The 57,671-nt window shown below is 46.9% G+C and carries 55 protein-coding genes, 1 tRNA gene and 1 other RNA gene (1 of these 57 running past the window's edge); 41 read left to right on the top strand and 16 right to left on the bottom strand.

Going from position 1 to position 57,671, the window contains the following annotated elements:
• The 12 genes from grdA to B4J50_RS02970 all read left to right on the top strand — a co-directional run.
• Window positions 1–315: the 3' portion of a glycine/sarcosine/betaine reductase complex selenoprotein A gene (gene grdA / locus B4J50_RS03025; protein WP_084043865.1), read on the top strand. 162 nt of this gene lie to the left of the window's left edge; 315 of the gene's 477 nt are visible here — the last part of the coding sequence; the start codon falls outside the window, past its left edge; it ends in the stop codon at window positions 313–315.
• 25 nt (window positions 316–340) lie between these two features.
• Window positions 341–1,648: a glycine reductase complex selenoprotein B gene (gene grdB / locus B4J50_RS03020; RefSeq protein ID WP_286847430.1), complete on the top strand. Its 1,308-nt coding sequence runs from the start codon at window positions 341–343 to the stop codon at window positions 1,646–1,648.
• A 136-nt stretch (window positions 1,649–1,784) separates the two neighbouring features.
• The gene (grdC, locus tag B4J50_RS03015) at window positions 1,785–3,314 is read left to right on the top strand and encodes a glycine/sarcosine/betaine reductase complex component C subunit beta (RefSeq protein WP_024821871.1); all 1,530 of its coding nucleotides are present in this window, start codon (window positions 1,785–1,787) and stop codon (window positions 3,312–3,314) included.
• 19 nt (window positions 3,315–3,333) lie between these two features.
• Window positions 3,334–4,485: a glycine/sarcosine/betaine reductase complex component C subunit alpha gene (gene grdD, locus B4J50_RS03010; RefSeq protein WP_286847436.1), complete on the top strand. Its 1,152-nt coding sequence runs from the start codon at window positions 3,334–3,336 to the stop codon at window positions 4,483–4,485.
• Between the two features lie 299 nt (window positions 4,486–4,784).
• Window positions 4,785–6,176, top strand: coding sequence for an alanine/glycine:cation symporter family protein (locus tag B4J50_RS03005; protein ID WP_286847439.1), 1,392 nt, complete (start codon window positions 4,785–4,787; stop codon window positions 6,174–6,176).
• Between the two features lie 117 nt (window positions 6,177–6,293).
• Entirely contained in the window at window positions 6,294–7,412 is a 1,119-nt protein-coding gene (gene alr, locus B4J50_RS03000; protein WP_286847441.1) for an alanine racemase, read from the top strand.
• A gap of 254 nt (window positions 7,413–7,666) precedes the next feature.
• Complete coding sequence (locus B4J50_RS02995) at window positions 7,667–9,610, top strand: transketolase (protein WP_286847443.1); 1,944 nt, start codon at window positions 7,667–7,669, stop codon at window positions 9,608–9,610.
• Window positions 9,610–10,167: an epoxyqueuosine reductase QueH gene (locus tag B4J50_RS02990; protein WP_051461098.1), complete on the top strand. Its 558-nt coding sequence runs from the start codon at window positions 9,610–9,612 to the stop codon at window positions 10,165–10,167. Before B4J50_RS02995 ends, B4J50_RS02990 begins: the two co-directional genes overlap by 1 nt.
• Window positions 10,168–10,172: 5 nt before the next feature.
• The gene (locus tag B4J50_RS02985; RefSeq protein ID WP_024821877.1) at window positions 10,173–11,150 is read left to right on the top strand and encodes an AIR synthase family protein; all 978 of its coding nucleotides are present in this window, start codon (window positions 10,173–10,175) and stop codon (window positions 11,148–11,150) included.
• A 14-nt stretch (window positions 11,151–11,164) separates the two neighbouring features.
• Complete coding sequence (locus B4J50_RS02980) at window positions 11,165–12,271, top strand: M24 family metallopeptidase (RefSeq protein WP_024821878.1); 1,107 nt, start codon at window positions 11,165–11,167, stop codon at window positions 12,269–12,271.
• A 115-nt stretch (window positions 12,272–12,386) separates the two neighbouring features.
• Window positions 12,387–12,548, top strand: a complete 162-nt coding sequence (rd, locus tag B4J50_RS02975; protein WP_084043867.1) for a rubredoxin — start codon at window positions 12,387–12,389, stop codon at window positions 12,546–12,548.
• A 212-nt stretch (window positions 12,549–12,760) separates the two neighbouring features.
• Window positions 12,761–13,519 (top strand): transporter substrate-binding domain-containing protein, encoded by a 759-nt coding sequence (locus B4J50_RS02970; protein ID WP_024821879.1) that lies wholly within the window; start codon window positions 12,761–12,763, stop codon window positions 13,517–13,519.
• A gap of 154 nt (window positions 13,520–13,673) precedes the next feature.
• Here B4J50_RS02970 and B4J50_RS02965 read toward each other — a convergent pair whose 3' ends face one another.
• From B4J50_RS02965 to B4J50_RS02940, 6 genes are all read right to left on the bottom strand, one after another.
• Window positions 13,674–14,183 (bottom strand): hypothetical protein, encoded by a 510-nt coding sequence (locus B4J50_RS02965; protein WP_156923335.1) that lies wholly within the window; start codon window positions 14,181–14,183, stop codon window positions 13,674–13,676.
• Window positions 14,184–14,290: 107 nt separating this feature from the next.
• Entirely contained in the window at window positions 14,291–16,099 is a 1,809-nt protein-coding gene (locus B4J50_RS02960; RefSeq protein ID WP_024821881.1) for an aldehyde ferredoxin oxidoreductase family protein, read from the bottom strand.
• On the bottom strand, window positions 16,099–16,578 hold the full coding sequence (locus B4J50_RS02955) for a 4Fe-4S dicluster domain-containing protein (protein WP_024821882.1): 480 nt from the start codon (window positions 16,576–16,578) through the stop codon (window positions 16,099–16,101). Before B4J50_RS02955 ends, B4J50_RS02960 begins: the two co-directional genes overlap by 1 nt.
• Before the next feature lie 45 nt (window positions 16,579–16,623).
• Window positions 16,624–17,391 (bottom strand): 2Fe-2S iron-sulfur cluster-binding protein, encoded by a 768-nt coding sequence (locus tag B4J50_RS02950; RefSeq protein ID WP_286847449.1) that lies wholly within the window; start codon window positions 17,389–17,391, stop codon window positions 16,624–16,626.
• On the bottom strand, window positions 17,388–19,220 hold the full coding sequence (locus B4J50_RS02945; protein ID WP_349677300.1) for an NADH-ubiquinone oxidoreductase-F iron-sulfur binding region domain-containing protein: 1,833 nt from the start codon (window positions 19,218–19,220) through the stop codon (window positions 17,388–17,390). Before B4J50_RS02945 ends, B4J50_RS02950 begins: the two co-directional genes overlap by 4 nt.
• A 52-nt stretch (window positions 19,221–19,272) precedes the next feature.
• The gene (locus B4J50_RS02940) at window positions 19,273–19,788 is read right to left on the bottom strand and encodes a complex I 24 kDa subunit family protein (RefSeq protein WP_245587080.1); all 516 of its coding nucleotides are present in this window, start codon (window positions 19,786–19,788) and stop codon (window positions 19,273–19,275) included.
• A gap of 295 nt (window positions 19,789–20,083) precedes the next feature.
• Here B4J50_RS02940 and miaB point away from each other — a divergent pair, with 295 nt between their 5' ends.
• From miaB to fusA, 11 genes are all read left to right on the top strand, one after another.
• The gene (miaB, locus tag B4J50_RS02935; RefSeq protein ID WP_024821886.1) at window positions 20,084–21,409 is read left to right on the top strand and encodes a tRNA (N6-isopentenyl adenosine(37)-C2)-methylthiotransferase MiaB; all 1,326 of its coding nucleotides are present in this window, start codon (window positions 20,084–20,086) and stop codon (window positions 21,407–21,409) included.
• Complete coding sequence (locus tag B4J50_RS02930; RefSeq protein WP_286847456.1) at window positions 21,402–22,064, top strand: helix-hairpin-helix domain-containing protein; 663 nt, start codon at window positions 21,402–21,404, stop codon at window positions 22,062–22,064. Before miaB ends, B4J50_RS02930 begins: the two co-directional genes overlap by 8 nt.
• Window positions 22,061–23,485 (top strand): ComEC/Rec2 family competence protein, encoded by a 1,425-nt coding sequence (locus tag B4J50_RS02925; RefSeq protein ID WP_286847458.1) that lies wholly within the window; start codon window positions 22,061–22,063, stop codon window positions 23,483–23,485. The genes B4J50_RS02930 and B4J50_RS02925 overlap by 4 nt, the downstream gene beginning before the upstream one ends.
• Before the next feature lie 57 nt (window positions 23,486–23,542).
• Window positions 23,543–24,316, top strand: a complete 774-nt coding sequence (locus B4J50_RS02920; RefSeq protein WP_024821889.1) for a type III pantothenate kinase — start codon at window positions 23,543–23,545, stop codon at window positions 24,314–24,316.
• The gene (locus B4J50_RS02915) at window positions 24,288–25,334 is read left to right on the top strand and encodes a tRNA dihydrouridine synthase (protein WP_024821890.1); all 1,047 of its coding nucleotides are present in this window, start codon (window positions 24,288–24,290) and stop codon (window positions 25,332–25,334) included. The genes B4J50_RS02920 and B4J50_RS02915 overlap by 29 nt, the downstream gene beginning before the upstream one ends.
• Window positions 25,319–26,839 (top strand): lysine--tRNA ligase, encoded by a 1,521-nt coding sequence (gene lysS, locus B4J50_RS02910; RefSeq protein WP_286847461.1) that lies wholly within the window; start codon window positions 25,319–25,321, stop codon window positions 26,837–26,839. The genes B4J50_RS02915 and lysS overlap by 16 nt, the downstream gene beginning before the upstream one ends.
• Window positions 26,840–26,853: 14 nt before the next feature.
• Window positions 26,854–28,875, top strand: coding sequence for an NAD-dependent DNA ligase LigA (gene ligA, locus B4J50_RS02905; protein ID WP_286953916.1), 2,022 nt, complete (start codon window positions 26,854–26,856; stop codon window positions 28,873–28,875).
• Between the two features lie 8 nt (window positions 28,876–28,883).
• On the top strand, window positions 28,884–29,180 hold the full coding sequence (gene gatC, locus B4J50_RS02900; RefSeq protein WP_024821893.1) for an Asp-tRNA(Asn)/Glu-tRNA(Gln) amidotransferase subunit GatC: 297 nt from the start codon (window positions 28,884–28,886) through the stop codon (window positions 29,178–29,180).
• Window position 29,181: 1 nt separating this feature from the next.
• Complete coding sequence (gene gatA, locus B4J50_RS02895; protein WP_286953914.1) at window positions 29,182–30,651, top strand: Asp-tRNA(Asn)/Glu-tRNA(Gln) amidotransferase subunit GatA; 1,470 nt, start codon at window positions 29,182–29,184, stop codon at window positions 30,649–30,651.
• Window positions 30,651–32,123, top strand: coding sequence for an Asp-tRNA(Asn)/Glu-tRNA(Gln) amidotransferase subunit GatB (gatB, locus tag B4J50_RS02890; protein WP_286847469.1), 1,473 nt, complete (start codon window positions 30,651–30,653; stop codon window positions 32,121–32,123). The genes gatA and gatB overlap by 1 nt, the downstream gene beginning before the upstream one ends.
• Window positions 32,124–32,287: 164 nt before the next feature.
• Window positions 32,288–34,369, top strand: a complete 2,082-nt coding sequence (gene fusA / locus B4J50_RS02885) for an elongation factor G (protein WP_286847472.1) — start codon at window positions 32,288–32,290, stop codon at window positions 34,367–34,369.
• Between the two features lie 109 nt (window positions 34,370–34,478).
• Here fusA and B4J50_RS02880 read toward each other — a convergent pair whose 3' ends face one another.
• The 3 genes from B4J50_RS02880 to B4J50_RS02870 are packed head-to-tail and all read right to left on the bottom strand — an operon-like array spanning window position 34,479 to window position 36,980.
• Window positions 34,479–34,694, bottom strand: a complete 216-nt coding sequence (locus B4J50_RS02880; protein WP_024821897.1) for a hypothetical protein — start codon at window positions 34,692–34,694, stop codon at window positions 34,479–34,481.
• Between the two features lie 30 nt (window positions 34,695–34,724).
• On the bottom strand, window positions 34,725–36,143 hold the full coding sequence (gene gltA, locus B4J50_RS02875) for an NADPH-dependent glutamate synthase (RefSeq protein WP_156923336.1): 1,419 nt from the start codon (window positions 36,141–36,143) through the stop codon (window positions 34,725–34,727).
• Window positions 36,144–36,146: 3 nt separating this feature from the next.
• A complete protein-coding gene (locus B4J50_RS02870; RefSeq protein WP_024821899.1) occupies window positions 36,147–36,980 on the bottom strand; it encodes a sulfide/dihydroorotate dehydrogenase-like FAD/NAD-binding protein in 834 nt (277 codons plus the stop codon).
• 274 nt (window positions 36,981–37,254) lie between these two features.
• On the opposite strand from B4J50_RS02870, the gene B4J50_RS02865 reads away from it, so the two are divergent.
• From B4J50_RS02865 to B4J50_RS02850, 4 genes are all read left to right on the top strand, one after another.
• On the top strand, window positions 37,255–37,491 hold the full coding sequence (locus B4J50_RS02865; RefSeq protein ID WP_024821900.1) for a glutaredoxin domain-containing protein: 237 nt from the start codon (window positions 37,255–37,257) through the stop codon (window positions 37,489–37,491).
• Window positions 37,492–37,599: 108 nt separating this feature from the next.
• Window positions 37,600–39,000: a glucose-6-phosphate isomerase gene (locus B4J50_RS02860; RefSeq protein WP_024821901.1), complete on the top strand. Its 1,401-nt coding sequence runs from the start codon at window positions 37,600–37,602 to the stop codon at window positions 38,998–39,000.
• A gap of 135 nt (window positions 39,001–39,135) precedes the next feature.
• A complete protein-coding gene (locus B4J50_RS02855) occupies window positions 39,136–39,876 on the top strand; it encodes an ABC transporter ATP-binding protein (RefSeq protein WP_024821902.1) in 741 nt (246 codons plus the stop codon).
• The gene (locus B4J50_RS02850) at window positions 39,863–40,810 is read left to right on the top strand and encodes a SufB/SufD family protein (RefSeq protein WP_286847479.1); all 948 of its coding nucleotides are present in this window, start codon (window positions 39,863–39,865) and stop codon (window positions 40,808–40,810) included. The genes B4J50_RS02855 and B4J50_RS02850 overlap by 14 nt, the downstream gene beginning before the upstream one ends.
• Before the next feature lie 203 nt (window positions 40,811–41,013).
• Here the strand turns inward: B4J50_RS02850 and B4J50_RS02845 are convergent, their stop codons facing one another.
• Window positions 41,014–41,775 (bottom strand): tRNA 2-thiocytidine biosynthesis TtcA family protein, encoded by a 762-nt coding sequence (locus B4J50_RS02845; RefSeq protein WP_286847481.1) that lies wholly within the window; start codon window positions 41,773–41,775, stop codon window positions 41,014–41,016.
• Window positions 41,776–41,931: 156 nt separating this feature from the next.
• On the opposite strand from B4J50_RS02845, the gene B4J50_RS02840 reads away from it, so the two are divergent.
• Window positions 41,932–42,624: a response regulator gene (locus B4J50_RS02840; protein WP_024821905.1), complete on the top strand. Its 693-nt coding sequence runs from the start codon at window positions 41,932–41,934 to the stop codon at window positions 42,622–42,624.
• 122 nt (window positions 42,625–42,746) lie between these two features.
• On the opposite strand, the gene fliD is transcribed toward B4J50_RS02840, so the two are convergent.
• A complete protein-coding gene (gene fliD / locus B4J50_RS02835; RefSeq protein ID WP_286847483.1) occupies window positions 42,747–44,786 on the bottom strand; it encodes a flagellar filament capping protein FliD in 2,040 nt (679 codons plus the stop codon).
• A gap of 151 nt (window positions 44,787–44,937) precedes the next feature.
• Between fliD and B4J50_RS02830 the strand changes: the two genes are divergently transcribed.
• Genes B4J50_RS02830 through B4J50_RS02795 form a run of 8 tightly spaced genes read left to right on the top strand, consistent with a single transcriptional unit; the run spans window position 44,938 to window position 50,586 of the window.
• Entirely contained in the window at window positions 44,938–45,513 is a 576-nt protein-coding gene (locus tag B4J50_RS02830; RefSeq protein WP_024821907.1) for a D-sedoheptulose-7-phosphate isomerase, read from the top strand.
• Window positions 45,503–46,237 carry a nucleotidyltransferase family protein gene (locus tag B4J50_RS02825; protein ID WP_286847485.1) on the top strand — a complete coding sequence of 245 codons (735 nt, stop codon included), beginning with the start codon at window positions 45,503–45,505 and terminating at the stop codon, window positions 46,235–46,237. Before B4J50_RS02830 ends, B4J50_RS02825 begins: the two co-directional genes overlap by 11 nt.
• Window positions 46,238–46,251: 14 nt before the next feature.
• Window positions 46,252–47,217, top strand: a complete 966-nt coding sequence (locus B4J50_RS02820; RefSeq protein WP_286847487.1) for a GDP-mannose 4,6-dehydratase — start codon at window positions 46,252–46,254, stop codon at window positions 47,215–47,217.
• A gap of 16 nt (window positions 47,218–47,233) precedes the next feature.
• A complete protein-coding gene (locus tag B4J50_RS02815; RefSeq protein ID WP_286953912.1) occupies window positions 47,234–47,827 on the top strand; it encodes a hypothetical protein in 594 nt (197 codons plus the stop codon).
• A 4-nt stretch (window positions 47,828–47,831) separates the two neighbouring features.
• Window positions 47,832–48,398 carry a D-glycero-alpha-D-manno-heptose-1,7-bisphosphate 7-phosphatase gene (locus B4J50_RS02810; protein WP_286953942.1) on the top strand — a complete coding sequence of 189 codons (567 nt, stop codon included), beginning with the start codon at window positions 47,832–47,834 and terminating at the stop codon, window positions 48,396–48,398.
• A gap of 48 nt (window positions 48,399–48,446) precedes the next feature.
• Window positions 48,447–49,502 (top strand): lysylphosphatidylglycerol synthase transmembrane domain-containing protein, encoded by a 1,056-nt coding sequence (locus tag B4J50_RS02805; RefSeq protein ID WP_286846739.1) that lies wholly within the window; start codon window positions 48,447–48,449, stop codon window positions 49,500–49,502.
• Window positions 49,492–50,055, top strand: a complete 564-nt coding sequence (locus B4J50_RS02800) for a methyltransferase family protein (RefSeq protein ID WP_286953908.1) — start codon at window positions 49,492–49,494, stop codon at window positions 50,053–50,055. Before B4J50_RS02805 ends, B4J50_RS02800 begins: the two co-directional genes overlap by 11 nt.
• A 9-nt stretch (window positions 50,056–50,064) precedes the next feature.
• Complete coding sequence (locus B4J50_RS02795) at window positions 50,065–50,586, top strand: methylated-DNA--[protein]-cysteine S-methyltransferase (RefSeq protein ID WP_286846743.1); 522 nt, start codon at window positions 50,065–50,067, stop codon at window positions 50,584–50,586.
• A gap of 101 nt (window positions 50,587–50,687) precedes the next feature.
• Here the strand turns inward: B4J50_RS02795 and fabG are convergent, their stop codons facing one another.
• Window positions 50,688–51,473: a 3-oxoacyl-ACP reductase FabG gene (fabG, locus tag B4J50_RS02790; RefSeq protein WP_286846744.1), complete on the bottom strand. Its 786-nt coding sequence runs from the start codon at window positions 51,471–51,473 to the stop codon at window positions 50,688–50,690.
• A 296-nt stretch (window positions 51,474–51,769) separates the two neighbouring features.
• Here fabG and B4J50_RS02785 point away from each other — a divergent pair, with 296 nt between their 5' ends.
• Window positions 51,770–52,831, top strand: a complete 1,062-nt coding sequence (locus tag B4J50_RS02785) for an NAD(P)-dependent alcohol dehydrogenase (RefSeq protein WP_024821916.1) — start codon at window positions 51,770–51,772, stop codon at window positions 52,829–52,831.
• Window positions 52,832–52,881: 50 nt separating this feature from the next.
• Here B4J50_RS02785 and B4J50_RS02780 read toward each other — a convergent pair whose 3' ends face one another.
• Together B4J50_RS02780 and B4J50_RS02775 are read right to left on the bottom strand one after the other, a co-directional pair.
• Complete coding sequence (locus tag B4J50_RS02780; protein ID WP_286953907.1) at window positions 52,882–54,126, bottom strand: NAD(P)-dependent malic enzyme; 1,245 nt, start codon at window positions 54,124–54,126, stop codon at window positions 52,882–52,884.
• 27 nt (window positions 54,127–54,153) lie between these two features.
• Complete coding sequence (locus B4J50_RS02775; RefSeq protein ID WP_024821918.1) at window positions 54,154–54,711, bottom strand: hydrolase; 558 nt, start codon at window positions 54,709–54,711, stop codon at window positions 54,154–54,156.
• Between the two features lie 133 nt (window positions 54,712–54,844).
• Between B4J50_RS02775 and B4J50_RS02770 the strand changes: the two genes are divergently transcribed.
• The 4 genes from B4J50_RS02770 (at window position 54,845) to ssrA (ending at window position 56,529) form a co-directional block, all read left to right on the top strand.
• The gene (locus B4J50_RS02770; protein ID WP_024821919.1) at window positions 54,845–55,486 is read left to right on the top strand and encodes a hypothetical protein; all 642 of its coding nucleotides are present in this window, start codon (window positions 54,845–54,847) and stop codon (window positions 55,484–55,486) included.
• 43 nt (window positions 55,487–55,529) lie between these two features.
• Window positions 55,530–55,607, top strand: a tRNA-Pro gene (locus tag B4J50_RS02765).
• Between the two features lie 108 nt (window positions 55,608–55,715).
• A complete protein-coding gene (gene smpB, locus B4J50_RS02760; protein ID WP_024821920.1) occupies window positions 55,716–56,177 on the top strand; it encodes an SsrA-binding protein SmpB in 462 nt (153 codons plus the stop codon).
• Window positions 56,178–56,529: a transfer-messenger RNA gene (gene ssrA / locus B4J50_RS02755) on the top strand.
• Window positions 56,530–56,634: 105 nt separating this feature from the next.
• On the opposite strand, the gene B4J50_RS02750 is transcribed toward ssrA, so the two are convergent.
• Both B4J50_RS02750 and B4J50_RS02745 read right to left on the bottom strand, forming a co-directional pair.
• Complete coding sequence (locus B4J50_RS02750; protein ID WP_024821922.1) at window positions 56,635–57,345, bottom strand: ABC transporter ATP-binding protein; 711 nt, start codon at window positions 57,343–57,345, stop codon at window positions 56,635–56,637.
• Window positions 57,346–57,347: 2 nt separating this feature from the next.
• Window positions 57,348–57,671 (bottom strand): FtsX-like permease family protein (locus B4J50_RS02745; protein ID WP_286953905.1); only part of this gene is annotated, 324 nt, incomplete at its 5' end.

The raw sequence follows: 57,671 nt of genomic DNA, 5'->3' as shown, positions 1-57,671 counted from the left end.
CAGCAGCGCATTAAAGATGCTGCTGAGAAGTTCGGTGCCGAAAACGTTGTGGTCATTCTTGGTTCTTCCGATGCGGAAGGTGCCGAGATTTACGCAGAGACCGTAACGAACGGAGATCCGACGTATGCAGGTCCTTTGGCTGGAGTTCCGTTGGGACTCGCAGTATATCATGTATTCGAGCCAGAAATTCGTGAGGAAGCCGATCAGGCTGCCTGGGAAGAGCAGATTAGCATGATGGAAATGGTTCTTGATCCTGAGGCCCTTTCCGCTGCTGTGAAATCTATGCGAGAAGAGTACAGCAAATATACGCTGTAATCCTTAAAAGAAAGGAGGGGGACATATGACTTACCGTGTCGTTCATTATATAAACCAGTTCTTCGCTGGTATTGGCGGTGAGGACAAGGCTGATTACAAACCCGAACTTCGTGAAGAAGTAGTTGGTCCTGGTATGGCCCTGAAGGCTGCTTTCAAAGGAGAAGCCGAGATTGTAGCCACCGTTATCTGCGGAGATACATATTTTGCTTCCAATATGGAAGAAGCAACAAAAACGATCCTTGATATGGTGAAAAAATGCAAGGCTGATGCATTTGTAGCTGGTCCTGCATTTAATGCTGGTCGTTATGGTACAGCATGTGGCGCCATTTGCTCCGCCGTATCGAAGGAGCTTGGTATTCCTGTAGTTTCTGCTATGTACCCAGAGAACCCGGGTGTAGAGATGTACAGAAAGAACCTCTTCATTGTTGAAGCAGCTGATAGTGCCAGAGGTATGGGTAAAGCTGTTCCGGCAATGGCTGCTCTTATCCTTAAGCAGCTTAAGGGTGAGAAGATTGGTTTGCCTTCCGAGGAAGGGTACATTGAGCGCGGAGTTCGTGTAAACAAGTTTTACGATAAATTGGCAGCTGAGAGAGCTGTGGATATGTTTGTGTCAAAGCTTCATGGGAAACCTTTTACCACTGAGTATCCTATGCCTGTCTTTGACCGCGTTCCACCCCATGCAGCTGTTAAAGATCTTAAAAATGCAACAATAGCCGTTGTCACATCCGGCGGTATTTGCCCCAAAGGGAACCCCGATCACATCGAGGCTTCCAGTGCAAGCAAGTACGGCGAATATGACATCACCGGCGTAAATGATCTGACTGCCGACAGCTATTGCACAGCTCACGGCGGATATGATGCAACCTATGCCGATGCAGACGCTGACCGTGTTCTTCCGGTTGACGTTTTGAGAGAGATGGAAAAAGAAGGAGTCTTTAAAAAACTCCACAATAAGTTTTACACCACCGTTGGTAACGGAACTGCTGTTGCCAGCGCCAAGCGTTTCGGTGCCGAGATTGCCCAGAAACTTAAAAAAGACGGCGTCGATGCGGTGATCCTCACATCTACCTGAGGAACCTGTACTCGTTGCGGTGCAACGATGGTAAAAGAAATAGAAAGAGCAGGTTTCCCGGTAGTTCATATCTGCACAATTGTTCCTATTTCCCTTACAGTAGGTGCTAACAGAATCGTTCCAGCCATCGCTATTCCTCACCCACTTGGTGATCCCACCAAGCCGTTTGCGGAAGAGAAGGCTCTTCGCCGGCGTTTGGTAGAGAAGGCTCTGAAGGCTCTTCAGACAGAAATCGAGGATCAGACGGTCTTTACAGACTAGTTGCTTCGAAGAGAGGGCCCAGGGAAGTTCCTGGGCCCCCTCTTCTACTTTTATTTGACTGAAAGCAGATTGTATAGAGCAAGAAATAACGAAAAACAAAGACAGAGAGAATGTTAATGAGGAGGTTTTTGCAGCCATGTCCAATGTTGGTATTAAGGGTTACGCTTACTGCCTGAACCATGTCCCCGAGCTAGGTTTGCACTATGGGAATACCCCTTATGTAGAAAGGCATCATCATAAAGGAGAGAGTGAGTACCTGAAAGGACTGCCGAAGCATATGCAGTCTTATGAGGAAGCTAGAGATTACGCTCCTAACCAGGCGTATATTGGCGGCATTTCCCTTGAAGAATATGAAACGAAAGCCCAGCCATGGTATGAAAACCGTTTGGAAGGCTCAAGCCGCTATGGAAAATACGGAGAAATTATGCCCGAAGATGAATTCCTTGGGCTCATCGATATATGTGATGTTTTTGATATTGTTTGGCTTGAAAAAGGGTTTGCTTCTTCTGTAAAGGAAAAGCTGGCTCAGGATCCTGTAATCAACGATCATGTGTTGGCCAGACTTGAAGCAGGCCATGATAAAGAAGAAATTGAAAAGGAAGTTGCAGAACATAAGGCTTTGCCCCTTTACTTCAACAACGAAGTAGTGGGATGTGCTCGCAGTGGCCATGAAGTAGACGAGTGCCTCTTCCCCTACGTTTTGCTTGAGAATATTGCCTGTAAAGCAGGCGGCGTTCTTGCCCTTCTTCATATGTTGAAGAATGCCGACGTAGCTCCTGAAGAGATTGATTTTGTAATCGAGTGCTCAGAAGAAGCTGCTGGCGATATGAACCAGCGTGGTGGCGGTAACTTTGCTAAAGCTGTTGCTGAAATTGCTGGCTGTGTCAATGCGAGTGGCTGTGACGTTCGAGGATTCTGTGCTGGTCCCGTGAATGCCATGCTTGCGGCAGCATCTCAGGTTGCTTCCGGTCTGCGGAAAAACTGTGTTGTTTTGGCCGGTGGAGCTATTCCGAAACTCTATATGAATAGCCGTGACCACGTTAAGAAGGAAATGCCTGCGTTGGAGGATTGCCTTGGAAACCTTGCTGTTATGCTTGTTCCCGATGATGGCACTCTCCCCGTAATGCGTCTTGACGCAGTGGGTAAGCACTCTGTTGGTTCTGGTGCTTCTCCCCAGGCTGTAACGTCAGCTCTTGTCTATGAACCCCTTCAGAAAGTGGGACTTTCTTTCAGCGATGTAGACAAATATGCAGCTGAACTTCATATTCCTGAAATTACGTTGCCTGCTGGTGCTGGAGATGTGCCATTGGCCAGTACGAAGATGATTGCAGCACTGGGAGTCATGAAGAAGTCTGTAGAAAAAGCGAAAATGATGGATTTTGTTAAGGAGAGAGGCCTTATAGGATATGCCCATACTCAGGGACATATTCCTTCAGGTGTTCCTTTCGTAGGCCCTGCTTGTGAGGCTATTAAGGCTGGAACTATGAAGCGAGCTATGATCATCGGCAAGGGAAGCCTATTTTTGGCCCGTCTCACCAACTTGTCTGATGGAGCTTCTTTCTTAATAGAGCCGAGCAGCGGTGGACCCGGAGCTGCCGTGAGCAAGGAAGATGTAAAAGAGTTGATTCTCGAGGTTCTGTCCGAGATCACGGAAAAGCTCCAGTAGTAGGAGCGAGGTGACCGGAATGAGTGAAATTAGGCATCTAGTTGGAGAAGCCCTCTCCGAGATTATAGAAACAGCAAGAAGCGGAGGGCCTTGTATTCCTGTCGGTCTTATGGCTATGGGCAGTGAGCATGGTTCAGAAGAGCTGGCATGTGCCGGCCTTCTGGCTCAGAACCAATACCCTGGCGTAAAAGTAGTAATGATAGGCCCTAAAGTCGAGGGGTACGAAACTCTAGATTGGATTGAGACCGAAGCATGTGAGGCCGATGTATCTGAAGCCATGGAAAAAGCTCTGAAAGAGGGAACGATTCAGGGAGCTGTTGCCATGCACTATCCTTTCCCCATGGGAGTTACAACTATCGGTCGTGTAGTAACGCCTGCGAAAGGAAAAGACATGATCATTGCCTCTTCAACAGGGACTTCGGCCATTCATCGTGTGGAAGCAATGGTTAGAAACGCCATCTATGGTATTGCTGTGGCTAAATCTATAGGGAAGAAAAATCCCACTGTGGGTATTCTGAACGTAGAGGGAGCTCAGCTTGTTTTCAGAGCGTTAAACCAGCTCAAGGAAAAGGGATATGATATTACCTTTGGTACGAGTATCCGTAAAGATGGCGGTTCTGTCCTTCGAGGAAACGATATTTTAGCGGGAGCTGTAGATGTATGTGTTACAGATACATTGACAGGTAACGTATTGATGAAGGTCTTCTCTTCTTTCAATACTGGCGGTTCCTATGAGGCGCTTGGTTGGGGATATGGTCCTTCCGCCGGGGAAGGCTGGCCCCACGTGATTTCCATTATCTCCAGGGCTTCTGGTGCTCCTGTAATTGCCAACGCCTTGGCTTTCAATGCAGCAGCTGTTCGAGGGAAACTTCCTGCCCTTGTTGCAGATGAAATGGCACGGGCCAAACGTGCTGGGCTTGACGATATAATTGCAGCTCTTCAACCTAAACCAGCCTCAGCGGAGGAGACAGTGACCCCTCCCCCGGCAGAGCCTACTGATGATGAGATTCATGGAATAGACGTCCTTTCCATAGAAGATGCGGTACGGGCTCTTTGGAAAGAGAAAATATATGCTGAATCTGCCATGGGATGCACAGGGCCAGTGGTGAAGCTTCCAGCAAAATATACTGAGAAAGCGAAGGAAATATTGAAAGCTAACGGATATCTCTAAAAAACGATAAAATTTAGAAATTAGCTATCAATAACGAATAAACGCTGAGCGGGGAAACATTTTAATGTTTTCCCGCTTTTTTTGTTTGTCAAAAGTGATATAATTTTTACAGTTTTTAGATTGTTTTAAATCTAACGACAAGTAGGAGGTGATAGAAGCTTCAGAATAAACTGGATTCCCGCTCTTTGTTTGTTGTACTAAACGGCGTGTACTGAGGGAATTGGACATGAGGGGACTGAGCGCAGGAGCGCAGGAGCACATATGTTCCAATTCTCATAACGAAAGGGGGAATTGCATCAATGGAAGCTGTAATGAAGTTAAATGGGGTATTGAATGGAATAGTATGGGGACCGTGGATGTTGGCTCTGTTGGTAGGCACGGGTATATATTTAACTCTTATTCTTGGCTTTCCTCAAGTTCGGTATTTTGTTCTCATGTTTCGTGAGGTTTTTGGCAATTTAGGGAAGAAAAAAGAAGGGGAAGGGGCTATTTCTTCCTTTGCGGCTCTTTCTACAGCTTTGGCTGCTACAGTAGGAACTGGAAATATTGCTGGAGTAGCTACGGCTCTTCACCTTGGTGGTCCTGGAGCTCTCTTCTGGATGCTTATCTCGGCTGTTTTTGGAATGACCACTAAAATGTGTGAAGTTACCCTGGCTGTTCGGTTCAGAGAAAAAGATTCTATTGGCAACTGGCGCGGTGGCACCATGTACATTTTGGATAAAGGTGCCGGCCAGAAGTGGCTAGCCTGGCTCTTCGCTCTTTTTGCTTTCCTTGCCTCTTTTGGTATTGGTTGTGCAGTTCAGGCGAACTCTACGGCGGAAGGATTCTATCTTGGCTTTGGCATTCCTCACTTTTGGACTGGAATTATTGTAGCTATCCTTACAGCTCTCGTTATTGTAGGTGGACTCAAACGAATTTCTGATGTAACCACATATCTCGTTCCCTTTATGGCAATTTTCTATATCATAGGTGGTGTAATTGTTATTGCAGTTCACGCAGGCGATGTCCCTGCCGCTATGAGCAACGCTATCAAATACGCGTTTAGCGACCCAATGGCTATGCCTGGTGCTGTAGCAGGATGGACAGTTAAATTAGCGCTCACAAAAGGTATTGCTCGTGGTGTCTTCTCCAATGAAGCTGGTTTGGGATCTGCTCCCATGGTTCACGCCACAGCCATTGTGGACCATCCTGTACGTCAGGGTATGTATGGTCTCTTCGAAGTTTTTACCGATACTATCGTTATTTGCTCTCTTACAGCTCTCTCTATTTTAACCAGCGGTGTTCTTACGGGGCAACCAGAATTATCTGGCGCTCAGCTAACACTTTCTGCCTTTAAGTCAGTTCTTGGTGGAACGGGGACTGTAATTCTCTCCATTGGATTGGCCCTCTTTGCCTTTTCCACAATTCTTGGGTGGTACTGGTATGGCGAAACGGCAGCTGCATATATTTTTGGACCTAAAGTTATTCCTGTAATGAAAGGGCTCTGGATTGTTTTCATAATTCTTGGTGCTTCTGGCGGAACTCTCCTGGGTGATGCCTCATCCTTCCTTACGAACCTTTGGGACCTCTCTGATACTCTCAACGGCCTTATGGCTGCTCCCAACCTTGTAGCGTTGCTGCTGCTCTCCAATGAGCTTCGTCGACTCGTTAAAGATTTTGATGTAAAGAGAAAGTCTGGAGAATTACAATAATTTTTTATGTATAGTATTTCTCTAAAATCGTGTTAAATAAAAGAGAGCAGGAGCGAAGTAGGGTCCCTGCTCTCTTTTCAAGAAGGAAAGGTTCTTTTAAAAATGGGGGTAATGGCGATGTCTCTTCGTTTAACATGTATGGAGGTTAATCTCGCCAATATTCAGGCCAACTTTAAAGCCATTCGAAAACACATAGGGACGAGACCTCAGATTTTTGCAGTTGTAAAAGCTGATGCGTATGGACATGGCGCTATAAAAGTCTCAAAGGCACTTATAGAAGCTGGGTGTCAACGATTTGCTGTAGCTACTCCCGACGAAGCTATAGAGCTTCGAGAAGCAGGGATTAATGATCCTGTGCTTGTTTTAGGTCCTTCTCCTTATTATGCAGCTAAAGAATATGTGCATTACGATATAGCAGCAGCCTGTACTGATATGAATTTTGCTAAAGCTATGAGTCAGGAAGCTGTGAATCAGGGGAAAACGGCATTGCTTCATTTAAAAATTGATACAGGGATGGGGCGGATTGGTTTTTTCCCAGAAGAAATGCAGGAAGTGATTGATGAAATTATTAGACTGCCTGGCATTAAAATAGAGGGTCTTTTTACCCACTTTGCTACAGCAGATGAAAAAAGGTTGGATTTTACAGAGTTTCAATTCTCTCAATATATGAAAGTCTACCATTTATTTGAAAATAGAGGAGTTAGAATACCCCTTCGCCATGTTTGCAATAGTGCGGGCATTCTTCATTCTCCTGAGAAATATTTGGATGCTGTGAGGCCGGGAGTCATTCTTTATGGAATGTGGCCTTCAGAAGAGTGCGTTCGCCCTATTGATCTCAAACCGACTTTTGAGGTCAAGACATCAGTTGCCTTAGTTCGAGAAGTTCCTTCGCATAGTGGAATTGGGTACGGGCTTCGCTATATGACTCGCGGAAGAGAAAAAATAGCCGTATTGCCAATAGGGTACGCTGATGGCTACTCAAGGGCTTTGTCCATGAAAATACCTGCTCTTATACATGGTAAAAAGGTGCCTATTGTAGGAAATATCTGTATGGACCAGATGATGATTGATGTTACAGGTATAGACGATGTAAAAGTGGGAGACGAAGTAGTGCTTATCGGATGTCAAGGAAACGAGGTCATTACGCCAGAGGAGATAGCTTGCGCGCGAAATACTATTAACTACGAAGTTCCAATTATGTTCCTTAAACGAGTTCCTCGGGTATATAATGCCTGATCTTGAAAGTGTAAAAATAGAAGAAATCTCAGTGGAAAGGTGAAGCAACTTTTCTTTAGAAGATTTGTTTTAAAAAAGAGATTTATTGAGAAGGCTGGATGTCAATGAAGTGCACCTCCAAATGCTGGATTTTCTGTCCTGCTTTTGGGGTGCATTTTATAAATTCCAGCCTTTTTTGTATTGCTGGTACCATTGATGTAAAAAAATAGTTATAATCAAACGAAGTTATATTTATGAAGGAGGCTTCTTTATCTATGATAAATTACCAACCCTCCCTGCGCGGGTTTTCTGTAGAAACTCTATCTTGCAAGGATATTACATCTCTTGAAGAGATGGCTCGACAAGCGAGAATCAACGTTTTAACTATGGTTGCTTTGGCAGGAAGTGGCCATCCGGCAGGGTCCCTTTCCAGTATGGATATGTATCTCATGACGTATGGTGTTGCAAATCTTACCCCCGAAAATTGTAACAACGTAGATCGCGATTATGTTGTAGTAAGCCATGGACATACATCGCCTGGAGCATATTCTGCTTTGGCGGCTTGGGGTTTTTTCGATCCCCTGGACGCTGCGGCTAATTTCCGTCTTTGTGCCAGCCCTTTCCAGGGCCATGTAGAGCGTGAAGTACCAGGCATTGATTGGGGAAGTGGCAACCTCGGGCAGGGATTAGCTGCTGGCGTGGGCTTTGCTTTAGCTCAAAAAGCACGCCAGCATAACGGTCGAGTCTTTGTCCTTCTTGGCGATGGAGAACAGACGAAGGGACAGATCGCAGAGGCAAGGCGTGTAGCGGTAAAGGAGGGGCTCTCCAATATCACAGCCCTGATAGATTACAACCATATTCAGATATCGGGACGTACAGAAAATGTTATGCCGGCTGATGTTCGGGCTCTTTGGGAGGCCGATGGCTGGGGGGTTCTCGAGTGTGATGGACATTCCTTTACAGAGCTTTACGCAGCTCTTCGAGATGGAGCCTCTGACGGGGTTCCTACAGTCATCATATGTCATACGCTTATGGGGAAGGGCGTTTCTTTTATGGAGGGCATACCAGATTATCATGGAAAAGCTCCAAATCTGGAACAGTACCGTCAGGCGGTTGCAGAGCTCGGAGGGGATCCTCATTTTATTGAAGAAGTCCGCCCCCGACGCGGAAACCCTCTCCCTCTCGGGCGAGAGGTACCGCCAGCCCAGTCAACTCTATGTGTAGGTGAGCCTCGAACCTATCCCTCCACAGAAAAGACAGATAACCGGTCAGCTTTTGGACATGCCCTCGCTGATATTGGAGCTAGAAACTATGAGAAGAAGGAAGGAACACCTCTTCTTGTCTTCGATTGTGACCTTGCGGGATCGGTGAAAACTGATGGATTTGCTAAGGCATGCCCTCATTGGTTTATACAGGCTGGCATTCAGGAACATGGTACAGCTACTATGGCAGGGGCAGCCTCTGTAGCGGGGGTTTCGAGCCTTTGGGCGGATTTTGGAGTTTTCGGACTCAGCGAAGTTTACAATCAGCAGCGTCTCAACGATATTAATAAGACTGGGTTGAAGTTGGCCCTCACTCATGTAGGTCTTGATGTGGGAGAAGATGGAATGACCCATCAGGCTATTGATTATATTGGACTGTTGCGCAACATGTTCGGTTGGAAACTTGTAGTACCAGCTGATCCCAACCAAACAGACCGTGCTACTCGCTGGGCCTTTACAGAGCCTGGTAACGTGTGTCTTGCCATGGGGCGGAGCAAGCTCCCCACTCTTGTTGATGAGGAAGGACTTCCAATTTTTGCGGGAAATTATTCTTTTGAATATGGGAAGGCTGTAAAAATAAGAGATGGGAAAGATGGGGCTATCTTTGCTTTAGGGGCAATGACATGGCGAGCTCTGGAAGCGTGGAACATTTTAAGGGAAAAGGGCATTACGGTAAAGATTTTCTCAGTGTCCTGCCCTCTTCATATAGATACGGAAGCTCTTAAAGAGGCATGTTCTACAGGTGCTGTGATAACGGCAGAGGACCATCACTATCAAAGTGGTCTCGGAGCTGCTACCGCTTTCGCCATGGCTCAGGAGCATCTCTTCGCTTCTTTCCGGCCTCTTGGAGTTTGGCGATACGGAGATTCAGGGAAGTCTGACGACGTATTCAACCATATGGGTTTAAACAGCACTTCCATTGCGAGTAGAGTTGAAGAGGTTCTTTCTAAAAAATAATGAATCTGGAAAAAAAGAAGGTATTGCTTCATATTTGTTGTGCTCCTGATGCGACCATCCCCTGGCCTGCGTTGGCAGAAGAAGGGTATGATGTTACAGGATACTTTTATGGCCATAATATCCATCCTGTAGAGGAATATATCCAGCGCAGAGTGGCTGTGGAACGCCTTGCCTCTCTGCTTTCTTGCCCTGTAGTTATAGAGGAATACAATCCGGAAGAATGGTTTCGTAAAGGAGCTTTATTAGCTCATGAGCCAGAGGGAGGGTATCGTTGTGCTCTCTGTTTTACCCTTCAGCTTCTGGGCGCGGCTCAGGCTGCTTTGCAGAATAAGTGTTCTTTTCTCTGTACCACCTTGACCATCAGTCCTCATAAAGATCCAATACGAATTAATAACATTGGTGAAGGTGTGGCCAGACGTTACGGTTTAACTTGGCTTCATCGCGTGTGGAGAAAAAATAACGGCTTTGTTCGGTCAGTTCAAGCAAGTCGAGCCATGAGGCTTTATAGGCAATCCTATTGTGGGTGTCTCTATAGCTTGCGAAAGGAAGGGAGATGACCTCCATGGAGAGTGAAGGCAAGCCATTATCAGTGGGCAAGCTTCCTCCAGATATTCTCGAACGCCACATATTGCAATACTCCGGAGCCTTTCGCCCCGACGTTCTCGTGGGTCCTGGCATAGGAGAAGATGCCTCCCTCATCCGTTTCCCGGAAGGGAAATTACTGGCAGTGGCGTCTGATCCTATAGTGGGAGCTACGACGGGGGCCGGGACGTTCCTGGTTCATATCAATGCTAATGATATAGCATGTAAGGGAGGGGATCCGGCCTATTTTATTGTTACTCTCATTATACCGGTAGAGATGGGACTCCCTTTTGCGACGTCGGTAATGGAAGAAATAGATACGGCATGTAAGGAGTTGGGGATTGCGGTTATAGGCGGACATACGGAGTTTACCGACCGCTATAAAAAACCTGTAATAGTAGGAACAATGCTAGGTCCAACCTCATATCTTTACCGTGCTACAGATATTCGTCCTGGAGATGGGGTTATTATGACGAAACATGCGGGCCTTGAAGGCATGTCTATTCTTGCCCATGACAGACCAGATCTGTTACAGAGAGTGCTTTCAACTTCAGAGATAGAGACAGTAGCTTCATGGCTCTCATCTGTTTCTATTCTTGAGGATGCACAGACAGTCCGTGATTTGGCCCGCTTTATGCACGACCCTACAGAAGGAGGTCTTTTCGGAGGGCTTGCAGAAATTTGCCGTTTAAGTGGTCTGGGGCTGGAACTTCAGGCAGAGGCGATACTGGTGCACCCTCTTACCCGAAAAGTACACAAAACTCTTCAGTTCGATATTTTTCATCTCATATCTTCTGGTGTTCTTGTAGTGGTTGTTCCAGAAGAGCATATATCTACGGCTTTGAAGCGATTTGAAAAACGGAATATTCCATCAGCCTTTATAGGCACCGTAGTAGAAGGGCCTGGAAATTGTCGTTTCGACACCACAGAGGAACTTTGGCGGCTGCTGGATTTATAAATAGGAGGGATTTCGTGATAACGGACAATGTTCTCAATAGGACAGAGCGTTTACGACAACAGATGAACTCTATGGGGCTTGATGCCGTTGTTTTGATGGTTTCTGAAGGAGCCAACTGGCAGAGTGTCTATTACATTTCTGGCTTCAGGGGAAGCAGTTCCGGGGTGGTGGTAACTGAAAAGGACGCATTCCTCATTACTGACGGGCGCTATCTTTCTCAGGCTTCGGAACAGTCACCCTATACTTTAGTGACGCAGGGATCTCGCACGATGCTTGAAGCTGTATGTGAGCTTTTAAAGGATCAAAAATGTCATCGAATCGGTGTGGAAAAAGATATAGTCTCCATTAGAAATTTTGAGAAAATGAGCGCTATTATGTCTCTTGTAGAGTGGTATGATACCTCCTCTATCCTGCCTCTTCTACGCAGAACAAAAGATTCCTCAGAGGTAGACTCTATTCGAAAGGCTGGACAGATTGCCAGCGATGCATATCGGGAGGTTTTGGGGCACGTGTCTTTGGGCATGACAGAAAAAGAGTTCGAGGCCCTTCTTGAATATACAGTTAAGAAACTTGGAGCAGAGGGCGGGTGGGGGAACCATAACTTTATAGTGGCTTCTGGCGCTCGTAGCGCACTGCCCCATGGAGCACCTACCGACAAGGCCTTTCAGAGCGGGGATTGGGTGACTGTAGATTTTGGAGCCATGGTGAACGGGTATCTTTCTGACATTACAAGGAACTTTTGTTTGGGAGCTCCCAATGAGAAGGCCAGAGAAATCGAGAGCCTATTGCTTCGAGCTCACAGAGAAGCTGCACTGGCCTTGAAACCTGGCGTGAGTGGACGAGATATTGATGCTATCGCACGTCGAATTATTGTCGAAGAGGGGTATGGGGAGCAATTCTCTCATGGCCTCGGCCATGCTCTTGGCCTTGAAATTCATGAAAATCCAAGGCTATCTCCTCTCTCTCATGATATTCTTCAGGTTGGCGATGTGGTAACAGTAGAGCCTGGCGTCTACTTCCCTGGCGTTGGCGGTATGCGTATTGAAGACGATTACCTTATTACAGAAACAGGAGCAGAGCGGATATCTGGCGATCTTCAGCAAGAATTAGCAGTTCTTTAGTTCGAAAAGAATGGAGTTTGGGGAGGGATGGACTTATTCCAAGTTGCTTTTTTAATAAGGCCATAGATATAATGAACGTGAATTCTGAAACTCCATTTTTAAGGAGGGGGACCATATGGAAAAATATGTCTGCACAGTATGTGGGTATGTGTATGACCCTGCAGAGGGAGACCCTGATGGCGGAATTGAACCGGGAACAGCTTTCGAAGATCTTCCTGAAGATTGGGTGTGTCCCGTTTGTGCTGTAGGGAAGGATATGTTCGAGCCAGAAGAATAGTTTTTCGGCTTGTTTAAAGAAAAGGGAAAAGAGAGGGATATGAAATACGCCCCCAACGTTGTGTTGAGTGCCAACTTTTAGGGAGCTAAACATTTCCCCTCTCTTTTTTTCTTGACATCTTCCTCCATATCTTTATAATGATCCAGTAATGAACATTGGTTACTATTTTTTATTTCATGGAACTAGTGTTTAAAAGAGGAGGATCAATAATAATGAAAAAATGGTTTGTAATGTGTCTTTCGCTGCTGTTGCTTTTTGTGGGAACTTCAGGTGCTATGGCTGAGTCTGTATTGGATAAAGATGTAATAGTTGTGGGGACAGAGTCCACATTCCGGCCCTTCGAGTTCCGCAATGTTCAGAACGAGGTTGTTGGCTTTGATATTGATCTGATCAATATGATCGCAGAGAAATTGGGAAAAGAAGTAAAGATAGTTGACGCTTCTTTCGATTCTCTTATTCCCTCTCTTTTGACAAAGAAGATCGACATTATAGCTGCCGGGATGAGCGCTACGCCGGAGCGAGCTAAAAGAGTGGCTTTTTCCGATGTTTATTATATTACCCCTTCCGCTGTAACAGTGAAGACAGAAGTTGAAAACATCACTAAAGAAGAAGACCTTTTAGGGAAGATAGCTACGGTTCAGATGGGGACTATCCAGGATGAATACGTATCGAAGCTTGATTTGAAAGAAGTCAAGAGATTCTCTAAGACTGACGATGCTTTTCGTGAAGTTCTTCTTGGGCGGGCCGATTTCGCAGTTATAGACGGAACAGTGACGAAGGAAAATTTAAAAGAGAATAAAGATTTTATAGGGAAGCTTAAAGTTGTTATGCAGCTTCGAATCGATAAAGGTATGGCTCTTGCCATGCGGAAAGACGATCCGACGTTTGCAGAGGCTGTCAACAAGGTCCTCGCAGATCTCAAAGAGTCTGGTGCCCTTGATGAACTGGAGAAAAAGTGGGTAGAAGAGTAGTGGTAACGGAGTAGGCGCATAGAAGAGAGAATAAAGTTTTCTTTACACAAGCGTGCATTGAAAGACAAAGGTAAAGCCCCTGGCAGAAGCTGTCGGGGGCTTTTTCATGCAGAAAAAATCCACTGTTTTTGAATTGTGAACATGTATGGTGGCTTTATAAATCGTTCTCTATTTCTGAGATGATATGTTGAGCAATATCTAAAAGCTCCGCCTCTGTGAGATTTTTACTTTCAAGGTTCAATGTGGTTTGCTGAGGAAGCTGCACGGAAAGAGCGGGCCCTACATGTGGATAGACTTCAAGCAATGCCCTGTATTTCCCCACAGTGAGAGTGCGATATGTGGCGCCGAATCCAAGAGGGCGATCATCTTTTTCAACGTCTTTTTGCGGTATGTAAAGGTCTCCTGCGCCAGGGCCGGAGAGAAGATTTATTTCCAAACGTCTCCCGCCGGGAGCAAGGTATGTCCGCTGAAGCCATATGCCATGACTCTTAGAAGAATCTACTAGTTCTTTCGAAAAAAGAGAACCGCTTGTCCATCCATCCAAGTCTGGAAGGGCAGATGGCAGAGCCCATCCTTTTCCGACGAAAAGAAAAATGGAGAGAAAGAGTAGTAGTATCGTTTCCCACATCCTCCTGGCGGATGGAGCTATGAACAAAATTTTCATGGCGAACCCCTACTTTCTTATAGTTTCGCATATACTCAAATACATTGTACGGTAATTTAGGAAATGAAAAAAGGGGCCCGAAGGCCCCTCCGTGAATCACAAGTGCTCTACAGATATCTTGCTAAGCCAAGCTCTTTGACTTTCCTCTCTGTAGGGACCCCGTTTTCGTCCCAGCCTCTTGTTTCATAGTAGAGTGGGAGCATTTCATGAAGACGATTGACGCGCCCTTTCATGGGACCTTCAGGGATAGGATCATAGAGGAGCCGCGGTGGAAGAGTATCGTCTGTTTCGGAAAGGCCTGCCTTCAAATTGAAAATTCGCTCGAGGTTCCAGATCCTTTCGCCGGCTTTCATAAAGGTTTCTTCCGTGTAATCTACGCCAGTCACGGCGGCGAGTTGAGGGGCTATATCTCCGGCACCAAGGGCGAAGGTAGTAAAAAGGCACATGCCAGAAGAATCCAGAGCTGCTGTGAGATCTTGAAAAGCTTTCAACCATACGGGTTTGTTCTCTGTTTCTTCAGGGTCTATTTTTTCGGGAGCGCCGAGAATTTCCGGGGATGTCAGATAGCCTCGAACGTGACAGCCGCCTCGATTAGAAGTGGCGTACTCTAAGCCCATTCCTTGAAGAGCGCGGGGGTCGTATGCTGGCATCTCTTGCTTTTTTACAGTCATGGAAAGTTCTGGATGTCCATATTTTTCAGCAAGCCTCCATGACCCTTCTGCTATTTCGTCTCCAAACCCTCGCCGATATGCCGTATCCTCGGTAAGGCGAACCATGGCTTCCGCATTGCCGAAGCGAAGATCCCAGCCAGTCTGATCTCGTGAGAGGACTCCCATCTCGTAAAGTTCCATGGCACAAGCTATTGTTGATCCCAGAGTGATAGTGTCCATCCCCAGTTCATTGCAGATAAAATTAGCTTTTACTATGGCATCCAAATCGTCAATTCCACACGCTGGACCAAAAGACCATGTGCTTTCATATTCAGGACCTTCACCTTGGCCGATATAGGCGCCCCCGCTTTTGGCGACTCGCCCGCATCCAACAGCACATCCCATGCATCCTTTGTTGGTAATAAGATTTTCCTTATTGAAAGTTTCGGCACTTACGCGATCGGCCCCTTCAAAAACGGCCTCCTGAAAGTTTCGGGTAGGCAAGCCACCAGCAGAATTGATGATGCCTACGAGAACATTGGTGCCAAAAGTGGGCAAGCCTCCAGAAGTGACAGGGTGATCCTTAAGTTTTTTTCGAGCTGCCGCGACAGTTTCAAAGACTCTGTCTCTATGGGCAACCTGTACGCCTTTCGTTCCTCTCACGACAATAGCCTTCACCATTTTAGAACCCATAACCGCGCCAACTCCCGAGCGGCCTGCAGCCCTATCCTTTTCGTTCATAATGCAGGCGAACTTTACGAGATTTTCTCCGGCAGGGCCGATACAGGCTACTTTGGCTTCCGAGTCGGTCTCGTTGAGAAGATCGTCAGTAACTGTATGAACATCTTTCCCCCAATGTTTCGCTGCGTCTCGAATTTCTATGTTATCGTTATAAATATAGATGTAGACAGGAGCAGAAGCTCTCCCCTCCAGAATGATCATATCGAAACCTGCATATTTGAGCTCGGGACCCCAGAAACCGCCAGAATTAGAGGCGGCGATGGTTCCTGTGAGAGGACCCTTAGTCACCACATCATATCGGCCTGAGGACGTAGAGAGTGTGCCGGTAAGGGGGCCAGTTGCGAAAATCAATTTGTTCTCTGGGCTGAGAGGGTCTATTGAAGGGGGCACTTCATCTATGTAATATTTAGTTCCTAACCCCCTCGCTCCAATGTAGTTATGGGCGTCTTCTACCTGGAGAGGCTCGAAAGAATAGGTTCTGCGAGAGAGGTCAATGCGCAATACTTTCCCCATCCATCCGTACATTATTGTCTCACCTCTTCTTCTATCGCTGCAAATTTGGCAGCATAGGCCCGTTTCTTTTCCAGATTATCCTTTTCCGCTGGTACGTACTGAAGAGCTTCGGTGGGACAGAATCGTACGCACTGAGGATCGCCTTCACATTCCGTGCATTTAAAAGCACTTTTCCCTTCAGGACTATAGGAAATATTGCCGAAGGGACAGGCTATCACACACATACGACATCCAATACACCGTTCAGAGTGTACCTTGATGACCCCAGATTGAGGATCTTTTTCCAGAGCGCCTGTTCTGCAAACAGAAGCGCACGGAGCATCTTCGCATTGCAAACAGGTCAACGGGACATGTACTCCGAGGTCGAATCGAAAGACTTTGATTCGAGCCAAGGCTGGACGACATTCCCCTTCTTGTGACAAGGAGCAGGCTACTTCACAACTGCCACATCCAATACAACGATCTGGCGAAATGAGCAGTACTTTCATCATTTTCTTTTCCCCCTCCATTCAAAAATGATCAGCACGGAATCCCCGTTATTCTTTTGCTGTTTCGAGAAGGGCCATAGCCCTTGCTTCCATTTTTCGAAGGCATGAAGGACAATATATTCCAACATGTTCCTGTAGCTTTTGATTCATTTGCAGGCATGTTGCTGCTTGTATCTGCTCTTGTGTAGCGAAAGCCTTACCACATGATTGACATTGGACGAGCTGAAAGGTTTTGCCCCATAGCGTGCGCATTTCCTGCGTATCTATCTTTTTTATAAAACCGGTAGGACAAACTTCTGCACAAGCACCACATCCTGTGCAGTCTTCAGGAGATGCATGGAAGGCGGGGCCCACTTCTCGTAAGTGGCCACGATGGCTGAAGTCCAGGCATCCCACACCTTCTGTTTCGCAGGCCCGGACGCAGAGGCCGCATAGGATACAGTTAGGAGTCGCTGCTTCTGTTGTTTCTTGAGGCACTTCAAGATCGTATTGAGAACAAAGAGCCAGTAGATCTGGCGTATGAGGAGTTTTTTTTATAAAGAGAGACAGGACGAAACGCCGCAGGTTCCGAATTTTTTCCGTATCGGTATAAATCTCCAACCTTTCTGTGGTAATGGGGTAGGAACAGGCCATTACTACGTTTCTTCGTCCACGATGAATGACCTCTACTGAACAGAGGCGGCAATTCCCATCAGGAGGAAGCCCCGGATGAAAGCAGAGGGTGGGGATAGGGATATGAGCCATGGTTGCTGCCTCAAGGATAGTGGTTCCAGGAGCGACATGGAAGGGGGCCCCATTAAACGTTACGGAGATCATGATTTATCCCTCCCTTTTGCTGTGGCTGCACACTCTTCGTGTACGGGGGATATGTGTATGGCATTAAACCGGCACATGTCCAGACAAGTGCCGCACGTAATGCATTTATCAGCATGGATAACTCGAATGTCCCGATCTTTACCCGTAATAGCTGAAGCTACGCAATTTGCCTGGCAGGCCCCACATCCAATACATTTGCTTCGTATGATTGAAGGGGTATACATTCTGCTACAGACACCAGCCCGGCAAAAGTGTTGATTTTCATGCTCTTCATATTCTTCGGGAAAGTACCGAAGGGTAGATAAAACTGGGTTGGATGCAGTCTTCCCCAATCCGCACAAGGCCGTGTCAGGCAGAAACTGGGCAATGGTTTTGAGACGCGACGTATCTCCCTTTTCTCCTCGTCCTTCTGTGAGGCGATGGAGGATGGTTTGCATTTCCACAAGCCCCTCTCGGCAAGGGGCACATTTCCCGCAAGACTCTGTAACTAAAAAATCAATAAAGTATCTGGCTACATCTACCATACATGTGTGATCGTCCATAACGATCATTCCGCCAGATCCCATCATAGACCCCACCCCTGCAAGGCGATCGAAGTCTACAGGGAGGTCCAATAGGGATTCTGGAATGCACCCTCCAGAAGGGCCGCCTGTCTGGACGGCTTTGAGGGAGCGATTTTTGAGAATGCCTCCGCCTATATTGAAAATAATGGAGCGGAGGGGGGTTCCCATGGGGACCTCTACAAGTCCGCTATTTTTTATTTTTCCAACGAGGGAAAAAATTTTGGTTCCAGGACTTGCCTCCGTTCCATATTGGCGGAACCAGGATACGCCTTTATCTATAATGGCTGGGACATTTGCCCATGTCTCCACATTATTCAGCACGGTGGGATGACCCCAAAGCCCTTTTTCAGTGGATCGGATGTATTTAACTCGGGGAACACCTACACGTCCTTCGATAGAGGCCATGAGGGCTGTAGATTCTCCACATACAAAAGCCCCCCCTCCCCGGTAGAGTTCTATGTCGAAAGAGAAGCCCGATCCCAGAATATTTTTACCCAGCAATCCTGCTTCTCTTGCGTCGCGTATGGCCATTCCCAAGTGCTTTACAGCGAGAGGGTACTCGTTTCGCACATATATAAACCCTTTCTGTGCTCCAATGGCAAAGGCGCCAATAGTCATACCTTCTATAATGCAGTATGGGTCTCCTTCCATAAGGCTTCGGTCCATAAAAGCTCCCGGATCCCCTTCATCTCCGTTAGCTACAACATAACGAAGGGGATCTTCTGCGTTTCGGGCGGCTTGCCATTTTCTTCCTGTGAGAAATCCCCCTCCGCCACGCCCTCTCAGTCCGGAATCTATGATAGTTTGCACAATATGCAGTGGAGTTATGGACAGCGCTTTGGCGAGGCCTTTATAGCCCCCGACGGCAATATAATCGTCAATTTTTTCGGGGTTGATTGCTCCTGAATGACGAAGGGCGATACGAGTTTGATGAGCATAGAAAGGAACATCTTTATCAGAAATAGCGAATTTCTTGGTATTAGGATCTCGGTAGAGCAGATGCTTAACAACATTCCCTTTCAGAATTGTTTCTTCCACGATTTCCGGAACGTCTTCCGGGCGAACTTTCTGGTAAAAAATATTTCCAGGCTCCACAGAGACGAGGGGGCCGTGCTCGCAGAATCCGTGGCAACCAGTGGAGTTAACAGAAATATCCACCTGGAGACATAATCCCCTCTCCAAAGCCTCTTTTTTGAAGGCTTCATATACTTTTTGACTCCCGTTGGCCAGACAGCCGGTTCCAAAACATATACGTACACATGGCATTGTGCACTTTTCTTTTTTTTGTTGTTGCAGCAACTGGCAGTAGCTCTCAAGATCAGCAGGTTGAAGGAATTTCATGGTCCATCTCCTCCAGCATGGTTGCGACTAAGGCAGGCGTCATTTGCCCGTAGACTTTTTCATTGACCATAATGACAGGCGCCAAAGCACAAGCGCCAAGGCAGTTTACTGTCTCTAATGTAAAGCGTCTGTCTGGCGTTGTCTCTCCTACTGAAATATTCAATCTTTTTTCCACTTCGCGGAGAATGAAAGCTCCCCCTCGCAAGTGACAGGCTGTTCCGCCACAAATTCGGATAGTCTTTTCCCCTCGGGGAGTCAAGCTGAAGGCTTTGTAGAAAGTCCCCATACTATAAACACGGCTTTCTGGAATATTGAGATACGCTGCTGTTTTTTTCATGGCAGAGATAGGCAGATAACGAAAAGCTTTTTGTATGTCTTGCAGAATAGGCAGCAGAAAACGAGGTTCTCTGGGATAGGAAGAGAGTATGACATCAGTGTCTCTCTCGCCCCGGTTGGTGTCGTCAGAAGGCAACACTACATTTAGATCTGTCAATGAAAGTCCCCCCTTCGCCAACTTTCTGACAACTCTTTATATATTGTACAACTACTGGGGGTTTTGTCATATATTTTTTGTTGGTTGTTTTTACGCAGAATAGTGTAAAACAGGAAGTTTTGAGGGCACTCTCTTCCTTGTACAACAAGGTCAACTCATAGTGGGGTAGATTATTCCTTCCTTTTAAAGAAAAAGAAAGGATTTTTTGGAAAAGCACAGTTGACAAAAACATGTTATGATTTTTCAATTGGACAGATGTAGAAAAATAAGAATAGCTTCTTCGGGAGGAGTTTTTGTGTACGGTTTTACTTTAAAAGTTTACGGCTGTCAAATGAATGTTTACGACGGCGATAAGTTGCGAACGGCCTTAATTCAGCAGGGATGGGTGGAAGTTCCTGAAGAAAAGGCTGATCTGGTGATTTTTAATGGTTGTAGCATACGGGCTAAAGCGGAGCATAAGGTTTGGAGCGAACTGGGGCGATATGGCGAGCAGTGGGACTCTCAACAGAAACCTTATGTAGCTGTAACTGGATGTATTGCCCAGCGTCTAGGTTCCGCTATGATGGCGCGTTTCCCATGGGTGCGTCTTGTGGGGGGGCCTCGTCATATAGGGGAGTTGCCTGATGGTGTGGCCCGGGTTATGAAGGGAGAAAGAGTTGTTCTTCTCGACGAGGATCCACGGGCTTTTGTGGATTTGAACGTCCCGCCGATAGAACGGGTTAATCCCTGGAAGGCCTATGTAACCATAGCTCATGGCTGTGATAATTTTTGTACGTACTGCATAGTTCCCTACGTGAGAGGCCGTTTTGTTTCCAGACCTCCTCAGGCTATACTGGAAGAAGTTCGTGGACTTGTCTCAGATGGCGTCAAGGAAGTGACTCTTTTGGGACAGAATGTAAACAGCTATGGTCAGGATTTTAAGAACGGATACACCTTCTCGTCTCTTCTGCGAGATGTGGCGGCCATAGAAACCTTGCCCCTCATTCGCTTTGTCACATCCCATCCAAAGGATTTCACAAAAGACATTGTGGATGTTATGGCGGAAAATCCTGCAAAAATATGTCCGTCGATTAATTTACCTATCCAGTCGGGGAGCGACCGTGTTTTGCAGCTTATGAACAGAAAGTATTCTCTTGCCCAATATCGTGAAACGGTCTCTCTTATTCGTTCAGCCCTTCCAGAAGTAGGCTTGACGAGCGATTTGATTGTGGGGTTCCCAGGGGAGACGGAAGAGGATTTTCAAGCGTCTATCGCTGCTCTGAAGGAATTCCGTTACGATCTCGTTCATACGGCGGCCTATTCTCCACGGGAGGGGACTGTTGCCGCTGATATGGAAGACCAGATTCCACAAGAGGTAAAAATGGAGCGGTTGAATATGGTAAACGATCTTCAATCTTCTATAGCCGCAGACATTAACCGTGGCTGTGTGGGGAAAGAATATGTGCTTCTCATAGACGATAAAGCTCCGAAAGGGGCGGGGTTAGTGCAAGGTCGAACTCCTTCCGATAAAGTGGTTATCATCGAAGGGCCCCAAAACCTTATAGGTCACTTTGCTAAGGTGGTTATTACCGGGGCAGAAAATTGGTGTCTTTACGGAGAGGTGCTGGACGTCGTTGACTAGAGATCAAGGGAAGGCTCTACTTTTTTTTGCGGGAGGAATACTCTGTCTCCTCCTTGCAGGCTTGTTAATCGTTACTTTTTCAGGACGTTGGCAGGCCGGTGCTCCCACAGTAGTTGCGGGGCCACTTCCCCTTTCAGTAGAGAAAAAAGATGTACGGGATCTTACAGATCGAGAGGATCTCGAAGGAGTGCATTCCGCTGTTCCGGGGGAAGAGTGGGTTGTTTATATCACGGGCTGCGTTCAGAAACCTGGAGTTTATCACGTAGCGCCAGGCTCTCGTTTTTACCATGTGGTAGACCTGGCAGGTGGCTTTTCATCGGCGGCAGATCCTGAAAAAGTTAATTTGGCAACTCGCCTTGAAGATGGAATGCATATCCATATTCCCTCTCAAAGTGAAAAAACGGAGGAAGAGCAGACACCCGCGGCTTCTTTGGGGGGATTAGCTCCTTCTAATCAGAAGAAAATCGATATTAATCGGGCCTCAGAACAGGAATTAACAGTGTTGCCTGGAGTAGGCCCCAGCACTGCAGCATCCATAATTGCCTATCGAGAGGCAAGTGGACTTTTTACATGTGTAGAAGATTTATTACGAGTTCGAGGTATAGGGCCGGTGAAGTTCGAGAAAATTCGTCCCCTTGTAACGGTTTCTCCATGACAGTTCTTGGGAGAGCTCCAGTTCTTTGCCCCTTTGCTGGAGTTTGTGTGGCTCTTATTGCACAGGATCTTGGTGTATCTCTGCCCCTTCTCCCCCTTTTGTCCGTGCTTTCTGCGGGAGCTCTTATTCTTTGTTGGACTGTTGACAGGTCTCCGGGATATTGGGCTTTTTTTGGTGGGATTATGGCTATTACGGCTCTAGCCTCCCTTGTTATTTGCCGACGAGTACCAATTTCCACTACGTTCTTACCGCAGGAATATGGCAAATGGAAGGGGTATATAGTCTCAGAACGTTCCTGGGGAGGACGGAGAGCGGCGCTTGTGAAAACTCCGAAAGGGATCTTTTTAGCAAAGGTCTCCCCTCGAAAAGAACTTGTCGCTGGCCAGAAAGTGGAGATGGAGGGACGAATTCTTTCCTTGCCCCATTCAGATAAGGGCTCTTTTAGGGAAGATCTCTATTGGCGGGCTCGGGGAGCTGTGGGAGAGATAATGCCTGCTCGTCTTACCGTTGTTGGGCGGTGTTCTTGGTTTCATGTGGCTCGGTGGCGAAATCTTATTTCGAAGAGTATCCTGTTGACATTGCCATCCCGTACGCGAGCGTATCTTTTGGCAGCATGGACAGGCATGAAAGATCCAGAACTAAAATCTTTCCATGAGCGGTGGGGAACGAGCCATCTGCTGGCTGTTTCCGGATTCCATGTAGCTATTTTTGCCGGGGGGATCTCCCTCCTTCTTCGTCGCAGTAAGGGACACGTCTGGGGGACGTCTCTATTTTTGTGGCTTTATGTTTTTTTAACAGGAGCTGCCGCAAGTGCTGTGAGGGCAGCATTAATGATGCAGATAGCTCTTTTAGGTCACGTTCGTGGCCGTCCGGTACGCCCTTTAAATTCAGTATCCCTGGCAGGCCTCCTATTACTGCTCTGGCGGCCGTGGTGGTTTTGGGATCTGGGGTGGCGGTTATCTGTGCTTGCAGCCTATATTATTGCTGCGGCTCTGGAACGTAATCTTACTCGTGGTTGGCTGCTTTCTGTAGGGCCTTTGATTTGGGGGACCACTCTCCCTTTGGTAGCCACGATCTTTGGATCAGTTCCGTTAGCTGGCCTTTTGATCAACCCTATAGCCGGGCCTGTATTTGGTTTTCTTTATCCTTTCGCGTCCCTTATGGCTTTGCCAGCCCTTGCGGGTATTCCGGGAGGAAGATGGGTGGCATATGGAGCTGAGGGTCTTTTTATCCTCTGGGAATATGTTGCTGATTTTCTGGCAACCCTTGTCCCGTGGAGAGCGACCTGGAATCCGTTATGGGACATATTGGCCTTTGGGATGCTTCCCATGATCACAGGTCGGGCTCTTTCCCTTTCATGGAAGAGAACGATGTCAGTCGCTTTATCATGGCAACTTTTTTCCATACTGTTATGGAGATAAAATATTATTAAAAGAAAAAACCGAGAGACACATAGATATTTGGGAGGAGGCAGTGGCATGCTGTTAGTCCTGGATGTAGGAAATACCACAACGGTAGTGGGTATATATAAAGGGGAGGAGCTTTTGGCTCACTGGCGGCTTATTTCAGAACGTCATACCTCTGATGAGATAGGCATTTATCTCCTTAACTTGCTGAACATAGCTGGAATTAAACCAGAGAATATAAAAGGAGCTATATTATCGAGCGTTGTTCCAGCTTTGGATGTGGCCATACGAGAGGGAATTTATAATTATTTTCATTTAGATTGTGTCAAGGTCTCTTCAAAATTAGATCTCGGCATGGAAGTTCGTTATGGAGCGCCTCTGGAAGTAGGTGCCGACCGTCTTGTGAATGCGGTGGCAGGAAAGGCTCGTTATGGAGCGCCCTTGATTGTGGTGGATTTCGGTACGGCCATTACTCTTGATGTTTTGTCGAAAGATGGCGCCTATCTTGGCGGAACAATTTCACCGGGGCTTATTTCCGGAATGGAGGCTCTCTTTGGCCGTACTGCGAAACTGCCCCAAGTATCTCTCGAAGCGCCTTCTTGTGTTATTGGGAACAATACGATGGAATCTATTCAGTCGGGGATCATTTATGGGAATGCCGGACTTGTCGATTTCTTAGCCCGCAAGATATGGGAGGCGTTGGGTGAGACGTGTCTCGTAGTTGCTACTGGAGGCCATTCAGAAGCTATAGGAAAAATATCAGAAGTGATAGGGAAAGTTGATCCGTGGCTTACTTTGGAAGGATTGCGTATTATATATGAAAGAAACGTGCCAAGTAAAGAATAAAACCTTTGGAGGACTACGAACTATAGGAGGAATTCCCCTGGATTCTCCTCTTATTTTGGCCCCTCTAGCTGGCGTAACAATTCCGCCGCTCAGGCTCTTTTTTAAAAAAATTGGAGCCGCGGCTGTCCATACAGAAATGGTGAGTTGTTCCGGACTGATACGGGAGAATGAGAAGACGTCTCGTATGCTCTCTATTTGTCCTGGCGAGCAGCCCACAATCTTACAGCTTTTTGCAGGGGATGTGGAAACGTTAGTTCGAGGAGCAGAGAAGGCCCTTCATAATGCTCCAGACCGCTTCGCAGCCCTAGGCATTAATATGGCATGCCCTATGCCGAAAGTGTTGAAAAAAGGGGCGGGTTCCCGATTACTTGAGTTCCCCGACAAGGCTGTATCCATGGTGGAGGAACTGAAAAAAATGGGCCTGCCAGTGTGGGTAAAAATAAGAATATGTCCCGAGTTTTTACCATATTCGACATCTTATTTTTGTGAGGAACTTCTTCGTGCAGGTGCTGATAATATATGTCTCCATGGTCGGACTCCTGCACAGCGATATTCTGGAACGGCAAATAGAGAAAAAATAGCTGAAATAGCCCATTCTTTCCCCGGGTATATAAGCGCGAGTGGAGATGTTTTTTCGGTAGAAGACGTAGAAAAGTATCTCGAAGCAGGGTGTGTTACGGTTTTTATTGCCCGAGGAGCACTGAAAGATCCCTTTATCTTCCCTCAAACACTGGCAGCTTTGGGCTTTTCGGTGGATAATAGATTGTTATGTCCCTCCATTGATTTAAAAATATCCATGATGGTTGAATTGGGGGATCATATTGCAGAAGAGACCAGTCCAAGACTGGCTGAAATATTAGTAAAGCGGCTTCTCTCAGGTATGTTTAAAGGAACCCCAGGAATAGCTGAATTCCGACGGGAGAGCGCCGGCATTCACGGCTGGAAGGAAATGAAACAACTGATGGGCAGCTGCGGGCACTATCTTGAAAGGAGAGAAGTAATGTGTCGGCCAATGTAGATACGAAGACAGATCAGACAGCTCTTCCCGAAGAGGAAATATTCCGTCAGCGGAAAGACAAACTTGAAAGGTTAAAAGAGGAAGAAGGATATAATCCGTACCTCGTTGAGCGGTGGAATCGAGAGGATATTTTAAGTGCGGTACGTAAACGTTTTGACCATTTGGAGATAGACCAGAGTGACGAAGAAGTACGTCTCAAGGTAGCTGGTCGAATTATGACTTTGCGCAAGCATGGGAAGGCCATGTTTGCCAATCTGCAAGATGAAACGGATACGATGCAGCTTTATTTCCAGCTTAATGCAATGGGAGAAGAATCCTACGAGTTTGCTAAGAAATGGGTGGATAGCGGAGATTTTGTAGGAATCGTAGGATATCCCTTTAGAACTCGTCGCGGAGAATTGACCTTATTGGTTACAAAATGTACGCTGCTCTCTAAATCCCTTCGCCCGCTTCCGGAAAAATGGCATGGGCTTAAAGATACGGAGGTTCGCTACCGTCAGCGCTACCTTGACCTTATGGTGAACCCAGATGTGCGGGAAAACTTCAGGAAACGATCAGCGATTATTGCCTCTATAAGAAAAACGTTGACAGATCATGAAACCCTTGAAGTGGAAACTCCCATCCTCTCACTTTTGGCGGGGGGTGCGAATGCCCGTCCCTTTAAAACCTTCCATAACGCTTTAGGAGTGGAAATGTACCTGAGAATAGCTACGGAGCTTTTCTTAAAGCGGTTAATTGTGGGTATGTATGGCCGAGTTTTTGAAATTGGTAAAAATTTCAGGAACGAAGGAATCGACACAATGCACAACCCCGAATTCACCGCTATGGAAGTGTATTGGGCCTATGCCGATTATAATGACATGATGGATCTTACGGAAGAAATTATTCGCAATGCCGCTCTTGCCGTAGGAGATATGACAGTGAATTATCAGGGCGTAGAATTGGATTTCGGCAAGCCTTTCCGAAGGGCTACAATGCTTGATTTAGTGAAGGAATATGCTGGCGTGGACTTTAATACTATTACGAACGATGAAGACGCACGGCGGATAGGGACTGCCCATGGAGTAGAGTTGAAGGGGACGGAGAGCCGTTTTGGGGTCTTGAACGAAATGTTCGAGACTTTTGTTGAAGACAAACTGATTCAACCTACTTTTGTTATAGGGCATCCTACTGAAATTTCCCCATTGGCGAAGCGCGATCCCGAGAACCCTGATTACACTCATCGTTTTGAACTTTTCATCTGTGGGTCTGAAGTAGCCAATGCCTTCAGTGAGCTCAACGATCCTATAGACCAACGGGAGCGATTCCTCGATCAGCTGCGGAAGAAGGAAGCGGGGGACGAAGAAGCTCACGTCTTTGACGAAGATTTTATTAATGCAATAGAATATGGTTTGCCTCCCACTGGCGGCCTTGGGATTGGTATCGACAGACTTGTTATGTTCCTGACGGATTCCAAGTCTATAAGGGATGTCATTCTTTTCCCCACCATGCGCCCGAAAGCATAAAGGAGGCTCTTTTGGTGGATCGTGAAGAAGCGAGGAAACGAATAGAAGCCCTTCGTGACGAACTTAATCATCACGCATATCTTTATTATGTACTTGACAGCCCTGTTGTTGAAGACGATGTGTATGACAGCCTCATTAAAGAGCTGGTCCATCTAGAAGAGCTGTTTCCAGAGTTCGACGATCCAGACTCTCCTACACACAGAGTGGGAGGGGCTGCTCTTGACCGGTTTGAAAAAGTAGTTCATGAATCTCCACTTTTAAGTCTCGATAACGCGCTATCGAAAGAGGAGCTATGGCCTTTCTTTGATCGAGTTTCTGAAGCGCTGGGGCTTGCCGGTCTGGAGTATATTTGTGAACTTAAGATAGACGGTCTTGCCGTTTCTCTTCTTTACGAAGATGGAGTTTTTGTTCGAGGGGCAACTCGTGGAGATGGCCGGATTGGCGAAGATGTAACGGCTAATTTGCGGACAATTCGCTCTCTCCCCCTTAAATTACGAGAAGCAATTCCCGGGCGTCTGGAAGTCCGTGGCGAGGTGTTAATGACGAGGGAACAGTTTGCTGCTTTGAACGAGGAGCGAGAGGAGGCGGAGGAGCCTCTTTTTGCCAACCCCAGAAATGCTGCGGCTGGAAGTTTGAGGCAGCTGGATCCTTCTGTTACGGCGTCACGAAAACTCTCGATTTTTCTTTACCACCTCATTGATCCAGAAGCCTACGGCCTTGAGAACCAGTCACAAATTTTAGTGTGGCTGCTCCGCTTAGGTTTTCCCGTACAGAAGGCCTGGTGTGTGTGTAAAGATCGAAAAGATGTAGATGGCTTCATAGAAAAGTGGCGAGAAAATCGTTTCCATCTTCCTTATGCTACCGACGGAGTGGTGGTAAAGGTCAATCAGGTGGGTCTTTGGAAGGATTTAGGCACAACGGCGAAAGCTCCTCGATGGGCCGTTGCCTTTAAATATCCGCCAGAAGAAAAAGTGAGTCGTATCTTGGAAATCGAGGTATCAGTGGGGCGAACAGGGACTCTTACTCCTGTCGCCCATCTGGAACCTGTACATTTGGCAGGGAGCATAGTCAAGCGAGCGAGTCTTCATAATGAAGATGAGATACGGCGAAAAGATGTTCGAGTTAGCGATAGGGTACGGGTTCGTAAGGCAGGAGAGATAATACCTGAAGTTGTTAGCGTAGTTTTAGAGGATAGGGACGGTTCAGAGAAAGTTTTTAACATGCCTGAAACCTGTCCAGCCTGCGGTTCTCCTGTGGTGCGGATCCCCGGCGAGGTGGCCCTGCGATGTCCGAACCGAGCGTCTTGTCCTGCCCAGCTCCGGGAAGGCATAGCTCATTTTGCGTCGAGAGCTGCTATGGACATTCGAGGGCTTGGAACGAAATTGATAGCGCAGCTTGTGGAACGGCAGATGGTCCGAAATATGGCCGATTTATTTGCTCTCCGCCGCGACGATCTCCTGACGTTAAATCGCATGGGAAACAAGTCGGTAGAAAATTTGCTTCAGGCTATTGAAAAATCTAAAAGCCGATCATTGTCGCAGGTTATGACGGCCCTTGGCATTCGCCTTGTAGGACAGAAAGTAGCCGATATTTTGGCGAATAACTTTAGAAGTATTGAGAAACTCAGAAATACGCCGGAAGAGGAGCTTTCCACTATCGATGGGGTAGGTCCTAAGATAGCTGCGTCTATCCGGGCTTTTTTTCATGACAAGGCTAACGAAGAGATGCTCCGTCACCTTGAAGAAGCGGGCGTCACTATGGCTGTTGCGGAAGAGGTAGAGGAGGGCCCTGTCCCTTTTGAAGGGAAGCGTTTTGTCTTTACAGGTGAACTTCAGTCCATGACGAGAGACAATGCCGAAGGTATTGTTAAAAAACTTGGCGGAGATTTTTCTTCGAGTGTCAGTCGAAAAACTTCTATAGTTGTGGCAGGGCCAGGGGCAGGCAGCAAGCTCCAAAAAGCGCGGGAACTTGGGGTTACGGTAATTGATGAAGATGAGTTTTTGAAGATGATACACCCATACGTGGGTGATAAATAGGAGGATTGATGATGGCTGTCGAGGCAGAAGATATCAGGCATGTAGCTGCGCTCGCCCGATTGGAGATCAGCGAAGAAGAGGTTAAAGCCATGCATCAGCATTTTGAAAAAATTATGGCTTACTTCAATCGACTTAGCGAACTGGATCTTCAGGGTATAGATGCATTTGCCTTAAAGGTAGATGAAGAGATTCCCTGGAGAGAAGATGTAGAGATAGACAGCTCCGTGAGAGAAGAGGCTCTTAACGAAGCTCCTTATCGTCATGGAGACTTTTTCAGAGTCCCCCGGATAGTAGAGGAGGAGTAAGATGGAACTCTATGAACTTTCAGCTGCTCGAATTGCTTCAGGTATTTCGTCGGGCGATTTTTCTGCCAGCGACGTTTTTGAAGCGTGTCTGAACCGGGCGCGGTCTCTGGAGACTCACATATCTGCTCTTTTGACGGTCACGGAAGAAGAGGGACGATGTAAGGCAAAAGAAATAGATGAGGCACGGGCTGCGGGGAAAGAACTGGCTCCTTTGGCAGGGGTTCCCTTCGTTTTGAAAGACAATATGTGTACTCGAGGTATTCCTACCACTTGTGCCAGCAAGATTCTTGGCCAGTGGAAGCCCCCCTATAATGCAGCTGTTTTTGACTTTCTGAACGAGGCGGGAGCCGTGCTTTTGGGGAAAGCAAATCTCGATGAATTTGCCATGGGAGGCACAACAGAAAACTCTATTTACGGCCCAACATCTAATCCGTGGGATTACGAGAGAGTTCCAGGAGGAAGCTCTGGGGGAAGTGCCGCGGCTGTGGCGGCTGGGTATGTGCCTTTTGCCCTGGGAAGCGATACAGGAGGGTCTATTCGTCAGCCTGCCTCTTTTTGCGGAGTATATGGGTTTAAACCTACCTACGGTCTTGTAAGCCGATGGGGGCTCATAGCGTTTGCTTCCTCCCTTGACCAGATCGGCCCCTTTACGCGAACAGCGGAAGATATAGCTCTTATTCTCAATACCATAGGAAAGAGCGACGAAAGAGATTCCACCTGTAGCCGACGCCCTCGGCCAGACTACACGGGCGCTCTTTGCGCAGAGTCATTAGCTGGTAAAAAAATAGGCGTGGTTAAAGAGCTTGAAGGATATGCATTGCATCCGGACATTCGCGCGACCTTCGATACAACTTTGGCTTTCTGCAAAGAATCAGGGGCGGAGATAGTGGAAATATCCCTCCCCACTACGATCGGGTATGGGCTTGCCTGCTACTATATTTTAGCGCCGGCTGAAGCCAGTTCCAACTTGGCGAGATTTGACGGCGTCCGCTACGGTCTTTCTACAGAGGCTGACTCTCTTATCGACCTCTACATGAAAACAAGGGCTCAAGGCTTGGGCCCTGAAGTAAAACGCCGGATTCTTATAGGTACGTATGTCTTAAGTTCGGGATATTATGATGCCTACTATCTCGTGGCTCAAAAGGTTCGCCAGCTGATTACCCAGGAATTTAAGTCGGCATTTGGCAGTGTGGACGCAGTCTTGTTGCCCACAGCACCGACCCCTGCCTTCAAGAAGGGCTCCTTTGAAGATGACCCAATACAAATGTACCTGACAGATGTTTTTACATTGCCAGTGAACTTGGCAGGTCTCCCAGCTCTTTCCCTCAATGGAGGGTATACGTCGGAAGGTCTTCCCATAGGCATGCAGTTCATAGCTCCGCGATGGGCGGAAGAGAGCCTTCTGTCTATTGCATCTGTTCATGAAAAAACCTTTGGTGCGGCTCCTATTGCCAAGGGAGGTGCTCGTTAATGTCTAAACTAACTTTTACCCCGGTTATCGGTCTTGAAATTCACGTGCAGCTCGCTACGAAGACAAAAATATTCTGCTCTTGCTCTACGGATTATATTGGGGCGGTTCCTAACACGAATGTATGCCCGGCTTGTCTTGGGTTGCCTGGTTCTCTCCCCTCCTTGAACGGGAAAGCTGTGGAATATGGAGTAAGGGCTGGTCTGGCCTTAAATTGCACAATACGGGAAGCCACGCGGTTCCATCGTAAAAATTATTTTTATGCAGACCTACCTAAAGCCTATCAGATTAGCCAGTACGACCTACCCATAGCGGAGAAGGGGTATGTTGAGATAACGACTGAGGAAGGCGGCCCTCATAAGATACGGATCACACGTCTCCATCTGGAGGAAGACGCCGGAAAGCTTGTGCATGAAGCTACAGACGGCCGACTGGCTGGAGCCGATCAGTCTTTCGTGGACTATAACAGGGGAGGCGTTCCTCTGGCGGAAATAGTTTCTGAACCAGATCTTCGTTCGGCAGCAGAGGCTAAAGAGTATGTATCAAGACTCAGACAGCTTGTGAGATATCTTGAAGTGTCTGATGGCGATATGGAGAAGGGCTCGTTGCGGGTAGACGCCAACATATCGGTGAAGTGTTCCGACGGTCGTTGGGGCGATAGAGCCGAGGTAAAGAACCTCAACTCCCTGCGGGCTTTGGAACGGGCCTTGGAATATGAATTTAAACGTCAAAGCCAGCTTTTGGCTGAAGGGAAGACTATTGTTCAGGAGACCCGCCATTGGAACGACGTAGATGGAGTGACAATGGCGACGAGAAGCAAGGAAGAGGCTCATGATTATCGCTATTTCCCTGAGCCTGACTTGCCACCTCTCATTCTTCCCAAAGGTTTTGTGGAGAAGATCAAGAGCACATTGCCCGAGCTTCCATGGGAAAAAGTGGAGCGGTTCAAAAAAGAATATGAGCTTTCGGATGTTGACGCCATGATTCTTTCAGAACATGTGGCCCTTGCCGACTTCTATGAAGCCTGTGTTCGTGCTGGAGCGACTCCTGCCCGAGCAGCGAATTGGGTCAGGACAGAAGTGCTTAGAATTTTGAACGACAAGAAAATAGAGCTTGCTGATTTCCCTGTAGCTCCTGAAATTTTAGCGAAGATTATCGCTAAAGTTGATGATAATAAAATTTCTACAACGGCAGCTCGAGAAGTTCTCGACACGATGGTGGACCGGCGTCTCTCTTTGGAGAAGGCGATGGAGGCCTGTGGTGTTCAGGAAGGCGGCATAACAGGGGCTCAGCTTGAAGAGATGGTTCAATCTGTGTTGGATAACAATAGTGATGTGGTGGAAGTTATCCGAAGCGGAGAGGACAAAAAGGGCAAGAAAAAGAAGTTTCTCCAAGGGCTTGTTATGAAAGAAGCTCGAGGGCAGGCGGATCCGAAGGATGTTGTTTCGGTTCTTGAGAAATTGCTTGGAATATAGCGTTGTGTTTGGGCAGGGTATGTGTTCCCTGCCCTTTGTTTTATTGACTATCGAATCGGCTATGCGTAAGATAAGACAGTATCATTTCAAGACTATAAAACAGCCTGAATGCTGGCCATTGAACGCTGTGGCAGTAGGGGGCATATTTGAGGAGGTAGTAGGGTATGGGAACGCGCAAACCTGAAGACATCAGAAGTATTGCCATTGTAGCTCACGGTGGAGCCGGCAAGACGTCCTTGGTGGAGGCTATGCTCTTTTCCAACGGCGATATCTCCCGAATGGGGACCATCGAAGGCGGCAACACCGTTGCAGATTTTGGTGCAGAAGAGCAGAAACGGCAGATTTCTATCAACACCGCTCTGGTAACCTTGGATCGTAAGAACAAGAGACTCTATCTTCTCGACACACCAGGTTTCGCTGACTTTATAGGCGAGATGCGTTCCGCTATGCGAGTATCTGACGCGGCATTAACAGTCGTAAGCGGTCTCCATGGTGTAGAAGTGCAGACTGGAAAGGCCTTTGAGTTTGCAGAAGATTTTGAGATCCCTGTAGTTTTCTTTGTAAGTAAGCTCGATCGTGAAAATTCTGATTTTTCTAGAACTGTAGCGGATATAAAAGAACAGTTGAGCGAAAAAGCAGCTCCTTTTTTTCTCCCAGTAGGAGAAGAGCTTTCTTTCAATGGTCTTGTAGATATACTGAAGCAGAAAGCGTACCTTTATAAAAATGACGGTTCAGGTTCTTTCTCTGAAAGTGATGTTCCCTCAGGGATGGCTGACGAAGTGGCTTCTTTGAGAGAGTCTCTTGTAGAGTCGATTGTGGAAGCCGACGACGAACTCATGATGAAGTATCTGGAAGGGGAAGAAATATCCAGCGATGAACTTATGGCTGCTGCAAGAAAGGCAATACGAGAACGGCACATTTTCCCCATCCTCCCTGGCTCTGGAACGGCCAATATCGGTGCTCACCAGCTCCTTGATTTTCTAGCGGATATGCTTCCCTCCCCCCTCGAGTCTCATCACAGAAAGGCTATGGTAGGGGAAGAAGAAGTAGAAATACAGGCAAGTCTGGATACGCCCTTTTCAGGACTTTGCTTTAAAGTAATGGTAGACCCTTATGTCGGTAAGCTCTCGTATATCAGAGTTTTTTCAGGCCACTTGGCCAGCGATGGAATTCTTTATGACGTGAATAGAGATGAAGAAGAGCGCATCAGCTCTTTTAAATTCATGAAGGGGAAAGATGGAACAGACGAAAAAGAAATTATTGTGGGTGATATTGTAGCCATTCCGAAACTTCATAGCACCCAAGTTGGCGACACAGTAAGCGTAAAAAGCCAGAATATCCAGTTCCCCCCCATTAATTTCCCTAAACCTGTTTATAGCGTTGCAGTGTTGGCCAAGAGCCGCGCTGATGAGGATAAACTTTCCAACGCCCTTCATAAAATTCTTGAGGAAGATCCAGTCCTTACCTTCGAAAAGAACCCGGAAACTGGCGATAACGTTTTGTCGGGTATGGGCGACATGCATATAGATATTGTTCTTTCTCGCATACGTGAGCGTTACGGAGTTGAACTCGAAACGAAAACGCCCCAGGTTCCTTATAGAGAGACAATACGGAAAAAAGCTGAAGCTCAGGGGAAATATAAAAAGCAGACTGGCGGCCGTGGGCAGTATGGAGACGTCCATATTCGTTACTTGCCCCTAGAGAGAGGAGCCGGGTTTGTTTTTGAAGATAAAATTGTAGGCGGTGCTGTGCCCAAAGGGTATATCCCCGCAGTGGAGAAGGGGCTTAGAGAAGCTCTGTCGAAAGGTCCTTTAGCGGGATTCCCCACGGTAGATTTTCAGGCCGAGCTTTTCTTTGGTTCCTATCACGAAGTGGATAGCTCTGAAATGGCCTTTAAAATTGCAGCATCCATGTCTTTCAAGAAAGGAATTCTTGAAGCGAACCCAGTACTTCTTGAACCCATTATGGTTGTGGAAGTTATAGTTCCCGAAGAGTACCTTGGTGATGTTATGGGCGACCTTAACAGTCGTCGCGGCCGAATATTAGGTATAGACAGCCACGGACGCTTGCAGGTCGTGAGAGCCCAGGTTCCTCTTGCGGAGATGTTTAAATACGCTATTGTCCTTCGCTCCATGACATCTGGTCGAGGAACATTCTCTATGGAGTACGACCATTATGAGGAAGTTCCGGGGGATGTTGCGAAAAAGGTTATTGCTGAGCACAAGCAGGAAGAGGAAGAAGAATAATAAGAAGCATAGAATATGGAATGTAGAAATAAACCAGAAGGGGCCTCAACGAGGCCCCTTCTGGTTTATGTACATTAATAAATGTGCGGAGGTATGCCAAGACACAGAGCTAACGGTTCTTCTGATCTTCCGAGAAGAACTTCCACATAGTCGCCTCTGCTTTTTCAGGGCTAAGAACACCTTCTGACATGACATGTTTCCATGCCCGTTCAGTTAAGGAACCAATATAGCGATCAAAATCGGCGTTCAGGCGCTTTGCTGCTATTTCTAAAGTTTCTTTACGAAACATTTCCCATTTAGCCGCTTTTCTCTCGTCTATAGACATCTTAGCGTCCCTCCTTTGTATATGCTGACGTTACTTTTTTTCTCCTGCTTTTTTTGTGGAAATATATTCGTCGATGGCTACAGCCGCTTTCTTTCCTGCGCCCATGGCCAATATGACGGTTGCGGCTCCGGTAACAATATCTCCACCAGCAAAAACCCAGTCTGGGTCTGCTTGCCCTGTCTCTTCATCGGCTTCAATGTATCCCTTCTTATTGAGCTTCAGTTCAGGGAAAGCGTTGAGCAAGACTTTATTGGGGCCTTGTCCAATAGCTTCAATAATAGTATCGGCCTCAAGGGTAAACTCACTGCCGGCAACGGGCTGAGGACGGCGACGGCCAGAAGCGTCAGGTTCGCCAAGTTCCATGCGGATACACTTGACTCCCACCAGGTTGCCCTTGTCGTCTCCTACGTACTCTACAGGGTTTGTAAGCCAGTTGAATACGACGCCTTCCTCTACGGCGTGATGGTACTCTTCAATACGGGCAGGAAGCTCTTCAAGAGAGCGGCGATAAACCACCTGCACGTTCTTCGCGCCGAGACGAAGAGCGGAACGGGCAGCATCCATAGCCACGTTTCCGCCACCTACGACAACCACTTTCTCTGACTCTTTCACAGGGGTGTCGTATTTAGGAAATTCATATCCATGCATTAAATTGATTCGGGTCAAGTACTCACTGGCAGAATACACGCCATTCAAGCTTGTTCCAGCAATTCCCATGAAATGAGGAGTTCCTGCTCCGGATGCAATGTACATGGCATCGTAATTATCACGAATTTCTTCAATGGTAACGCTCCGTCCTACGACGGTATTCGTCTGAATCTCTACGCCTAAAGCCTTAATGTTCTCAATCTCACGGCGTACGATAGCTTTAGGAAGACGGAACTCAGGAATGCCATACATGAGAACTCCGCCTGCGGCATGCAATGCCTCAAAAACAGTTACTTTATATCCCATTTTTGCCAAATCGCCAGCAACTGTCAAACTGGAAGGGCCAGAACCTACAACCGCCACTTTCCCTTTCGTCTGAGGTACGACCTTAGGTGGCTCTTTGCTGCCATGCTCAGCTTTCCAGTCGGCTATAAAACGCTCCATTTTACCGATAGAGACAGGATCATATCCCTTTATTTTCCCTACAGTGCAAACGCCTTCACACTGCTTTTCCTGAGGGCAGACACGTCCGCACACTGCAGGAAGGTTTGTGTACTGGGTAATAATCTCATACGATTCTTCCAGATTTTTTTCTCTAATAGCTTTAAGAAAAGCTGGGATATTAATGGAGACTGGGCACCCTTTAATACACGGAGCATTCTTGCACTGAAGGCACCGAGAGCTTTCTGCTACAGCCTCTTCAATGCTATAACCTATAACAACATCATTAAAATTCTTAATCCGTTCCTCAGGTGATTGCTCGGGAACGGGCAGTCTTTTAGGAGCAATATTCAACGCCATTTCCTATTCACCCATTTCAGCCTGAAATTTTTCCAAAGACATTTTTTCCTCGTCTTTGTACTGTCGCAGACGGTTCATGAACTCGTTCCAGTTCACGCCCCAACCATCGAACTCTGGCCCGTCGACACAGGCAAATCGGATCTGGTCGTTGATTGTTACTCTGCAGCCACCGCACATACCAGTTCCATCGATCATGATGGGGTTGAGTGAGACGAAAATGGGAATGTTCAATTCTTTCGCTTTGAAAGAAGCGAATTTCATCATGATAGAAGGACCAACGGCCCAAGCCTGGTCGATCTTCTCGCCACGCTCTGACAAGAGAGCCATGGCATCAGTAACCACACCCTTCATTCCTGCAGAGCCATCATCGGTAGTGATAATGAGTTCATCGGAGACTTGCTCGCACTCTTCCTTCATGATTACAAGGTCTTTATTCCGTCCGCCAAGGATGGTAATAACCTTGTTTCCCGCTTCCTTCAAAGCGCGGATAATGGGGAAGAGAGCTGCAATTCCTACTCCGCCACCAATGCCAAGCACTGTTCCATAATGCTTGATCTCGCTAGGAGTGCCCAGAGGTCCGAGAATATCAGAGAGAGAATCTCCCTCGTTCAATTCGGCAAACTCTGCTGTCGTCTTCCCTACAATCTGGAAGATCATCCTGATGAGCCCTTTCTCTCTGTCAAAATCAGCTACTGTGAGAGGAATCCGCTCACCTTTTGGGTTCGTTCTAATAATAACGAACTGTCCGGGCTGGACATGTCGCGCTACCCTTGGAGCCTCGACCCATACGTCGAACTCCTTCGGTACGACAAGCTTTTTGGAGACTATTTTGTACACTTTGTTTCCTCCTCGTTGTATCGAAGATGTACTGGGGGTAAATTTATTTGGGGTTGTGTTATCCACTCTCATCTCGATACCTTATATGTTATATTTATTTTGTCAATATAAATTATGCCACGAATCCTTCCTACTATACCTCAAGTTTTTTGCGATTTTGCACAAGGAAAAACATTACCCCCTACTTTATCCAAATGCAAGAATTGACGAATCAGGGGGAGGGATGTAATATACCTATAGAGGGTATATTCTTCAAAAAAAGGAGGAAAACAAAATGATTAAAGTATATTCCACTCCCACATGCCCCTGGTGCACAAAAGCCAAAGAATATCTTACTTCAAAAGGGATGATTTTTGAAGTAATTGATGTCTCCCAAAATAGGGAGGCGGCTATGGATATGGTACGAAAGACTGGCCAGATGGGAGTTCCAGTGGTGCAGTTTGATGAGAAGTATATTGTGGGGTTTGACCGACAGGCTATCGACGAAGAAATTGAAAAACTAAAGGCATAGCTTGCATTTCTTCAACTCTCCCATATCTGTCTTTTATACTTTCCCATAGCTTTGAGGTGAGAAAGAGTATAAAATTCTTACAGAGTTCAGATATAGGGAGGTCATAAAATGAAACCCTTGCTTCAGCTCCATTTAGGAGCTGCTCTAGGTTCCCATCTTGTTTCGGGAGGAGCAACGTTTCAGGAACTTCAGAACCTTTCGTCTCGCCTTAGACAGGCGGCTCAACAGATAAAGGAGCGATCTCGTGACGGTTTGCAGGGCACGGGATGGCTCCTTTTACCTTACTCTGATCCTACAGAGGTAATGAAAGTGGGAAGATCCCTCGCTTCTTTTGATGCGTTGATACAGATAGGGATTGGCGGATCAGCGTTAGGGAATCAAATGCTTCATTCTGCTCTTTTGCCCCCGTATTGGAACGAAATTTGTCATGAAAAAGGGAGGCCTCGTTTCTATATTTCCGATAATGTAGATTCTCTTGAGAACATGACTATGTGGAAGTGTGTGGATCCTAAACGTACTGCTTTGATTGTAGCAAGCAAGTCGGGCTCTACTGCTGAGACTATGGCAAACTTCCTCTTTTCCTGGGAACGTTTGGAAAGGGCTGTGGGAAAAGAAGAAGCAGCCAGGCAGACAGTAGTGATTACCGATCTGAAAGAGAGTCTGCTGAAGGATTTTGCTCTGGAGCAAGGCTGTCTTACGTTAGAGCTTCCTTCCACTGTTGGAGGCCGTTACTCTGTTCTTTCCCCGGTGGGGTTGCTTTCTGCCGCTGCTCTTGGAATAGATGTGCCAGCCCTTCTTTGCGGGGCCCGCGAAATGGCGCAGTCTCTCGTCGATCTGGAGGGAATGGAACAGAATCCAGCCTGGGTTTTTGCGGGACTCACTTGGCTTCATTATCTCAGAGGAAGGAATATGATTGCTTTTATTCCATATCTTGACGGACTCGCCATGTTCAGTGACTGGTTCGCTCAACTTTGGGGGGAGAGCCTGGGGAAGGCAGGAAGAGGGTCTACCCCCATTAAGGCTCTTGGAACTATCGATCAACATTCCCAGCTTCAGTTATACACGGAAGGGCCAGATGACAAATTATATGTATTAGTACATGTGAAGCATGTGGATGAGGATATTACAATTCCTCTCTCTAAAGATAAAAGCCTGTCTTCTCTTTCATATCTTTTCAATCAGTCAATGAATCGGCTACGGGATGTAGAGCAGCTCTCCACAGCTTCCGCCCTCATTAAGGCAGGGCGTCCGGTTCTTTGGGTGGAGATACCGAAACTTGATGCGAAGCATCTTGGAGGGCTTATCTATTTCTTCGAGTTTGCCACAGCTCTTACTGGCGGGGTGATGGATGTAAATCCTTTCGATCAGCCAGGAGTAGAGCAAGGGAAACATTATACATACGGTTTGATGGAGAGGCCAGGCTATCAGTCTTTCGCAGAAGAAGCCCGCGGTTTTTCCGCATTGCTTTCTCAACGTACGATCGCCATCCCATCGCAGGAAAAGTGTTAGAATACAGGGCAGATTAGAGACTATATAAAACATAAAAACTTAACCCCGGCTGGATGGGAATCCTGGTGGGCTTGCAGACTGTAGATTATGTAAAAGGAAGAATAAGTAAAGCTGAATAGAAGGGATTGGGGAAGTATGGATACGTCTCTCCTGAACGTACATTCCATAACAGTTCGTCGGGGAAATGCGACGATACTGAGGGATTTAAGCCTCCGCGTAGAGGCTGGAGAAGTGACAGGTGTATTAGGTCGAAATGGAGCAGGGAAGTCGACCCTCGCCTATGCGCTGATGGGGGTGCCAGACTATATTCCGGCTAAAGGGACTATTTTTTTCCAGGGCCAGGATATTACCCAGTGGGCTATTACCGAGCGTGCCAGAGCAGGTATAACGTTGGCGTGGCAGCTCCCAGCAAGATATGAGGGTATTACAATTCGAGACTATCTTCGCACGGGAGCAAAAAGTTGTTCAGAACGAGATCTGGAAGAAGCCATGTCTTTTATTCAAATGAATTCTTCTTTTCTGGATCGCTGTATAGATAAGAGCCTTTCAGGGGGGGAGCGGAAACGCATAGAACTTGCCTCCATTTATTTAATGAAACCTCAACTGGCTATTTTGGATGAACCGGATTCAGGGGTGGATTTGCTCGCTTTGCGGGAGGTTATGGGGCTTTTGCGTCTCTTGGCAGATGGTGGAAGTGGCGTAATGGTGATTACCCACCGGGAAGATGTGGCGGCAGGTTGTGACCGATCATACCTTATGTGCGATGGCCGAATTATATTGGAAGGCAGTGCCTCAGCTGTAAAACGCTATTTTATGTCTCAGTGCCGCCCTTGTGACGGATGTGAAGAGCAGGTGATTCGCCGTGGCAAAGATTAGCGAAGAGTTTCAAGAGATCCTTTCTATTGCTGCCCAATCTCCCAACCATGGCTATTTCAACCATCGCAAAGGAGCGTATGCCTTTATTCAAGCGAATAAAGTTGTTGACTATCATGAAATAGAAGGAGTCCATATTGAGGCTTACGAAACAGACGATGGAGTAAAGGCCTTTATTGAGATAGAAGAAGGGACGCAGGTGAAAGAGCCTGTTCATCTCTGTTTTGGCGATGTCCGCAAAGATGGGCGGCAGGTTATCGTAAGTCATATTGTAGTAGGCCGCGGGGCGAAGGTGGAGTTTTTAGCTCACTGTGTGTTCCCTCATGCAGAAAAATTCCTTCACGCCATGGAAGGCCTTGTGGAGGTAGGGGAGGGAGCGGATGTTGCTTATAGAGAGCTCCATTTTCACGGACCGAAGAGCCAGATGGACGTTCGGCCTGTAACGAAAGTGACAGTTCAGAATGGCGGCCGGTACGTAAATGATTTTACGTTAGTAGAAGGGCAGATCGGTACCCTTGATATTAAGATCGATATAGATGCTGTTGGAGATGGGAGCCATGTAGAGCTTACCTCAAAGGTCTATGGGAAACATGATGATCAAGTTAAAATTCAGGATGTTGTAAAATTGTCTGGACAGAATAGTTCGGCGCTTATTAAGACTCGTACCGTTTTGAAGGATCACAGTAGAGGGAGTTTCCTTGGCATGATTGATGGGGCGGCTTCAGGTGCGAAAGGCCATGTTGATTGCACGGAAGTGATTCAAGGTCACGCTGTGGCCGATGCTTCTCCTGTGGTGCGAGCATCTCACCCGGAAGCGGAAGTGACCCATGAGGCAGCTATAGGTCGAATTGCCGACGATAAAATAGTCGGACTTATGGCGAAAGGGCTTTCGGCGGACGAAGCTATAGACATGATTGTCTCTGGTTTGTTGAAGTAGAGACACCCGATTAAAAAAATAATAGATGAGGGAGAAGCTTCGTATGTGAGCTCCTCCCTTTTCTTTGTCTTCTTGGCGACTCGTACTCAGCCTTCCCCTATTCTCCATTTTGTAAGCGTGGCACAAAATTACGGACCAAGTGTTTCGCTATCTGCCTTCCCCTTTTGCTCCAACTCACCTCAACAGGTCTCGGGGGGGCTCTATCAGTCTTCCTCTTTTTCCTTTTGCCATATGTCGGAAGAACGTATTGAGGAGAGGGCGTGAAGAATATTGACTTTGATCCACGGAGCTTCTTTCTCAAGCTCCCCAATGAGAGAGCGGGTGCGGCTTCTCTGAGTATCTAGAGAAAAAGGACAAACTTCTTGAACGACAGGCAGATTGAGTCGCACCGCTTCACTGCGCAACTCTTCCTCACCTACGTAGATGAGGGGCCTGATGACCCAGACGTTTGTTCGACTTTGCCAGAAGCGAGGTTGAAAACATTTGAATCGGCCAGTTTGAAATAAGTTCATAAGCACAGTCTCTGCCACATCGTCAAGATTGTGCCCTAAAGCCAGAACGTTATATCCTTTATCTTGAGCTACGGAACTGATAATTCCTCGCCTAAGGTTTGCACAAAAACTGCAGGGAGATTTTTCGTCCCTGTTTTTTATTATTTCCGATATAGGGTAGAGAGTGATAAAATGATCTACTTCTAAAGAGTGGCAAAAGTTGGTTAGAGGTTTGGTGTCTAAATGTCCCCCGGAAATATCTACTGTGCAAGCGGCGAGGCCGAAATGGCGAGGTGATCGTTTCCTGAACAACGCGAGGGCTGTGAGCAACATGAGACTGTCTTTTCCTCCAGAGAGTCCCACCATTATTTTATCCCCATCGTTGATCATGGAGTAATCTCCTAGCGCTTTGCCGATTCTTTTCCGGATAGTTGGTTGTATTTTTAGTTCTTTATCCTTTATTCCTTGAATCATCTGTAAATTTGTGCCTCTCTTTATAAAATAAGTTATAATTAGGGCTGAAGTCCCAACTGTATGGAAGATAGAAGTACGGTATAGTTTTACAAAAACAACTAAACTATACCATAGTTATGGTGAAATGATTTTTAAAGAGTACGTGGAGGTGGAGCTATGGATCCGATACGCCTGGTTATCGCGGATGACCATCGACTCTTTCGAGATGGCGTCAAAAAGTTGTTAGAACTGGAGTCGGATATAGAGGTGATCGGTGAAGCTGGAGATGGGGAAGAGGCGCTGAAGGTGGTCCGAGACAGGGAGCCAGATGTGCTTCTCTTCGACATTAATATGCCCAAAATCGATGGGATTCAGCTCGTGAGGGAGCTGAACAGTTATCCCCATAATATTAAGTACGTGGCTGTGAGCGCTTACGATGATGAAGATAGCCTGTCGGCTCTTTCTTCAGCTGGAGTTTTGGGATTTGTTTTGAAAGCGTCTGGGCGAGTAGAACTTTTGTCGGCTATCCGATCGGCCAACAGAAACCAGCCTTACGTAGATCCTCGCGTTGCAGGAAAGCTGCTCACTTCTTTCTCACGGCGTAAAGAGGAGAACGACCAGCTTTATGAACTGACACCCCGAGAAAAAGAGATATTATACTGGCTGTCTCAAGGGTTGAGTAATGCTGAAGTGGCTTCTAAGATGGTGCTTTCAGAAAAAACAGTGAAGAACCATGTAAGTCACGTTCTTAAGAAACTAGACTTACGGGACCGCACGCAAGCGGCTATTCTTGCGTGGAGAATTGGGTTTGCCCAGCTGCAACCGGAATCATTACGCCAAATCATTGGTGGCAGTATAGGAGAAAAATAAAAAAATTCATAAAAAGGAGAGGCTTTTTGTTCAGCGCCCCAAAAGCTGGACATGGAATCCAGCATGTAGAGGTGCGCTTCATTTGCCTCTCCTTTGTCCTTTTTGCTCTTTATCCTATTCCTTTATTTGTTGTTTTGTTGCATCCCAAGCTGAGAAGAGATCCCAGATATCCACGAAAGCTGCTGTTGAAGCTGAGCCAGCCTTTTTTCAGCATCAGTGTATTGTTTGTAAATGCGCTTCTGCCTAACGGCGAGCTGTTCATCGAAATTTGAGATGCGCTTGTCAAGAGAAGAGATCTGATCTTCCCAGAACTTGATTTGGCTCGGGATTCTTCCCTTGGGTTTCGATGTCCCCCCTACGGCGACTGTGGAGGAGCTGACACATCCTTCCATAGTGGCGTCTAATCGCTTCATGACGGTGGTCATGAAGGTCTGAACTGCCTCAGGGTCCCTTTTCATGGCTTCCATAAATTTATCTGTATTAAACTCTAACTTACCGCTTTTACCAAAGTTGGCCTTTTCTGTGGAAATACCTAACTGGGAAAGGCGGGTATAGGGATCATTCATCCCTAAAATTCCCAACACTCCACTGAGGTCGGAGACGGACGCCTGTTTCCCGCTTCCGGCAGCGATGACAAGTCGATCCTCGCTCACCCGAGCTGTGGCCAGGGGAGGGGAGTATGGTTCTCCTTCAGAGTTATATCGTAAGTCATGAGCATTATTGATGCGGTCGGCTACGTCTTGGAGGGTATCCTCCGGCTTCACTGCAATAGCTACGCCGCGGTCTCCCACAGAGAGAGTGAAGGATGTATCGTTGGTGAGACCTTCTTCTTTAAGAGTCCCTAAAACAGCCTGACTGCCTGTCCTTTTTGTAAAGGGAATGAGGGCCGGGTTTCCTAAATCGTAGCGCAATTGACTTTTAATTTGCCAAAGGGTGGAGTCTCCATGGAGCTTTCCCCATTTGCGCTCAAAATCAGACTTAGGATTTTTAACAAGCTCTTCGGAGAGGCGGATATTAATCCAGTCCATAATTTCATTATAGGCTTTGACGAACTCTTGAGTTGACGTAACGGCTTTTTCCGCATCAAGAGATATGTCCATGGTCACTTTACCAGGCCCGTTGATAGAGAGGGTTACCCCTTCAAGAACGTCATTCACAGTATTGCTCGAACGGGTAATCTTCATCCCATCCACTATGAATTCGGCATCCTGAGCGGCAATATAGTGGTCGACATCATTGGCATTAAGTCCAAGTACATTCAAAACCTGGGCGCTATCTCCCTGATCAAGTGTGTAGACGTTAGCGTTAACTGTATACGATACCTTGTATTTTGACCCTTCTGCCGGTTTATTCCCGCCATCAATCCACGTTATTTTGTTACTTCCTTGCTCCACTGTGAAATCTGTACCTTCCACATAGGTCGTTTCACCTTGAGCCACAACAAGCTTGCCGTTGGCAGGGGCCTGTTTATCGAAAGAAAAATCCAGAAGGTCGGGGTCCCCGTCAGCCCCTCGTGTGATTGTGGATGAAAAAGTTTTCTCACCCAACCCCGTTTCGGGGCTCTCCAGGATAATCCTGTTATCTACAATACGAGCCGTTATCCCCAAAGCTTCTCCTTTGGGCTGTCCATCTGCATCTAGTGTTATATCTGTAGCCTTGTTAATTTTATCCACTACTTTTTGGAGGGAATCCGAGGATGAGACATCTATTTGGGCTCGTTTCCCTCCAATAGAAATATAAAAGGTCTCGTCTGCTGTAAGTCCGGCATCAGCCATGGTCCCTTTAATTTGAGAGCTGAATCGAGTCTCCCGCGTCGCTTTTTGTAATATTTCGATCTCATGGCGACTGATAGCTGCTTTAGATGAAACCTCCGCCGTAACAATTGCGTTACTGTTGGCCCCTCCGCTTAGAACAATAAATTCAGCTTGTTTGCTGCTGTAAGTGCTCTCAAGTTTTAGGGGGGATAACGCCGTACTTGCTTGTTTAATAGAGGCGGAGAGCTCTTTGTAGAGCCCAATTTTGAGTTCCAGTGTATCTTTTTGCCTGAGCCACACCTCTTCGGGCTTCTTCGCTTTTTCCATAACTTTATCGAGCATTGCTCCCCAATCTATACCTGTAGCAACTCCAGGCATTGTAAAGAGCGGATCGTTCGAACTAGCCATAGCGTATCCTCCTTACTCTGTATAATCCTTCATATCAATTATCGGACAAAGAAGTGAATGTCTTGATAGAATTTTTGCACCACATATTCGGGTTTTCTCCTCTCATCGTGGTAGAATAACGTTTTAAGAAGGTTTTGAAGGGGCTGGTCCCATGATTGGAGTTATACAAAAAGAGCTGCAAGAGGCTATATGCGTTAAAAAGGCGGCATTGGCTCTATCTGAAAAGGTTGAAAAAGCAGCTAATATCCTCATACAATCTCTCTCCCATGGTGGAACAATATTTCTTTGTGGCAACGGAGGATCTGCTGCTGACGCTCAACATTTAGCGGCAGAGTTGGTTGGCCGTTTTGAGAGGAACCGCAGGGCTTTGCCAGCTATGGCTTTGACGGTAGATACAAGCATTATGACGGCAGTTGCCAACGACTTTGGGTACGAGGAGATTTTTGTGAGGCAACTTGAAGGCTTAGCTGAGCCGGGAGATGTGTTAGTGGGCATCTCTACCAGCGGCCGAAGTTCCAATGTGGTAAGAGCCATGAAGTGGGGGCGTGAAAACAACCTCGAAACTATTGGAATGACTGGCGAGAAGGGTGGAGACATGGTGCCTTTTTCCTCTGTCCTGTTAGCGGCTCCTTCCCCACACACTCCCCGCATTCAGGAACTCCATATTACATGGGGACATATTCTATGCAAATTAGTAGAGGAGGCTTTATTCCCTCATGAACCATGAATTGGCTGTAATTCTGGCAGGAGGTCTCGGCACTCGTCTGCGATCCGTTGTTTCGGACCGCCCAAAGGCCCTTGCTCCTATTCAGGGTAAACCTTTTCTTCATTGGTTGCTTTCTTTCCTTTCGCGCAGAGGGATTGGTGAATGTCTTTTGCTTTTAGGCTATAAAGCCGAGCAAATTATGGAATACTGTGGAGATGGAAGGGCCTGGGGGCTCTCTATAAATTACAGCCTCGAGCCAGCACCTCTGGATAAAGGGGGGGCTTTGCGTTTCGCTCTTCCGCAGATACACCACGATGATTTCCTTTTCCTGAACGGAGATACAATTCTGGATGTGGATATTCCGTCTATGTTCTCTACAAGCCGAGAACGTGGGTCTCATGTCCTTATAGGGCTTAGAAAATGGCCATCTATAGAGAGAATGGATCCAGTGGAGATAGATGGGGCGGGGAAAGTATTGCGCTTTGGGGATGTTACTATTCCTGCCGATGAAAGAGGAGAATGGTTTGTGAACGGCGGGGTATATGTAGTCAAGAAACACGTGGTAGAATCTCTTCCAGAAGAGCGTCTTTCTTGGGAGAAACAGGTTTTGCCGACGCTCTTGCGAAAAAAGCAGCCAGTTCATTCTCTCCAGTCCAGAGGATATTTTATCGACATCGGAGTTCCAGAAGATTATCAGAGAGCACAAGAAGAAATTCCTCGTTTTGTAGCCTCTCTGAAGGCTTAAAGAAGGTGTTGTGAATGTCTACAAAAATTTTTATTACGGGAATTGGCGGCTTTATAGGAAGCCATCTTTCGGAATTTCTGGCACGTCAGGGCTTCGAGGTCTGGGGCTCTTATTTTCGCCCCACCAACGATATGAGTGTCCCTCGCCAGCATGCGAAAGGTCTTTTCAATATTGATCTCCGGCAACGGGATCATCTGGAAGAAGCCTTGAATATTGTTCGTCCGCACGTAATTTACCATTTGGCGGCTCAGAGCTATCCCATGGTTTCCTACAAACAACCTGAATATACAGTAGAGTCTAATATAATAGGAACTCTCAATCTCTTCGAAACAATGCTCAAGCTCGGTCTTCATGAGGCGAGGGTTCTGCTCGCTTCTTCCACGGCTGCCTACGGCTTCATTGATCCATCTGAGGCGCCAGTTACGGAGGATCAGCCGTTCCGCCCAGCTCATGTGTATGGTATGTCTAAGGCTGGTCAAGATTTGTTAGGGTATACCTACTTTAAGACTCATGGCCTTGACATTATCCGGATGCGGATCGGGAATTGCGTTGGAAGGCGACGGAGGGGAGAGGTCGTTTCCGATTTTACCATGCGCCGAGCCCAGATAGATTTGGACCTTATTCCTCCGAAGTTCAGAGTGGGGAATCTTTATACGAAGCGGGCTTTCCTTGATGTGCGAGACGCGGTAGAAGGCTTTCTGGCCTTGCAGAAAAAAGGGAAAAGCGGAGAAGCGTATAATATTTCTGGCGCTGAAGCCGTTTCTATGCAGCACCTCCTTGACGTGGTGTTACAGGGTTGTGAGAAAAATGTCCACGTTGTGGAAGACCCAGAACTGGTTCGAGCTGTTGACGAGCTTATTTATTGGAATGACCTTTCCAAAATAAAGAAAGATACAGGCTGGTTTCCTTGCCGGAAGCTCGAAGAAACAGTTGTGGATATGATCGATTGGTGGAAAGGCGTTTTACCTTGCGGGCGTTAGAGGGAGGAAACAAATATTGATAATAACCATTGACGGAAAAGAACTAGAGCTGAATTTAGATGATAAAGAGCTCCTATTGAAAGAGGTACAGCAACGGCTTCTGGACAAGGGGCGGATTCTTCACTCTATTAAAGTGGACGGAGAAGAGGTTGAAGAGGACGTTTTTCTTTCCTGTCAAGGGGTGGAGACAGTTGATTTTTTAAGTACCTCCATTCGCCAATGTGTATTGGAATCTCTGGAGAGTGCAGAATCTTATTTCCCTGCCCTGTTGAATGGCATGGAACGCATCGTGGAGTTTCTCGAGGGAGAAGAAACGGATAAGGCGTTAAAGAGCCTCCAGCAGGGGATAGAGGGGATTGGGTGGTTGCTGCATACTATGCGGAACTCTCAATTCTTGCTCGGCGCTGAGGATAAAGATCTTGCAGACGGAAATCTTAAAGAAACATGGGCACACCTTGAGGGGGCGTTGAAAAAGGCATCTCTAGCTTTGGAGAAGGCACAGATGCTAGAATTAGCATATATTATCCGGAATGAAGTCATACCTCTTCTTGACGGGCTGTCGCCGTACATAGAGGGACTTCTTTCCTTAGCTCGCAGTGCCATACAATAATCTTATGAAGCCGGCGGTTTTTCTGGATAGGGATGGCACTTTAATAAAGCATGTTCCGTATCTGTCTAAAATGAGTCAAATTAAACTTGTGCCTCATGCTGCTGATGCTTTAAAAATTTTAAGAGATATAGGTTTTAGCATTGTAGTTGTTTCTAATCAGAGCGGCGTTGCCAGAGGATATTTTGATGAACCCTTCGTTCAGGCTTGTCATGAAGAGATTGAACGTATGCTTGAGAAGGAAGGTGCCTCCATTGATGGATATTATTATTGCCCTCACCATCCCCTTTTGGGGGCTCCTCCGTATAAGAAACAGTGTCTTTGTCGGAAGCCGTCTCCTGGCCTGGTTATGCAGGCGGTGAGGGAGTTGGCATTGAACCTTTCCTTGAGTTGGGTTGTGGGAGATAACGAACCGGATCTGCTTTTATCTCAAAATGTAGGATGTCCTTTCATATTGGTTCGAACTGGATATGGCAGAACGATGGAAGAGAAGAGTAACGGAGACCTGCCAACAGGAACAGTCGTGGATGGACTGTATGAGGCTGCCCTCTATATACAGTCTCTCTGCGAGTGAGATTCAAAGAGGGGTATGAAAAAGGACCCCATGAGAGGTGTGTAACTTTTGACATTACGAAAAGGACTTGTCATCTTTTTAACATTGACTTTCGGCGTGAGCGCTATAGTCCTTATTTCAAGTGTGGACGAGGAGACAGTCAAAATGCTCCTTTCCGCAAAGAAAATAGCGCTGCTTATGGCTCTTGCCCTTGTATTTTGCGCATGGTGTTTTGATGCGTTACGGTTTTGTGCTATCGCCAGAGCTGCGTCTGAAAAAGTGACTTTTCGCCTTGGGATTATTCTTACATGGCTTCACTACTTCGGCTGTGCAGTCACGCCAATGCAGAGCGGGGGGGGCCCCTTTCAGGTTTTTGTGCTTTACAAACATAAGATGCCTATTGGCAAAGGAGTCGCAATTACCCTTACCCGCACTCTATTAACCCTTTTGTTACTTGGAATTGTGGTGCCCATCTCCCTCATTCTTGTCCCTGATTTTTTGGGAGAGGGTCTTTTTTTAAAGAGCATATTTACCTATGTGGCTATTTTTGTAACAGTATCCTGGCTCTTGGTAGTTCTCAGCTTGACTCGCCCAAAACTTATGAAAAAGTGGGGGCAAATACTGACTCTTTGGCTGAAAAAAATCGGTCTAGTTAGACCTCGAAAAGTGCTTTGCATTGTTCGTCGAGTGAATCACGAGATCGATAATTACAACGAGAATTTCAGGCTATTCTTCTCGTCGGGCCTTCCTTACTTCCTTCAAGCCGTATTTTTCTCGGCGCTGCACCTGGTCTGCCTTTTCTCTGTCCTCCCCTGCCTCATTTGGGCTGTAGGCCTGCCGGTAAATTATTTCCAGGCTTTTATGACTCAGGCCGTGTTCTTGTTCGTCCTTTACTTTATCCCAACTCCGGGAGCGAGCGGTGTAGCCGAAGGTGGAGGAGCGGCTCTTTTTGGATTGTTGGTTCCATGGAATATTGCAGGCATTATGGCAATTCTATGGCGTTTTTTTACAGAATACCTGGCTATAGGGATGGGTACTATTGTGGCTATCCGATTGCTAGGTTGGGGCACGAGCGAGCAAATATTTAAAGAAGAAAGCGAGAAGTGTTCTCGTCATGACGCATAACTCATTTCGCGCCAAAGTTTTCCATTTACGAGGGGGGCTGTGGACAGGACTGTATCTCCTCATCCTCTTAGGGGCTCGACCTGTTTGGGGAAGAGTTCTTCCTTCCCTTCTGCTTGTGGCGATAGGGCAACTCTTACGATTTTGGGCTGTGGGATGTATTCAGAAATATCGTGGGGAACAAGTGAAAGCCGACCAGCTCGTTACGTGGGGACCCTACGCTCTGGTACGAAATCCCCTTTACGTAGGGAACGGCCTTATAGGTCTAGGATGGGCCGTATTAGCAGGGCCTTGGGTTGTGGCGCTCTTCCTCTTCTCTTTTGCGCTCATATATGGAATCTGGATTGTGCCCTATGAAGAGAGCTTTCTTCGAGACAAGTTTGGTGAGCGATATGACGAATATTGCCAAGAGACAGGGCGTTTTTTCCCTGTCGCATGGCCGGAGGATCGCTTAAGAGGACCATATAACTGGGCGACGGTGTGGAAAAGTGAACGGCACTCTCTTTGGGTAACAATAGCTGGAACAGTGGTTTTATTATCTCGTTTCCGGTGGTGATAAAGAGTCATGAAGGTTGTGCAAAGATATGGAGAGATACCGGGAAAACAGTGGAGTCTCCTCGCTTCTCCTCTAGGGAACTGGATAGTGGAGTGGTGTGATGATGGTGTTATTTCTCTTTCGCCTAACGGCAAAAAAGAGTCGGTTTTTTCTCAAGCTGTACCACCTATATGGGTAACTGAGGCATGGAAAGCCTTTTGGGAGGGGAACCCCTTCTACATTAATCTCTGCCAAATCGCCCCTCTAGGAACCTTTAGCATGAGAGTATTGGAGATAACATCATGTATTCCAAGAGGAGCGGTGAAAACCTACCAGGAAATAGCTTCCTTGGCAGGAAATCCTGATGGCGCTCGTGCGGCAGGAAACGCCCTCCGGCGAAATCCATGGCCTCTTTTTGTCCCCTGCCATCGAGTTATACGTAAAGATGGAAGACTCGGTGGGTACGCCGGCCTCAGCGGCACGGATCTAAAACGTCGCCTCCTTCAATATGAAATGGTGCCTGGTTTGAAAAACAGCCACTGCTCGTCCTGATAGCGGAGAACAGTGGCTGAAAACGTGAGGCTATTTATTTCTCAGTAGGTATTTTCATAGTCGCGCCGCAATAGCAAGATTGGACTATTAAATGCTACTCTTTATTTCTCAATAGGTATTTCCATAGCATCGGAGGATTCTGGTAAAATTTGTCCTCCATCAACGACAATAGTCTGCCCTGTAATAAATTTCGCCAGGTCAGAGGCTAAAAAGACCATGGCGTTTCCTATATCTTCAGGTTTTCCTAAAAATCCGAGAGGAATAGATTCCTTCATGGTGTTATAGTATTCCTCTCCCATACTGAGCAGCCCTTCAGTCTCAATATTCCCTGGCTGCACGGCATTGATCCTGATGCCGTATCGGGCAAGCTCTATTGCGGCAGACCGCATAAATCCGAGCTGGGCGGCTTTAGTTGCCCCATAGTGACTCCATCCAGTATATCCAGTAACGGGGCCTGTAATGGAAGATGTAATAACAATATTGCCGCCCCCCTGCTTTTTCATATAGGGAATACATTCCTTGACAGCCAAGAACATCCCCTTCACATTAACTGTATTGATATAATCCCATTCCTCTTCTGACATGTTCTCTATAAGGGACATGGGGAATATTCCTGCATTGCTGCAGAGAATGTCTATTTTCCCATGCCTTTCTATTGCAGTATCTACCATATTCTTAATATCAGCGGCTTTACTTATATCAGCGACTATATAGGAGATAGCGCCGAAATTCGATAGCTCTTTAACTGTGTTCTGGAGATCTTTTTCTGTCCGACCTGTGATGATAACAGTAGCTCCATGATTTAAAAAGGTTTTTGCTATCCCTTTTCCAATACCTTTGCTAGCTCCAGTGACAACCGCGAATGCCCCTTCGAGAAGACGCTCCACTAAAATCGCTCCTTCCATAGTTTTGATAATTTATTCACATATAAAAGTATAGCATAAATTTGAATAAAAGTTAAAGGAAAATACAATACAAATAACAAAAATTCCAATGCACAGCGTAGAAAAAATTGAGCATAGAATATAGAACAAAGAAAACATTTTATATAAAAAGATAATAAAAATATTTATTTTTATTGCCAATATATATTTTTTTGTTATAATGACACATGGGGTTGTGTGAATGTAGTAACGATTTCATGAAGTTGAGAGGTGTTAAATCTAGGAAGGAGGATTACGTTATGAAGGGGTTTGCTATGTTGGGAATTGGTAAAACAGGTTGGATTGATAAGGACAAGCCAGTTGCCGGTCCTTATGACGCTATAGTCCGTCCTATCGCTGTTTCTCCGTGTACATCAGATATTCACACCGTTTTTGAGGGTGCGATTGGGGACAGAAGAGATATGATACTCGGCCACGAAGCAGTTGGGGTTGTGACGGAGGTTGGGGCGGAAGTCAAGGATTTCAAGCCTGGAGACAGGGTTATTGTTCCTGCCATTACTCCTGATTGGCGTTCCATTGCTGTACAGAGAGGCTTTCCTCAGCACTCGAATGGTCTTCTTGCCGGATGGAAATTTTCTAACTTCAAAGATGGAGTTTTTGCGGAGTTCTTCCATGTAAACGATGCTGATATGAATCTTGCATTGCTACCTGATAGCGTTTCCTCCAAAGCTGCTGTTATGATTACTGATATGGTAACCACCGGATTTCATGGAGTAGAGCTGGCGCAGATTGGGTTTGGAATGAGCGTTGCCGTTTTAGGCATTGGGCCAGTGGGGCTTATGGCAGTAGCTGGATCCGCCCTTGCTGGCGCTGGACGTATTTTTGCGGTAGGAAGCCGGCCCAAGTGCGTAGAAGTTGCCAAAGCCTATGGCGCTACAGACATTATTAATTACCGAAATGGAGATATTGTAGAACAGATTATGGAGCTCACCAATGGAGAAGGCGTGGACAGAGTTGTTGTAGCCGCCCCTGGAATTGATATGATCAAGAAGGGCGTTAAGATGGCAAAACCTGGCTCTGTCATTTCTAATGTTAACTATTATGGAGAAGGGGAAGACCTGTTAATCCCTCGGTTGGAGTGGGGATGTGGCATGGCCCACAAAACTATCAGAGGCGGCCTGTGCCCTGGAGGACGGGTTCGTATGGAGCGTTTGGCCTCCCTCGTTGAACATGGTCGGTTAGATCCGTCCCTGTTGCTTACTCATGAGTTTAAGAGTTTCGATAAAATGGAGGAAGCCCTTCTCCTTATGAAGGATAAACCAAAAGATCTCATTAAGCCTATCGTAGTTCTGGAAGATTAGAACTGAATTTATACTGAAAGTGGGGGCGTTTATTGGCCCCCACTCTTTTTTTACATCCGAAGTAAGTATCCTCCGAAAAGTCGCTGCCATGTATCGTCGTAAATCTTTTTTGGGGGGACGGGTTTTCGTGCCAACCCTTCCGTTATGGCGGCCTGCGCTACAGCTTCCGCCACCCGCGGGGCCGTTTCGTCTGAGAACAGGTCTGGCAGAAGGTGTCGCTCGTTCAGACGCCGTTTGTCCACTTCGCTTGCTACAGCTTGAGCAGCTGCGATGAGAATATTTTTATTCAGTCCTGTAGCGCGAACGTCCAGCAATCCCCGTACAAGGCCTGGGTAAATATAGAGGTTCGGCATGGCGTTATAGGCTGCTGTCGTCAAGCCCATAGCGATAATAGATGCCCCGGCAGCCTCAGCTTCCTCCCATGTGATCTCCGGCGTAGGCATGGACAAGGCAAAAATAATGGGGCTTTTGTTCATGGTTTTGATGAAACTGGGTGGGAGTGTTCCTCGAGAGGAAAGGCCGACATACACGTCAGAACCTTTTATGGCCTCTTCCAGCCCGCCACGAAGTTTTTCAGGATTGGTGCGCTCTGACATATTTTGCTGTATGTGATTCATAAAAGGATTGTTTGCCCCAAGAATTCCCTTGCTGTTCAGAACTATTACGTTGGGAACACCCACGTAAAGAAGCATATCTGCCACCGCTATTCCCGCAGCGCCAGCTCCTTGTATAACCACTTTGATTTCAGTTATTTTTTTACCCACCACGGCCAGCGCATTGGTGAGAGCGGCCAGGACTACAGCTGCCGTGCCCTGCTGATCGTCGGAAAAGACAGGGATCTCAATGGATTGCAGCGCTTTTACAATATCGAAAGTGGCAGGGCTTGAGATATCTTCAATGTCAATAGCTCCAAAAGAAGGGGCTATGTGGCGGGCAAACTCTATAATCTCGTCTGTTTTATGAGTTTCGATACACATAGGAATGGCGCTAATATCTCCAAAGTTTTTGAAGAGAAGGCTTTTCCCTTCCATAACAGGAAGGGCCGCATGTGGCCCAATATCGCCCATGCCTAGCACGGCCGTTCCGTCAGAAATAATGGCGAGCCTGTTCCCTCTCCCTGTATATTCATAGGTTCGGTCATGATCTTCCTGAATCTCTAAAGCAGGGTAAACGCTTCCTTGCGCATAGGCTATAGCCAGATCGTCCTCGTTCCGAATGTTGATAGTCGGGTACGTCTTTACTTTCCCGCGAGCTCTTCGATGAAGCTCCAATGCTTTCTGTCTATCGACAGACACAACAATCCCCCCCTCAGTGGGCGTCTTTTATTCTTTGAATAAAGGCAAAAGAGCCTTGAATTCCGGAGTTCCAGACCTCTTCATCAGCTGATAAATCACGGTCTCTGTAGGAACAACAAGAGCACCTGCCTGAATCATAGTCTGCAAAGCCATCTCATGATTATCATTCTTTCTACTGCCGCAGGCATCGGCTGCAAGCCAAACCGAGAATCCATTCCTCAATAAGTCCATAGCTGTGGCTAAAACGCAGATATGACTTTCTATACCCCAAAGGACAACTTGTTTCCGTTTATGCCACTCTAATTCTTTCACAAAACCTTCTTCATCGCAGCAAGAAAAGTGAGTTTTTTCGAAAGCGGGAGCGTGACCTTCAAGGACTTCCAAAATATCACTGTCTGTTCTGCCGAGCCCTTTCGGGTATTGTTCCGTATAGACGAGGGGGATCTTGAATACAGCAGCCGTCTGAAGGAGACGGAGAGTATTGGCTTTCACCTCACGATCGTTGGATATAGCTGGAAGAAGTCGTTCCTGGATATCTATGAATAGGAAGAGGGTTTCCTGACAGGATAGTTTAGAGAGATTCATCTTATTCCTCCTTAATATTGGAATTTTTCTCTTGTACCATAAAAAATATTGTAATATAACTCGTGTAATCAGACACACTTTATGTTATGCTTCTCCTCAATAACGTTTGATTTGTACTTTTGGAGGTACTCGAATGACAAAGCCTCAGGGCGAAAAAAATAACAACGGATCTGAACAGTGGACGGTGCGCGATGTTTTGGTAGCCATGTCTGGTAAGGGATATCCGGCCTATCTGCTGAAGTTTATAACAGACATACAGCTTTGGATGGAAGATATTCTGTCTGGAGAGGAATGTAAAGAAAGCGAAAGGGATATTTTGATGCCGTACCTAGAGGAACCCTTCGAGGTGGATATGGATAATTTGTACTCCCGCCTCGAATGGATAGATCAGTTCGCCGACTTGATTCCGTCTACGCGAAAACCTTCGGGACATTGTGATGCGGTAGTGTTGGCATTAGGGCCAGCTCAGTTTGAGGATGGAATTCGCATGGCTATTGACTATGCCTCTCTTTTTGGCCGTGAGGTGTGTCAGCGTGTCTGGCTTGTGAGCGATAGCTATATGATTAGCGACCTTCTTCGTTATTCGGCCCATATTAAGGCTCTTTTCAATCAGGGGATCGTGTTCCGCTTTGTTATGGTAACCCCATGGGGATGGACAGAAATCCCTATAGGAGAGGAGACACATCCAGGCGGTCGCTTGAACTGGAGGAACCTCCGCAAGGGGTCTCAGGAGGCTTCAAATGGCCCGAATGGTGAAGACGATCGGGCTCGATAAGGGGTTTGACTGGCTGATCTCTGCGTGATACAATCTCGCCGTTCGGGGCGTAGCGCAGTCTGGTAAGCGCGCCTGGTTCGGGACCAGGAGGTCGGAGGTTCGAATCCTCTCGCCCCGACCATAAATAAAAATAGATCCTGGCTGATATGGCCAGGATTTTTTTTAAGGGAAAAATTTAAATTGACTAATGCTGACTATTTTGCTAAAATCCGCAATGGAGGGAAATATTTTGGCTATCGATAAAATTGCGGTTAATAGAAAGGCACGCCATGATTACTTTATCCTCGATACTTTTGAGTGCGGTATTGTACTTACAGGTACCGAAATAAAGTCTGTGCGTGCGGGTAGAGTAAATTTAAAAGACAGTTTTGCTATGATCCGCAACGGAGAACTTTGGCTTATAGGAGTGCATATTTCCCCTTACGAAAAAGGAAGTTACTATAACCATGAACCTGAACGAGATCGAAAGCTATTGGTGCATAGAGCTGAGATTGTTCGGTTAAATAGTAAGGTTCGCGAAAAAGGTTTAACCCTCGTACCCTTGTCTCTCTATATGAAAAATGGACGGCATGCTAAAGTTGAACTGGCTTTGGCGAAGGGTAAGGCCGAACACGATAAGCGTGATGCCATTGCTGAGAAAGATGCAAAACGGGCGATGGCCCGGGCTATCAGGCGTGATGGAAGAGATTAAGGGGGCGACTGGTTTCGACGGCAAGATGGAGGGTCTGGAAGAGCGAGTCGAGGACTCCGCAACCTCGCTAAACGGCGGAACAACAATAAACGTCAACAATAATAATTACGCACTGGCTGCTTAGTTCAGCCACGTCTTCAGTAGATCAGTCACCGGTCTGCTGAAAGGCGTCACAATAAGGTGAATGCCTCGCGGAGAGTGTCTCTGGCTTTGCGAGAAAGACAAGGGGGCTTGGGAGCGCAGAATCCTGTTCCTGGGAGTCTGCATCCGACACTAAATCAGGAACTACACTCGTAGGGCTTCCATGGCTGGCCCTTGTCGGACGGGGGTTCGATTCCCCCCGCCTCCACCAATTATAAAAGACAAACCCGTCTCTTTGGGGTATTCCCAGGGTGGCGGGTTTTCTCTTTCTTCTCTCTGCACCGCCTGGTAGTTAAATGGCTTCCTTGGGAAGCTTTCACTCAAAGCTGCGCCCTTGACCTTCCTCTTCATAGGTTACTCCGTCACGGATGTGATAAATGCGCTTAAAGGTGGGGATTATTTTTTCATCGTGGGTAACCACAATAACGGCAGTCTCGAACCTTTGGGCCATATCGTTCAAGATTCTGATGACCGCCAGCGCACGCTCGCTATCAAGTGGGGCAGTCGGTTCATCGGCCAATATTACCGGCGGGCGATTGACCAAGCCGCGTGCAATGGCTACTCGTTGTTGTTCTCCGCCAGAGAGTTGAGAGGGCATGGCCTTGGCGCGGTGCTCCACATCAAGCGCTTTTAACAATTCTATTGCTTGTTGACGCGCTTCGGCGTTAGGTTTCCCCGCCAGCATAGGCAGCAGGGCAACGTTGTCGGTAACATCTAGGAAAGGAATCAGATATGGCGCTTGAAATACAAAGCCGATACGGTCTCGACGTAGCGCGCGAAGATCTTTGATTTTCCAGCCATCGTGATAAATAACATCATCCCCGAGCATCATTTGCCCGGCAGTCGGCTCTATCACAGCCCCTAAACATTTAAGCAACGTGCTCTTGCCGGAACCTGAAGGTCCAATCAGCCCAACAACTTCGCCTGGCGCAACATGCATGTTTACCATCTTCAATGCGTCTACAGCAGTATCGCCACTCCCATAGCGTTTTCTTAACCCCGAGATGCGAACGCCTTTACCCGTCATATTTAACCTCCTATGGCTTCAGCCGGATCGACCTTAAGAGCGACACGAATGGCTATAATGCTCGACAGAATGCAGATCATAATCACGGCGATAAAACCAAGGACTGAATCGAGAGGCTCTAGCAGCACATATTTGGGGAAAATAGGTGCCATCAACAGGGTCGCCGAGATCTTCCCAACCACAAAACCGATCAAGCCCAGCGCGATGGACTGTTGTACGATCAAACCGATAATGGTGCGATTCTTTGTGCCGATCAGTTTCAACACTGCGATTTCTCTTATTTTCCCAAGTGTCAGCGTGTAGATGATGAAGGCGACAATAACCGA

The organism is Aminobacterium sp. UBA4908, assembly GCF_002398115.1.
Classification (GTDB): domain Bacteria; phylum Synergistota; class Synergistia; order Synergistales; family Aminobacteriaceae; genus Aminobacterium; species Aminobacterium mobile.
Note: the sequence above shows the minus strand (reverse complement) of the source record. Positions and strands in the feature narration are given on the sequence as shown.

What these genes read in the sequence shown, in the direction of transcription:
- B4J50_RS02830 (WP_024821907.1), top strand. Translation starts at nt 44,938, where the DNA reads ATGATTGGAGTTATACAAAAAGAGCTGCAAGAGGCTATATGCGTTAAA.
- B4J50_RS02775 (WP_024821918.1), bottom strand. Translation starts at nt 54,711, where the DNA reads ATGAATCTCTCTAAACTATCCTGTCAGGAAACCCTCTTCCTATTCATA.
- B4J50_RS03005 (WP_286847439.1), top strand. Translation starts at nt 4,785, where the DNA reads ATGGAAGCTGTAATGAAGTTAAATGGGGTATTGAATGGAATAGTATGG.
- gltA (WP_156923336.1), bottom strand. Translation starts at nt 36,143, where the DNA reads ATGGCGTTGAATATTGCTCCTAAAAGACTGCCCGTTCCCGAGCAATCA.
- fusA (WP_286847472.1), top strand. Translation starts at nt 32,288, where the DNA reads ATGGGAACGCGCAAACCTGAAGACATCAGAAGTATTGCCATTGTAGCT.
- B4J50_RS02880 (WP_024821897.1), bottom strand. Translation starts at nt 34,694, where the DNA reads ATGTCTATAGACGAGAGAAAAGCGGCTAAATGGGAAATGTTTCGTAAA.
- B4J50_RS02800 (WP_286953908.1), top strand. Translation starts at nt 49,492, where the DNA reads ATGACGCATAACTCATTTCGCGCCAAAGTTTTCCATTTACGAGGGGGG.
- alr (WP_286847441.1), top strand. Translation starts at nt 6,294, where the DNA reads ATGTCTCTTCGTTTAACATGTATGGAGGTTAATCTCGCCAATATTCAG.
- B4J50_RS02955 (WP_024821882.1), bottom strand. Translation starts at nt 16,578, where the DNA reads ATGATGAAAGTACTGCTCATTTCGCCAGATCGTTGTATTGGATGTGGC.
- B4J50_RS02860 (WP_024821901.1), top strand. Translation starts at nt 37,600, where the DNA reads ATGAAACCCTTGCTTCAGCTCCATTTAGGAGCTGCTCTAGGTTCCCAT.
- B4J50_RS02920 (WP_024821889.1), top strand. Translation starts at nt 23,543, where the DNA reads ATGCTGTTAGTCCTGGATGTAGGAAATACCACAACGGTAGTGGGTATA.
- B4J50_RS02915 (WP_024821890.1), top strand. Translation starts at nt 24,288, where the DNA reads ATGAAAGAAACGTGCCAAGTAAAGAATAAAACCTTTGGAGGACTACGA.
- B4J50_RS02795 (WP_286846743.1), top strand. Translation starts at nt 50,065, where the DNA reads ATGAAGGTTGTGCAAAGATATGGAGAGATACCGGGAAAACAGTGGAGT.
- gatB (WP_286847469.1), top strand. Translation starts at nt 30,651, where the DNA reads ATGTCTAAACTAACTTTTACCCCGGTTATCGGTCTTGAAATTCACGTG.
- B4J50_RS02945 (WP_349677300.1), bottom strand. Translation starts at nt 19,220, where the DNA reads ATGCCATGTGTACGTATATGTTTTGGAACCGGCTGTCTGGCCAACGGG.
- rd (WP_084043867.1), top strand. Translation starts at nt 12,387, where the DNA reads ATGGAAAAATATGTCTGCACAGTATGTGGGTATGTGTATGACCCTGCA.
- B4J50_RS02950 (WP_286847449.1), bottom strand. Translation starts at nt 17,391, where the DNA reads ATGATCTCCGTAACGTTTAATGGGGCCCCCTTCCATGTCGCTCCTGGA.
- B4J50_RS02865 (WP_024821900.1), top strand. Translation starts at nt 37,255, where the DNA reads ATGATTAAAGTATATTCCACTCCCACATGCCCCTGGTGCACAAAAGCC.
- B4J50_RS02845 (WP_286847481.1), bottom strand. Translation starts at nt 41,775, where the DNA reads ATGATTCAAGGAATAAAGGATAAAGAACTAAAAATACAACCAACTATC.
- grdC (WP_024821871.1), top strand. Translation starts at nt 1,785, where the DNA reads ATGTCCAATGTTGGTATTAAGGGTTACGCTTACTGCCTGAACCATGTC.
- B4J50_RS02770 (WP_024821919.1), top strand. Translation starts at nt 54,845, where the DNA reads ATGACAAAGCCTCAGGGCGAAAAAAATAACAACGGATCTGAACAGTGG.
- B4J50_RS02820 (WP_286847487.1), top strand. Translation starts at nt 46,252, where the DNA reads ATGTCTACAAAAATTTTTATTACGGGAATTGGCGGCTTTATAGGAAGC.
- gatC (WP_024821893.1), top strand. Translation starts at nt 28,884, where the DNA reads ATGATGGCTGTCGAGGCAGAAGATATCAGGCATGTAGCTGCGCTCGCC.
- B4J50_RS02995 (WP_286847443.1), top strand. Translation starts at nt 7,667, where the DNA reads ATGATAAATTACCAACCCTCCCTGCGCGGGTTTTCTGTAGAAACTCTA.
- B4J50_RS02985 (WP_024821877.1), top strand. Translation starts at nt 10,173, where the DNA reads ATGGAGAGTGAAGGCAAGCCATTATCAGTGGGCAAGCTTCCTCCAGAT.
- B4J50_RS02960 (WP_024821881.1), bottom strand. Translation starts at nt 16,099, where the DNA reads ATGTACGGATGGATGGGGAAAGTATTGCGCATTGACCTCTCTCGCAGA.
- B4J50_RS02965 (WP_156923335.1), bottom strand. Translation starts at nt 14,183, where the DNA reads ATGAAAATTTTGTTCATAGCTCCATCCGCCAGGAGGATGTGGGAAACG.
- B4J50_RS02925 (WP_286847458.1), top strand. Translation starts at nt 22,061, where the DNA reads ATGACAGTTCTTGGGAGAGCTCCAGTTCTTTGCCCCTTTGCTGGAGTT.
- B4J50_RS02825 (WP_286847485.1), top strand. Translation starts at nt 45,503, where the DNA reads ATGAACCATGAATTGGCTGTAATTCTGGCAGGAGGTCTCGGCACTCGT.
- fliD (WP_286847483.1), bottom strand. Translation starts at nt 44,786, where the DNA reads ATGGCTAGTTCGAACGATCCGCTCTTTACAATGCCTGGAGTTGCTACA.
- grdD (WP_286847436.1), top strand. Translation starts at nt 3,334, where the DNA reads ATGAGTGAAATTAGGCATCTAGTTGGAGAAGCCCTCTCCGAGATTATA.
- B4J50_RS02750 (WP_024821922.1), bottom strand. Translation starts at nt 57,345, where the DNA reads ATGACGGGTAAAGGCGTTCGCATCTCGGGGTTAAGAAAACGCTATGGG.
- B4J50_RS02810 (WP_286953942.1), top strand. Translation starts at nt 47,832, where the DNA reads ATGAAGCCGGCGGTTTTTCTGGATAGGGATGGCACTTTAATAAAGCAT.
- B4J50_RS02970 (WP_024821879.1), top strand. Translation starts at nt 12,761, where the DNA reads ATGAAAAAATGGTTTGTAATGTGTCTTTCGCTGCTGTTGCTTTTTGTG.
- gatA (WP_286953914.1), top strand. Translation starts at nt 29,182, where the DNA reads ATGGAACTCTATGAACTTTCAGCTGCTCGAATTGCTTCAGGTATTTCG.
- B4J50_RS02840 (WP_024821905.1), top strand. Translation starts at nt 41,932, where the DNA reads ATGGATCCGATACGCCTGGTTATCGCGGATGACCATCGACTCTTTCGA.
- B4J50_RS02785 (WP_024821916.1), top strand. Translation starts at nt 51,770, where the DNA reads ATGAAGGGGTTTGCTATGTTGGGAATTGGTAAAACAGGTTGGATTGAT.
- B4J50_RS02855 (WP_024821902.1), top strand. Translation starts at nt 39,136, where the DNA reads ATGGATACGTCTCTCCTGAACGTACATTCCATAACAGTTCGTCGGGGA.
- B4J50_RS02990 (WP_051461098.1), top strand. Translation starts at nt 9,610, where the DNA reads ATGAATCTGGAAAAAAAGAAGGTATTGCTTCATATTTGTTGTGCTCCT.